The 57,104-nt window shown below is 60.5% G+C and carries 53 protein-coding genes (2 of these 53 running past the window's edge); 20 read left to right on the forward strand and 33 right to left on the reverse strand.

The features are described 5' to 3' along the window. Nucleotides 1–243, forward strand: partial view of a patatin-like phospholipase family protein gene (locus tag PO860_RS07030; protein ID WP_273881956.1) — the 3' end only. The gene continues 1,026 nt to the left of window position 1, outside the view; only the last 243 of its 1,269 coding nucleotides appear in the window; its start codon lies off the left edge, out of view; the stop codon is at nt 241–243. A 69-nt stretch (nt 244–312) separates the two neighbouring features. Here PO860_RS07030 and PO860_RS07035 read toward each other — a convergent pair whose 3' ends face one another. The 8 genes from PO860_RS07035 to PO860_RS07070 all read right to left on the reverse strand — a co-directional run bounded on the left by PO860_RS07035 (nt 313) and on the right by PO860_RS07070 (nt 11,054). Beyond that, a complete protein-coding gene (locus PO860_RS07035) occupies nt 313–849 on the reverse strand; it encodes a SixA phosphatase family protein (protein WP_273881955.1) in 537 nt (178 codons plus the stop codon). 601 nt (nt 850–1,450) lie between these two features. Continuing rightward, nucleotides 1,451–2,584: a nucleotidyltransferase-like protein gene (locus PO860_RS07040; RefSeq protein ID WP_273881954.1), complete on the reverse strand. Its 1,134-nt coding sequence runs from the start codon at nt 2,582–2,584 to the stop codon at nt 1,451–1,453. Nucleotides 2,585–2,594: 10 nt separating this feature from the next. Further along, nucleotides 2,595–3,221, reverse strand: coding sequence for a Cap15 family cyclic dinucleotide receptor domain-containing protein (locus PO860_RS07045; protein ID WP_273885245.1), 627 nt, complete (start codon nt 3,219–3,221; stop codon nt 2,595–2,597). Between the two features lie 222 nt (nt 3,222–3,443). After that, nucleotides 3,444–7,259, reverse strand: a complete 3,816-nt coding sequence (locus tag PO860_RS07050; protein ID WP_273885246.1) for a vitamin B12-dependent ribonucleotide reductase — start codon at nt 7,257–7,259, stop codon at nt 3,444–3,446. A 589-nt stretch (nt 7,260–7,848) separates the two neighbouring features. Beyond that, complete coding sequence (locus tag PO860_RS07055) at nt 7,849–8,439, reverse strand: hypothetical protein (protein ID WP_275035350.1); 591 nt, start codon at nt 8,437–8,439, stop codon at nt 7,849–7,851. A 192-nt stretch (nt 8,440–8,631) separates the two neighbouring features. Next, nucleotides 8,632–9,126: a xanthine phosphoribosyltransferase gene (gene gpt / locus PO860_RS07060; RefSeq protein WP_183607630.1), complete on the reverse strand. Its 495-nt coding sequence runs from the start codon at nt 9,124–9,126 to the stop codon at nt 8,632–8,634. 201 nt (nt 9,127–9,327) lie between these two features. Further along, on the reverse strand, nt 9,328–10,170 hold the full coding sequence (locus tag PO860_RS07065; RefSeq protein WP_273881891.1) for a universal stress protein: 843 nt from the start codon (nt 10,168–10,170) through the stop codon (nt 9,328–9,330). Between the two features lie 107 nt (nt 10,171–10,277). Then, a complete protein-coding gene (locus tag PO860_RS07070; RefSeq protein ID WP_183607628.1) occupies nt 10,278–11,054 on the reverse strand; it encodes a competence/damage-inducible protein A in 777 nt (258 codons plus the stop codon). Nucleotides 11,055–11,316: 262 nt separating this feature from the next. Between PO860_RS07070 and wrbA the strand changes: the two genes are divergently transcribed. From wrbA to PO860_RS07090, 4 genes are all read left to right on the forward strand, one after another. Beyond that, nucleotides 11,317–11,913 (forward strand): NAD(P)H:quinone oxidoreductase type IV, encoded by a 597-nt coding sequence (gene wrbA, locus PO860_RS07075; protein WP_097594658.1) that lies wholly within the window; start codon nt 11,317–11,319, stop codon nt 11,911–11,913. A gap of 401 nt (nt 11,914–12,314) precedes the next feature. Further along, entirely contained in the window at nt 12,315–14,309 is a 1,995-nt protein-coding gene (locus PO860_RS07080) for a hypothetical protein (protein WP_273885250.1), read from the forward strand. 899 nt (nt 14,310–15,208) lie between these two features. Beyond that, nucleotides 15,209–17,140: a hypothetical protein gene (locus tag PO860_RS07085; protein ID WP_273885251.1), complete on the forward strand. Its 1,932-nt coding sequence runs from the start codon at nt 15,209–15,211 to the stop codon at nt 17,138–17,140. A gap of 27 nt (nt 17,141–17,167) precedes the next feature. Then, nucleotides 17,168–17,386 carry a hypothetical protein gene (locus tag PO860_RS07090; protein WP_183607625.1) on the forward strand — a complete coding sequence of 73 codons (219 nt, stop codon included), beginning with the start codon at nt 17,168–17,170 and terminating at the stop codon, nt 17,384–17,386. A 504-nt stretch (nt 17,387–17,890) separates the two neighbouring features. Here the strand turns inward: PO860_RS07090 and PO860_RS07095 are convergent. Continuing rightward, entirely contained in the window at nt 17,891–18,265 is a 375-nt protein-coding gene (locus PO860_RS07095) for a VanZ family protein (protein WP_183607624.1), read from the reverse strand. Between the two features lie 191 nt (nt 18,266–18,456). Here PO860_RS07095 and ilvA point away from each other — a divergent pair, with 191 nt between their 5' ends. From ilvA to PO860_RS07115, 4 genes are all read left to right on the forward strand, one after another. Further along, complete coding sequence (gene ilvA / locus PO860_RS07100) at nt 18,457–19,707, forward strand: threonine ammonia-lyase (RefSeq protein ID WP_272784423.1); 1,251 nt, start codon at nt 18,457–18,459, stop codon at nt 19,705–19,707. 37 nt (nt 19,708–19,744) lie between these two features. Further along, nucleotides 19,745–20,071 carry an HlyU family transcriptional regulator gene (locus PO860_RS07105; protein ID WP_272784424.1) on the forward strand — a complete coding sequence of 109 codons (327 nt, stop codon included), beginning with the start codon at nt 19,745–19,747 and terminating at the stop codon, nt 20,069–20,071. A gap of 253 nt (nt 20,072–20,324) precedes the next feature. After that, entirely contained in the window at nt 20,325–21,596 is a 1,272-nt protein-coding gene (locus tag PO860_RS07110) for a GGDEF domain-containing protein (protein ID WP_183607622.1), read from the forward strand. 912 nt (nt 21,597–22,508) lie between these two features. Beyond that, nucleotides 22,509–23,720, forward strand: a complete 1,212-nt coding sequence (locus tag PO860_RS07115; protein WP_275035352.1) for an MFS transporter — start codon at nt 22,509–22,511, stop codon at nt 23,718–23,720. Nucleotides 23,721–23,798: 78 nt separating this feature from the next. Here the strand turns inward: PO860_RS07115 and PO860_RS07120 are convergent, their stop codons facing one another. Beyond that, nucleotides 23,799–24,575 carry an SDR family oxidoreductase gene (locus tag PO860_RS07120; RefSeq protein WP_275035353.1) on the reverse strand — a complete coding sequence of 259 codons (777 nt, stop codon included), beginning with the start codon at nt 24,573–24,575 and terminating at the stop codon, nt 23,799–23,801. A gap of 106 nt (nt 24,576–24,681) precedes the next feature. Between PO860_RS07120 and PO860_RS07125 the strand changes: the two genes are divergently transcribed. Beyond that, nucleotides 24,682–25,257, forward strand: a complete 576-nt coding sequence (locus PO860_RS07125; RefSeq protein WP_275035354.1) for a TetR/AcrR family transcriptional regulator — start codon at nt 24,682–24,684, stop codon at nt 25,255–25,257. 48 nt (nt 25,258–25,305) lie between these two features. On the opposite strand, the gene PO860_RS07130 is transcribed toward PO860_RS07125, so the two are convergent. After that, a complete protein-coding gene (locus PO860_RS07130) occupies nt 25,306–25,920 on the reverse strand; it encodes an FMN-dependent NADH-azoreductase (RefSeq protein WP_183607618.1) in 615 nt (204 codons plus the stop codon). Between the two features lie 138 nt (nt 25,921–26,058). Here PO860_RS07130 and PO860_RS07135 point away from each other — a divergent pair, with 138 nt between their 5' ends. Next, nucleotides 26,059–27,027: a LysR family transcriptional regulator gene (locus PO860_RS07135; protein WP_272784426.1), complete on the forward strand. Its 969-nt coding sequence runs from the start codon at nt 26,059–26,061 to the stop codon at nt 27,025–27,027. A 42-nt stretch (nt 27,028–27,069) separates the two neighbouring features. Here PO860_RS07135 and PO860_RS07140 read toward each other — a convergent pair whose 3' ends face one another. The 5 genes from PO860_RS07140 to PO860_RS07160 all read right to left on the reverse strand — a co-directional run bounded on the left by PO860_RS07140 (nt 27,070) and on the right by PO860_RS07160 (nt 31,661). Continuing rightward, on the reverse strand, nt 27,070–29,058 hold the full coding sequence (locus PO860_RS07140; protein ID WP_275035355.1) for a bifunctional 2',3'-cyclic-nucleotide 2'-phosphodiesterase/3'-nucleotidase: 1,989 nt from the start codon (nt 29,056–29,058) through the stop codon (nt 27,070–27,072). A 306-nt stretch (nt 29,059–29,364) separates the two neighbouring features. Next, nucleotides 29,365–29,769 carry a PilZ domain-containing protein gene (locus PO860_RS07145; protein WP_183607615.1) on the reverse strand — a complete coding sequence of 135 codons (405 nt, stop codon included), beginning with the start codon at nt 29,767–29,769 and terminating at the stop codon, nt 29,365–29,367. A 176-nt stretch (nt 29,770–29,945) separates the two neighbouring features. Then, nucleotides 29,946–30,143 (reverse strand): SDR family oxidoreductase, encoded by a 198-nt coding sequence (locus PO860_RS07150; RefSeq protein WP_275035356.1) that lies wholly within the window; start codon nt 30,141–30,143, stop codon nt 29,946–29,948. 89 nt (nt 30,144–30,232) lie between these two features. Continuing rightward, nucleotides 30,233–31,129 (reverse strand): DMT family transporter, encoded by an 897-nt coding sequence (locus tag PO860_RS07155; RefSeq protein WP_183607614.1) that lies wholly within the window; start codon nt 31,127–31,129, stop codon nt 30,233–30,235. A 70-nt stretch (nt 31,130–31,199) separates the two neighbouring features. Continuing rightward, nucleotides 31,200–31,661, reverse strand: coding sequence for an Lrp/AsnC family transcriptional regulator (locus tag PO860_RS07160; protein WP_273881879.1), 462 nt, complete (start codon nt 31,659–31,661; stop codon nt 31,200–31,202). A 156-nt stretch (nt 31,662–31,817) separates the two neighbouring features. Between PO860_RS07160 and ald the strand changes: the two genes are divergently transcribed. After that, nucleotides 31,818–32,936, forward strand: a complete 1,119-nt coding sequence (ald, locus tag PO860_RS07165; protein WP_275035357.1) for an alanine dehydrogenase — start codon at nt 31,818–31,820, stop codon at nt 32,934–32,936. Nucleotides 32,937–32,952: 16 nt separating this feature from the next. Here the strand turns inward: ald and PO860_RS07170 are convergent, their stop codons facing one another. Then, nucleotides 32,953–33,462 carry a DUF1203 domain-containing protein gene (locus PO860_RS07170; protein WP_273881877.1) on the reverse strand — a complete coding sequence of 170 codons (510 nt, stop codon included), beginning with the start codon at nt 33,460–33,462 and terminating at the stop codon, nt 32,953–32,955. 78 nt (nt 33,463–33,540) lie between these two features. Here PO860_RS07170 and PO860_RS07175 point away from each other — a divergent pair, with 78 nt between their 5' ends. Beyond that, nucleotides 33,541–33,777 (forward strand): hypothetical protein, encoded by a 237-nt coding sequence (locus tag PO860_RS07175; RefSeq protein ID WP_183607610.1) that lies wholly within the window; start codon nt 33,541–33,543, stop codon nt 33,775–33,777. Between the two features lie 30 nt (nt 33,778–33,807). Here the strand turns inward: PO860_RS07175 and PO860_RS07180 are convergent, their stop codons facing one another. The 4 genes from PO860_RS07180 to PO860_RS07195 are packed head-to-tail and all read right to left on the reverse strand — an operon-like array spanning nt 33,808 to nt 37,043. After that, on the reverse strand, nt 33,808–34,368 hold the full coding sequence (locus PO860_RS07180) for a GNAT family N-acetyltransferase (RefSeq protein WP_275035358.1): 561 nt from the start codon (nt 34,366–34,368) through the stop codon (nt 33,808–33,810). A 5-nt stretch (nt 34,369–34,373) separates the two neighbouring features. Further along, entirely contained in the window at nt 34,374–35,243 is an 870-nt protein-coding gene (gene sseA / locus PO860_RS07185; protein ID WP_273881875.1) for a 3-mercaptopyruvate sulfurtransferase, read from the reverse strand. A gap of 18 nt (nt 35,244–35,261) precedes the next feature. After that, nucleotides 35,262–35,999, reverse strand: a complete 738-nt coding sequence (locus tag PO860_RS07190) for an alanyl-tRNA editing protein (protein ID WP_183607607.1) — start codon at nt 35,997–35,999, stop codon at nt 35,262–35,264. 6 nt (nt 36,000–36,005) lie between these two features. Beyond that, nucleotides 36,006–37,043, reverse strand: a complete 1,038-nt coding sequence (locus PO860_RS07195) for a cysteine synthase A (RefSeq protein ID WP_183607606.1) — start codon at nt 37,041–37,043, stop codon at nt 36,006–36,008. Nucleotides 37,044–37,269: 226 nt separating this feature from the next. On the opposite strand from PO860_RS07195, the gene PO860_RS07200 reads away from it, so the two are divergent. Both PO860_RS07200 and PO860_RS07205 read left to right on the forward strand, forming a co-directional pair. Then, nucleotides 37,270–37,929 carry a ChrR family anti-sigma-E factor gene (locus tag PO860_RS07200; protein ID WP_273881873.1) on the forward strand — a complete coding sequence of 220 codons (660 nt, stop codon included), beginning with the start codon at nt 37,270–37,272 and terminating at the stop codon, nt 37,927–37,929. 98 nt (nt 37,930–38,027) lie between these two features. Next, on the forward strand, nt 38,028–38,861 hold the full coding sequence (locus PO860_RS07205; protein ID WP_183607604.1) for an SDR family NAD(P)-dependent oxidoreductase: 834 nt from the start codon (nt 38,028–38,030) through the stop codon (nt 38,859–38,861). Here the strand turns inward: PO860_RS07205 and PO860_RS07210 are convergent, their stop codons facing one another. The 3 genes from PO860_RS07210 to PO860_RS07220 all read right to left on the reverse strand — a co-directional run bounded on the left by PO860_RS07210 (nt 38,862) and on the right by PO860_RS07220 (nt 42,247). Continuing rightward, nucleotides 38,862–40,121 (reverse strand): SAM-dependent methyltransferase, encoded by a 1,260-nt coding sequence (locus PO860_RS07210; RefSeq protein WP_183607603.1) that lies wholly within the window; start codon nt 40,119–40,121, stop codon nt 38,862–38,864. A gap of 175 nt (nt 40,122–40,296) precedes the next feature. Continuing rightward, on the reverse strand, nt 40,297–41,745 hold the full coding sequence (locus tag PO860_RS07215) for a cryptochrome/photolyase family protein (RefSeq protein WP_275038231.1): 1,449 nt from the start codon (nt 41,743–41,745) through the stop codon (nt 40,297–40,299). A gap of 175 nt (nt 41,746–41,920) precedes the next feature. Further along, entirely contained in the window at nt 41,921–42,247 is a 327-nt protein-coding gene (locus PO860_RS07220; RefSeq protein ID WP_273885258.1) for a hypothetical protein, read from the reverse strand. Between the two features lie 201 nt (nt 42,248–42,448). On the opposite strand from PO860_RS07220, the gene PO860_RS07225 reads away from it, so the two are divergent. Further along, entirely contained in the window at nt 42,449–42,763 is a 315-nt protein-coding gene (locus tag PO860_RS07225; RefSeq protein WP_275035360.1) for a hypothetical protein, read from the forward strand. Nucleotides 42,764–42,807: 44 nt separating this feature from the next. Here PO860_RS07225 and PO860_RS07230 read toward each other — a convergent pair whose 3' ends face one another. Continuing rightward, nucleotides 42,808–43,293 carry an Lrp/AsnC family transcriptional regulator gene (locus PO860_RS07230; protein ID WP_126909760.1) on the reverse strand — a complete coding sequence of 162 codons (486 nt, stop codon included), beginning with the start codon at nt 43,291–43,293 and terminating at the stop codon, nt 42,808–42,810. Between the two features lie 138 nt (nt 43,294–43,431). Here PO860_RS07230 and PO860_RS07235 point away from each other — a divergent pair, with 138 nt between their 5' ends. Both PO860_RS07235 and PO860_RS07240 read left to right on the forward strand, forming a co-directional pair. Further along, the gene (locus tag PO860_RS07235) at nt 43,432–43,851 is read left to right on the forward strand and encodes a DUF2000 domain-containing protein (RefSeq protein WP_275038232.1); all 420 of its coding nucleotides are present in this window, start codon (nt 43,432–43,434) and stop codon (nt 43,849–43,851) included. 131 nt (nt 43,852–43,982) lie between these two features. After that, the gene (locus PO860_RS07240; protein WP_275035362.1) at nt 43,983–44,660 is read left to right on the forward strand and encodes an HAD family hydrolase; all 678 of its coding nucleotides are present in this window, start codon (nt 43,983–43,985) and stop codon (nt 44,658–44,660) included. Between the two features lie 36 nt (nt 44,661–44,696). Here PO860_RS07240 and PO860_RS07245 read toward each other — a convergent pair whose 3' ends face one another. The 8 genes from PO860_RS07245 to PO860_RS07280 form a co-directional block, all read right to left on the reverse strand. Further along, nucleotides 44,697–47,354 carry a nitrate reductase gene (locus PO860_RS07245; RefSeq protein WP_275035363.1) on the reverse strand — a complete coding sequence of 886 codons (2,658 nt, stop codon included), beginning with the start codon at nt 47,352–47,354 and terminating at the stop codon, nt 44,697–44,699. Next, nucleotides 47,355–47,705, reverse strand: a complete 351-nt coding sequence (gene nirD, locus PO860_RS07250) for a nitrite reductase small subunit NirD (RefSeq protein WP_097618964.1) — start codon at nt 47,703–47,705, stop codon at nt 47,355–47,357. 4 nt (nt 47,706–47,709) lie between these two features. After that, complete coding sequence (gene nirB, locus PO860_RS07255; RefSeq protein ID WP_275035364.1) at nt 47,710–50,160, reverse strand: nitrite reductase large subunit NirB; 2,451 nt, start codon at nt 50,158–50,160, stop codon at nt 47,710–47,712. Between the two features lie 17 nt (nt 50,161–50,177). Continuing rightward, complete coding sequence (locus PO860_RS07260) at nt 50,178–51,446, reverse strand: MFS transporter (RefSeq protein WP_275035365.1); 1,269 nt, start codon at nt 51,444–51,446, stop codon at nt 50,178–50,180. 480 nt (nt 51,447–51,926) lie between these two features. After that, entirely contained in the window at nt 51,927–53,207 is a 1,281-nt protein-coding gene (locus tag PO860_RS07265; RefSeq protein WP_275035366.1) for a CmpA/NrtA family ABC transporter substrate-binding protein, read from the reverse strand. A 34-nt stretch (nt 53,208–53,241) separates the two neighbouring features. Then, complete coding sequence (locus PO860_RS07270) at nt 53,242–53,829, reverse strand: ANTAR domain-containing response regulator (RefSeq protein ID WP_018241751.1); 588 nt, start codon at nt 53,827–53,829, stop codon at nt 53,242–53,244. 171 nt (nt 53,830–54,000) lie between these two features. Then, complete coding sequence (locus tag PO860_RS07275) at nt 54,001–54,630, reverse strand: glutathione S-transferase family protein (protein WP_273881863.1); 630 nt, start codon at nt 54,628–54,630, stop codon at nt 54,001–54,003. A gap of 7 nt (nt 54,631–54,637) precedes the next feature. Next, nucleotides 54,638–55,003 (reverse strand): ArsR/SmtB family transcription factor, encoded by a 366-nt coding sequence (locus PO860_RS07280; protein WP_018241752.1) that lies wholly within the window; start codon nt 55,001–55,003, stop codon nt 54,638–54,640. A 219-nt stretch (nt 55,004–55,222) separates the two neighbouring features. Between PO860_RS07280 and PO860_RS07285 the strand changes: the two genes are divergently transcribed. Both PO860_RS07285 and PO860_RS07290 read left to right on the forward strand, forming a co-directional pair. Then, nucleotides 55,223–56,086, forward strand: coding sequence for an ABC transporter substrate-binding protein (locus tag PO860_RS07285; protein WP_273885267.1), 864 nt, complete (start codon nt 55,223–55,225; stop codon nt 56,084–56,086). 14 nt (nt 56,087–56,100) lie between these two features. Further along, nucleotides 56,101–57,104, forward strand: the 5' portion of a protein-coding gene (locus PO860_RS07290; RefSeq protein WP_273885268.1) for an LLM class flavin-dependent oxidoreductase. 127 nt of this gene lie beyond the right edge of the window; only the first 1,004 of its 1,131 coding nucleotides appear in the window; it begins with the start codon at nt 56,101–56,103; its stop codon lies off the right edge, out of view.

Genomic DNA, 57,104 nt, shown 5'->3' on the forward strand with positions numbered 1-57,104 from the left:
TCTTACACGCTGCCGCCGTCATCGGTCGTTCCCTCCGAGATCGGCACCTACCTCCATTTCGTCGGCGCGAAAGAGACGGAGCACCTGACGAATTGGGGGCACTATGTCTGCGATGCTATGCTCAACCGGTTCTATCAACCGCTGCTGGCGCCGTCCTCCGGCCCGCCGTTGGCATCCGGGACGGTGAAACCCTCCTGGGCGGCGAGGGCGAGCAAGCGCCTGTTCGACATTCTGCCGTTTTGACGAGAGCCGGAGGTGCCGGGCTACACGACCGTGCGCCACGTCTGCCAATTCAACCGGAAAGTGGCCTTATTATTCCAAGGATCGGGGGGTTACGAACCGCTCGAGATAACCGGTACCTGCCGCGATCTCGTCCCATCCGTCGAGATCGAGGTCAATGACGGCAAGCCCCGCTGTCGGGAACTTCTTCCGCATGCGTCCCACGGCATCGGCATTGCCGTCCGCTACGATAAGCGAGGCCGCATTCTCCATGCCGGGATTGTGGCCGACGATGAGCAGCGTGCGAATGCCAGGTTCGACGGCTCGGATCACATCGAGGATGCGCTCCCCCGACACCTCGTAGATATCCGCCGCTTCGCGTTCGGGGATCTTTTTCGAAAGGGCCCCGCGGACAAGCTTCCAGGTTTCCTGCGCCCGGCGGGCCGGCGAGACGAGGGCTAAATCGGGGATCAGCTTTTCGCGCCTCATATAGGTGCCGATAACGGGTGCTGCCTTGCGCCCGCGATCCGCCAATGGCCGTTCATAGTCGGACACACCGTCGGGCCAGGCGGATTTGGCGTGGCGCAGAAGGATGAGGCGGTGTTTCGGCAGCATGGAGTTCAGCGTCATTTATCGCGAGGCCGATGTCGTCGGTTCGTTTCGTGTTGACTCCTGGAGCATGAGGCGCCTCCGATATTGCTCGCAAACTAGGCGGATGTCACGGCAGCCGCGGATTTCGGCGGTGGCGGTGTTCAATCGAACCTGAAACGCGTCTTGTCCGAAGCGGAAATCAAGCTCAACCTTTAAGACGAAACTCTGGACCTCGTCCTGAGTTTCGTCCTGCTAGGAGAACCGCAGGAGGTCTTCGCGGAGGCATCACCTGTTTCTATACGCCAGATCGCAGGCTGATCTCCTGAGGCTCAGACTGTTATCTGGATTTCACTGCCGAATAGGCTTGATCTGCCGCAATCGGACTGACCGCTCTGGCACGAAGCTGCCGCCCCCGTCATGACGGCAGTCTTCGAATCGGCATAAAAATCCTGGTCAAGGTACGATAGGAACAGCGCTCACACTAAACCCGAATCTTTTTTACCACCTTTCGCAGATACGTGCGCCTCGCGGCAGGCGGCTCGACGTGCTCTATCAGCTCCTGCAACTGACTCTCCTACCGCCGCATTCAGGAAACCCAGTGGCAGGTTGGCGTCCTGAGCCCTCGGCTGCTTGTCCCAGATTAGCCCGGTACGTAGGTTTCACGAAGTGCTTTGCGGGTATCAAGAATGGTTGCCTGCGGCGAGATCCGCAGCAAGGGACTTTGCTCTTTGGCAACCTCCTTTGCGAGTTCATCCATCTCATAGGAGAGGGTTCTCAGGCCTTGGTACTTGTCGTCGTTATCGAAGATACGTCTCGACCCGTCCGGAGCCATCAATGACTTTGCTTTGGCTTCGTCGTGATATAGCTCATCAAGAAAACGCTGAGTTTCGGCAAGTACTGCGAGCTCATTCACAATGCCCGCCTGAAAACCTGCCGAGTCAGCATGATACATCGCGGCAGCTATATCGAAGCTCGGGAAGTTGATCTTCCTTCCTTCCTCGATCGCGTCGTTCTTGACGTTCTTGCAGAGACGTATCGCTTTTTTTAGCCCACCAAAGACGGACTTATCCCGTTCGTTGATCCGATAAATGTGAAGGAACGGAAGGTTGCCGATTGTCTTCGGGACTTTTCTGTCAAGGATTGTCACGCCGCGGTCGCGTTCAAGTCTTGATACCTGATATTCAGCCGTGTCGTGCCAGTGCGATGGCACAACGTCGACCGGACGCGCGAGCGAGCCTCCAGACATAGCAATGGCTTTGCCGCCGGAGGTGTCGACAGTTGCTGCAGGAAATTTGTCCTTCAGGATCCGTTCCGACTGCGTCCGCAGATTTCCCAGCACTGAAAGGGACGTTCGCTCCGTCGGCGAGCGATACTGCCCACCCAGGCTCATCACTCCTCTGGTGTCATAAGTGTAAAAATCAGTTTCAAGTGCTAGGAGATCAACATCGCTCACGCCTCGAATGTGGACGTCAAGGGGTACTGACCCCTGGATCCCCAGCTCGATCGGAATGCCAAGGGCTTGGAGGTTGCTAAGCAACTGCCTCCCGACCCGTTCGGCGGTCTCAATGCTGATGCGAGTGTAATCCGGATCGACTGCCTGCATCGCTCCCAGGCAGTAGCGAGTGTACGGCTGATCTTTTGCGCGCTTCTGCCAAGCCTCATCAATTCGGCTCTTTGCCAAAACTTCCGCAGCGGCGTCCATTGTGAGCCGATGTGCGCGGTCGATGCCACTTCGCCTGGTACGGAGCTGATCCAGTCGCTTATTGATATTCATTGCCATCGCTTCAGAGCCTTTCCAGCGACATCTTGCCGAATGTGTATCTTCCGTGACCGTTGAAGTACTCGCCGTTCCCCCTCCTGAGATCGGGATCGAAGAGTATTTCTGAGAAGCCCCTGTGGGCACTGAGATCAGACTGATCGATGTTCGGCTCGTTGCGGTAGTTATAGAATAGCCGCCAACCGTCGGCCTCGTCCTTGATCAACGCAGCGCTCCTGCTATTCGACGCGGACGTGGCCGTCTTGAGCCGAACACGGATTTTGTCCCAGGTTTGGATGATGACGATTTCGCCGCTCCAGTCGAACGACGGATTTGAGCTCGTCGCCATTGTAGTTCCAGTGCAGCTCCAAGAGCCTGCAAGATCCGGGATCTGCAGAAGGCTGTTGATGAACTTCCACCTCCAAGCGTAGCGATTGAGTATCCAACTGAGTACTGTGAAGACTGTCCCGGCTCCCACGAAGGAGAGAAAACTGGGCGGTATGCTCGCAGCGATGCCGAGCCGTTGCGCCAGATCCACCGACGACAAAAGGAGGAACACAATGAAGCCGGATACGGCGGCAGATATCAGGGCTAGGTACTGGCCAATCTTGAGACGGCTGACCCCTCCTAAAAGCGTATACTCGTGCTCAAGCATGTAAGCTGTCCATCGGATTGAGCCGGTGGCAGGTTGGCTGAGGATCCAACTATGCCGCTTGGGTCTTGATTTGTTCCTTTTGGCATTTTCCGGGCACTGGAAAGTGCCCGGACTTGTCACTAAATGCGTTGGCCAATCCTCTGACCGAGAATGGCCAGTTTTAAGAGGTTTTGGCCAAAACTAGGGTCGGTTTCGCAGGTCTGCCCTGACTTATTCCCAAAATCAGCTGCACCCGCTCGTCGCACCGCATGTGTCGCACTTTTCGCAGGTGCCGTTCCGCACCATCGTGAAGTTCTGGCACTCCGAGCACATGTTGCCGGTATAGCCCTGCATGATCGAGCGCTGGCGGCGTTCGGCTTCGACCTTCTTGGCTTCGGTCTTCGCCGTTGCCGCGTCGGCTGCCGCCTTGTCGGAGAAGAGGGCGGTGGCGTCGCTGGCGATTTCCTCGAGTACCTCTTCGGCGATTTCCTCGGCCAATTCCTTGGCGCGCTCCTCGTAATCGCGCTTGAAGGCGACGATTTCGGAGGTGGAGACGGCAACCGTCGGTTCCAGCTTGCGGGCAGCGGCACCTGCAAATGCTGTTACCGTGCCGGTGGAGGCGGCTCGGGCAGGGGCTGCGGTGGCAGCACCCTTGGGTTCGCCGGCCTGGCGTTCACCGCCAGTGCCGGAGACGAGCGTCGGCTTGTAGCCGCGGGTCCAGCCGGTGGAGAGCAGGTTGGTCTTGCCTTCCTGGATGCCCTTGCCGAGGGCGGTGTTCGAGAAGTCCGACGTATCGACATGCGCGAGATCGTGACGGCCGAGATAGGAAACAGCAAGCTCGCGGAAGACATAGTCGAGGATCGAGGTGGCGTTCTTGATCGCATCATTGCCGATGACCATGCCGGCCGGCTCGAACTTGGTGAAGGTGAAGGCCTCGACATATTCCTCGAGCGGCACGCCGTACTGCAGGCCGAGCGAGATGGCGATGGCGAAATTGTTCATCATCGCCCGGAAGGCAGCGCCTTCCTTGTGCATGTCGATGAAGATCTCGCCGAGGCGGCCGTCGCCGAATTCGCCGGTGCGGAGATAGACCTTGTGTCCGCCGACGGCGGCCTTCTGGGTATAGCCCTGGCGGCGGTTCGGCAGCTTCTCGCGTTCGCGCGAAACCCGTTCGATCACCCGCTCGATGATCTTCTCGGTGATGGTGACGGCCTGGGCGGCGACCGGCGCCTGCAGCAGTTCCTCCAGCGCATCCTCCTCGTTCTCGTCTTCGATCAGCGAGGCGTTGAGCGGCTGCGACAGCTTCGAGCCGTCGCGATAGAGCGCATTGGCCTTGAGGCCAAGCTTCCAGGAGAGCAGGTAGGCGTTCTTGCAATCCTCGACGGTCGCCTCGTTCGGCATGTTGATCGTCTTGGAAATCGCACCCGAGATGAAGGGCTGGGCCGCCGCCATCATGCGGATATGGCTTTCCACGGAGAGGTAGCGCTTGCCGATCTTGCCGCAGGGATTGGCGCAATCGAAGACCGGCAGGTGCTCGGCCTTGAGGAAGGGCGCGCCTTCCAGCGTCATCGCACCGCAGACATGGATGTTGGCGGCTTCGATGTCCTTCTTCGAGAAGCCGATATGGTCGAGCAGGCTGAAGCTCATGTCGGCCAACTGTTCGTCGGAAACCTTCAGCGTGTCCTTGAGGAAGTCGGCGCCGAGCGTCCACTGGTTGAAGACGAACTTGATGTCGAAGGCGCTCTTCAGCGCGGCGTTGACGGCTTCGACCTTCTCGTCGGTGAAGCCCTTGGCCCTCAGCGTCGATGGGTTGACCGACGGTGCCTGGTTCAGGTTGCCGTGGCCGACGGCATAGGCCTCGATCTCGGCGATCTGGCTTTCCGAATAGCCGAGCGTGCGCAGCGCGTCGGGTACGGCGCGGTTGATGATCTTGAAGTAGCCGCCGCCGGCGAGCTTCTTGAACTTGACGAGGGCGAAGTCGGGCTCGATGCCGGTGGTGTCGCAATCCATGACGAGCCCGATCGTGCCGGTGGGCGCGATCACCGAGACCTGGGCATTGCGATAGCCGTGCTGTTCGCCGAGCTCGAGCGCCTTGTCCCAGGCCGATTTGGCGTGGGCGACGAGATCCTGGTCGGGGTTTTCCGAATGGATCAGCGCGACCGGGTTGATCGACAGGGCCTCATAGCCTGAGGTTTCGCCATGGGCGGCCCGGCGATGGTTGCGAATGACCTTGAGCATGCTCTCGCGGTTCGGCGCGAAATTCGGGAACGGCCCGAGCTCGGCAGCCATTTCGGCCGAGGTCGCATAGCAGATGCCGGTCATGATCGCGGTCAGCGACCCGGCGATGGCGCGAGCCTCGGTAGAGTCGTAGGGAATGCCCGACGACATCAGCAGGCCGCCGATATTGGCATATCCGAGGCCGAGCGTGCGGTATTCGTAGGAGAGTTCGGCAATGCGCTTCGACGGGAACTGCGCCATCATCACCGAGACTTCGAGCACGACGGTCCACAGGCGGACGGCATGTTCGTAATCGGCGATATTGATGCGCTTGGTGGCCTTGTCCTTGAACTGCAGGAGGTTCAGCGAGGCAAGGTTGCAGGCCGTGTCGTCGAGGAACATGTATTCCGAGCACGGGTTCGAGCCGCGGATCGGGCCGCCGGCCGGCGAGGTGTGCCAGTCGTTCATCGTCGTGTTGAAGTGGATGCCCGGATCGGCCGAGGCCCAGGCGGCATAGGAAATCGTTTCCCAGAGATCGCGTGCCTTCAGCGTCTTCATCACCCGGCCGTCCTTGCGGGCGGTCAGGTTCCAATCGCCGTCATTTTCGACGGCGCGCAGGAAGTCGTCCTTGATCGAGACGGAGTTGTTGGAGTTCTGGCCCGAGACCGTCAGGTAGGCTTCCGAATCCCAATCCGTGTCGTAGGTCTTGAATTGCAGATCCTTGTAGCCCTGGCGGGCGAACTGGATGACGCGCTGGACGTAGTTCTCGGGAACCTGATCCTTCTTGGCGGCGCGGATTTCGCGCTTCAGGGCAGGGTTCTTGGCCGGGTCGAAGCAATCGCCGTTATCGCCGCCTTCGCAGTTGAAGCAGGCCTTCATGATCGCCTTCAGATGCTTGGCGACCACTTTCGAGCCGGTGACGAGGGCCGCCACCTTCTGTTCTTCCTTGACCTTCCAGTTGATGTATTCCTCGATATCGGGATGGTCGATATCGACGACCACCATCTTGGCGGCGCGGCGCGTCGTGCCGCCCGACTTGATGGCGCCGGCGGCGCGGTCGCCGATCTTCAGGAAGCTCATCAGGCCGGAGGAGCGGCCGCCGCCGGAAAGCTTTTCACCTTCGCCGCGCAGCATCGAGAAGTTGGAGCCGGTGCCGGAGCCGTACTTGAACAGGCGGGCTTCACGCACCCAAAGATCCATGATGCCGCCTTCGTTGACGAGATCGTCCTCGACCGACTGGATGAAGCAGGCATGCGGCTGCGGGTGTTCGTAGGCCGACTTGGACTTGGTCAGCTTGCCGGTGAAGGGATCGACGTAGAAATGGCCCTGGCCGGGACCGTCGATGCCGTAGGCCCAGTGCAGGCCGGTGTTGAACCACTGCGGCGAGTTCGGGGCGACGCGCTGGGTGGCGAGCATATAGGCAAGCTCGTCCTTGAAGGCGGCAGCATCTTCTTCGGAGGAGAAATAGCCACCCTTCCAGCCCCAATAAGTCCAGGTACCGGCAAGACGGTCGAAGACCTGGCGCGCATCGATTTCGGAGCCGGTCTGTTCGTCCTTCGGCAGGGCCTTCAGTGCAGCATCGTCGGGAACGGAGCGCCACAGGAAGGAGGGAACGTCGTTTTCCTCGACCTTCTTCAGCCGAGTGGGAACGCCGGCCTTGCGGAAATACTTCTGCGCCAGAACGTCGGTCGCGACCTGGGAGAACTGCGCGGGAACATCGATGTTCTCGAGGCGGAACACGATCGAACCATCGGGGTTCTTGATCTCGCTCGTCGCCTTGCGGAATTCGATATCCGCATAGGCGCCTTGGCCGGCCTTCGTGAAACGACGTTCGATGCGCATGGTCTTGACCTCGTGTTGGCGCCCGGTCCCCGCGACCGGGGCGCAAAATTCCTATCCGGCGGCACTTTGTCGTGGTGCAGCCAGCCTCGTTTCCGTATTGTCACAGGGGTGTCATCCGGAGATGACCTTCCTGTATCTTGTGGTGATGGTGGCTGCAAACACTAAATATAGTATTAACAGCTTATTATCGCCAGTCCCGACGTCACTTTTTTTGGAGGCTGAAAATCGCGCAGAAATCCTGTCAGGCCTGCGACCGATTCCGGTCCATCACCCTGATTCCGCGTCCAATTTTTCAAAAGGAAACCGGGCTCGTTACCTCCGGTCCTGTCGCCGCCGCAACATCAGGGACAGTAAGTTTGAAACAGGTGATTCCGTCAAGGGCTGGATCTTAATTGATTGCTAACCACAACATCTTGTGGATGCGCCTGTGAAGATTGGGGAAAGCCGGGGAGTGCTGAAAATACAATGGCTTGCGGGCGTTGCCGGCTAAGGAAAATGCCGGAACGGCAAAAAAGCGTCCCGCGGCAAATCTTGTGATGGCATTTCCGCCGCAAATCGGCATAGCGATTCGCCCTGCTGCTAGCGCCCGTCAGAGCGCGTCGATGGCGATGGTGACGATGGCGACGCCGATCGGCCTGTCCTCTTCGTCCAGGACGACGAAGCTCGCCTGCGTTTCGAGCATCTGGGTGGATTCGTTGCGTTCGGCCCGGTCGATGAAGATCTCGCGGGAGCCGTTTGCGAAGGTTCTGAGGTATTTCTCCTCATCACCCTGCCAATAGTCAGCGGTGATGCTGCTTTGCCCGACGTTCAGCCCGTGGCTGTCGGTCACGAAAAATTCGAGGATCGCGCCCTGTGAGGCGTCCTGCCTGGTTTTCAGATAGTGCGACACGGATTTGTCGAGCAGCAGCTTGACCATGTGCAGATGGTGCTGATCGATCTCCGACCGGTAGGTCTTGTCGAGCACCCGCATGTCCATCTCGCTGACATCGCCGAATACCGCGTTTTGCTCGGCAATGGCTTTCAGCACCAGCGGTGTCTCCACCATCGGCCGGATCCGCGTCTCCAGGTAGTCGCGCACCAGAGGAATATAGGCAGGCTCGGCGCGGCCAGGCGTGAGGGGAAACAGACATGCCGCCAGCCCGACGGTCACAACCGCTCCTCTATGCCCCCACCGCGCCATTTTGGTTCCCTATCATCGTATCGCTCGTTGCACGCCTTAGGCGCAGCCTGCCGCGATTCGCAGCCGTCGAGTTTATGAGAGGAAGATAAAATAGATGTGCGGATTCCGAGCGGATTCGAGAATCCCCGCCGACAAAATCTGGAACAATTTCAAGTCGTAAACGCGAAGCTCGCGCGTTGTGGTCGGTGGCGATCAGCCTGCGCTCTTGGCGATCGGCTCCTGGTAGGTGAAGCCCATGTCCCAAGGGAAATAGATCCAGGTGTCCTGGCTCACCTCGGTGATGAAGGTATCGACGGTCGGAACGCCCTTCGGCTTGGCATAGACACAGGCGAAATGCGCCCGCGGCAGCATGGTGCGCACCTGGACGGCGGTCTTGCCGGTATCGGTCAGATCGTCGACGACGAGCACGCCTTCGCCGCCATTTTCCTGAAGTTCGGGGGCGATCCCCTTGAGCAGCACCATGTCGCCCTGGTTCACATAATCATGATAGGAGGCGACGCAGACGGTCTCGATCAGCCGGATGTTCAGTTCGCGCGAGATGATCGCGGCCGGGACGAGGCCGCCGCGGGTGATGCAGACGATCGCCTTGAAGGTCTGGTCGAGGCCGGCAAGCCGCCAGGCAAGGGCGCGCGCATCGCGGTGGAACTGATCCCAGGAAACGGGAAAGGCTTTATCGGGAAGGGACATCGGGCTGCTCCGCGGCATGAAAAAACAACACGCCGTTGGCCGGCGACCGGATGGACTTGGAGCGGCGATCGGCAAAACGAGAAATCGCGCAGCCGGAACTGCGCGAGATCGCGAGCTGTGCCGAGGCTCGAAGCTGTCATCGGTCGCCGCAATTAACGGAATTTGCCGGCAAAAGGCAAGAGCGCCGATGATCGCGGCAAGTCAACGCGACAACAGCGTCAGCGCCGTCATCGATTGCAGCAAGGTCTTCGTCGTGCCGCCGAAAATCATCTGCCAGAGCCAGGAATGCGTAGAGGCGCCCATGACGAGAAGATCGATACTGTCGTCGGAAAGCCGGTTCTCGATGGCATGCGAGGTGCTCTTGTCTACACTCTGGGCTGTGGCAAGCGTCGTCTTCACGCCGTGGCGGGCCAGTGTGGCGGCGATCTCGGCGCCTGCCGTCAGCGGCGATTGCAGCGCCGTGTCGGCCGGATCGACCGAGAAGATCTCCACCTCCTCGGCCGCCTTGAGGATCGGCAGCGCATCGAAGGTGGCGCGGGCCACCTCTTTCGAGCCGTTCCAGGCGATCAGCACGCGCTTGATCGGCTTCGGCTGGCGGATGATATAGGGGATTATCAGCACCGGCCGGCCGGTTTCGAAGAGGAAGGTGTCGACGTCGACATGGCTGTCGGAAGCTCTGGCCGGGTCGGCCTGCGAGGCGATCAGCAGATCGGCGCTGCGGGCGCTTTCGATCAGCGGCGCCGAGCCGTAACCGGTTGACGTGGTAAAGCTGCGCCATTCGGAAGAGGTGCCCGATGCATCCGCTTTCGCCCGGAAGATCCGCTCCACCGCAACCGTTTCGCTGTGCGCCATGTCCTGCAGCGCCTGCACGGCGACCGGATCGGGAATTTCCATCGGCGCCACCAGCGGTACGGCGGAGATGGTTTCGGCATGCAGGCCGATCACATGGGCGCCGTTTTCAGCGGCGAGGGCAAAGGCGAAATCGGCAACCGCAGCACTATTGTCTGATGTATCGAGAATGGCGAGAATGGTTTTGTAAGACATATCAATTCTCCTTGCGCTGAAATGGCTGCCGCGAGGGAAGGAATGCAGCGGACCGTTCTCAAGTTCCTTGATGGGGATCAAGGATGGCCTCCGTTCCGGCGTTTCCCTCAAGCCTCGGCGGAATGGTTTTCGGCGACCTCTTTCCGCCGGCGGATGGCGTCGATCATCGCCTGCACCTCGGCCCCGGCCGCCTCGATGACCGCCTGCGAGCGGCCGCGCACGACGATCTCGGTCGAGAATTTCTGGCCGATATAGCGCGGGTAGGAACCGATGCTGGTTTCGGGATGCGCTTTCTGGATCGCGGTCAGCGGCGTGCCGATTTCGCCTTCGCCGTAAGGGCAGGCGATGGCAAGCGAAAGCACCGGCGTGCCGGTTCGAAGCGTCGGCAGCACATTGTCGACCATCGCCTGGAAAACCTGCGGCACGCCGGCCATGACATGGACATTGCCGATGATGAAGCCTGGCGCCGTGGAAACCGGATTGGCGATATGGGTAGCACCGCGCGGCATGCGCGCCATGCGCTGGCGCGCCTCGGTGAACTCCATCTCGCGGCGCCGGTACATATCAGCCAGCAGCGCCATTGCCGTTTCGTCATATTCGCAGGGCACGCCGAATGCCTTGGAGATGGCATCGGCGGTAATGTCGTCATGCGTCGGCCCGATACCGCCCGAGGTGAAGACATAGTCGTATTTGCCGCGAAGCGCGTTCAGCGCCTCGACGATCGCCTCTTCCTCGTCGGCGACAATGCGCACCTCCTTGAGGTCGATGCCGGAAAGGGTGAGCAGATCGGCGAGGTGGCCGATATTCTTGTCCTTGGTGCGGCCGGAAAGAAGTTCGTCGCCGATGGCGAGCATGGCGGCGGTGACGACGATGGTATGGCTCATGGGATGTTCCGTGATGTGAAGCTGGTGAATAGGTAGTCCCGTTCGATCGCTTTGCAAACAGCCGGAGCATGATGCCGCACAGTGCCAGCGGTTATCGGACGGCATCATCTGCGTCCATTTTGCTGAAATGAAAAGGCAAGTGAATTTTCATCTACATCAGTTGAACACTGCGTCCTTGAGGGGAGGGCTTTGTTCAACCAGGCGCGCTGATAGAAATCCTTCGGTCACGAAATTCAACCCCCTGTTTCAAGGAAGATAGAAGATGGCGAAGGTTCTCGTCCTTTATTATTCGGCTTACGGCCATATCGAAACCATGGCCTATGCCGTCGCCGAAGGCGCGAAGTCGGCCGGTGCCGAGGTCACCGTGAAGCGCGTTCCGGAACTGGTTCCGGAAGACGTCGCCAAGGCTTCCTACTACAAGGTCGATCAGGCCGCTCCGATCGCCACCGTCGACGAACTCGCGGATTATGACGCGATCATCGTCGGCGCCGGCACCCGCTTCGGAACGGTCGCATCGCAGATGCGCAATTTCTGGGATCAGACGGGTGGCCTCTGGTTCGCCGGCAAACTGGTCGGCAAGATCGGTTCGGTGTTCACCTCTTCGGCCACCCAGCACGGCGGCCAGGAATCGACCATTCTCGGCTTCATCCCCACCTTCCTGCACCAGGGCATGGTCGTTGCCGGCCTTCCCTATGCCTTCCAGGGCCAGATGGGCACCGAGGAAGTCAAGGGCGGCTCGCCCTACGGCGCCTCCACCATCACCAACGGCGACGGCTCGCGCCAGCCTTCCGAGATCGAGCTGGAAGGCGCGAAATACCAGGGCGCCCATGTTGCAAAGCTTGCCGCCAAGCTCGCTTGATCCTTGACGCCGGAATAATGAGGTGCGGCGGGCATGAGGCCTGCCGCGCCTTTTCCGTTTTCAAACGCAATTTCTAAGCGTCGCGACTCTTCCATCGCTGATTGCGCAAGATATTTAAAACGCCGCAAGAGGGTGTGGCAAATCTGATGGACACAAGCAACCCGGAGTCCGGAGGGGAGCACCACATCTCTCGGATTGCAACGGTACGGTTTCCAAGCTATGGCGGGTCCGAAGGCGACAAGGCGGTTAGATGGAAGTGCAAGCCCCCAACTTTTTCAGTATTTCCGTACTGCAGTGGATCGCTGCCTTCCGGATTTTCATTTCCAATCCGATGGTTCGTGCATCCGAATCCATGCTGTCCGTGCAGCGAGGAATCGCGACAGGGAGAGGAAGATGAGGTCATGATTGTGGTTGCGGCGTGGCTTGTCATAGCAGCGATTTTATTGTTCGGCTTGGTCCTCAATCGCGCTCTCGTGCTTTGGCTAAACCGTGGCATTCATCCGCCTGTTCGTGACGGGGCGGATCTGCTCCTAAGCGGCGTCTTACCGGGACTTGCACTCGTCGGCGGTTTGGCAACCGCTCTCGGAGTGGTTCATCTGTTGCGCACGGAAGTCGTGCTGCCCCTTGCCGCCATTTTAATGATCTGGCGTCGGAACGATGTGCTGGCGATTCTTGTCGATTTGCGCAATTTGGCGGTGATGGGTGCACGGGCTACTTCCAACGGCAACCCATTCCCCTTTTTGGCTGCCGCAGCATTTATTGCCTTGGCGGGGGTAATATCGGTTTCAGCACTTTTCCCGGCAGGATCAGCGGACGTTTGGGCCTTTCAGATTCCGCTCGCCCAAAGCATCGTTTCCCACGCCGGATTTGTAACGCCACAGATAGGCAGCAACTTCTACGGAAACATACCGCTGTTCTTCAATGTGCTTTTTGCTTGTTCATTGCTGTTCGTCGATCATTGGCTCGTGGCAGGTCTGCTGAACGCGGCGATTTTCCTCGGATTTCTGCTGTTGCTCACAAGCTGCGCACACCGCTGGCGGGCGGCGGGATTGTTGCTGGTTTTCTTTCTGGTCGCGTTCCAGCCGTTTTTTACACCAGGCGCCGCGGTTCCTCTAACAGACCTTCCCAGATCCTGTTTTTCGGTTGCTGCCGTCCTCTATCTCTGGCGTTACCTTGAAACTTCACGGCCCTCGGAGATCGTCTCCTGCGCGCTCGTCTTGGGCGGGGCAGTCGGTGGCAAATATACCGAGCTTCAAATGGTAGGCTTGATCGGCCTGGCGCTCTTGCCGTCGATCTATCGCGGCAAAATGTCATTTTCGCTTTTTCTTACGTGCCTTGCCGCGTTTTTATCTCTTGCGGGCTACTGGTACGTCAAAAATCTCATTGTTCTCGGCAACCCGATCTATCCTTTCATCTTCGGGCATCCCGGACTTTCAGACCAGTGGATGGCAAATTATAGGCTTGACGTCGGCCGTGCGTTTGATCCGGCAAACCGGGTTTTCGTCACCGATCTGACAACCCGCCAAGGCTGGCACGACTTTTTCTTCATCCTGCATGATTGGTTTCTGGATCGCCGGCGATATGCGATCGTCGCTCTAATCCTTATCGTCGGCGCCTTGATTGCGTCGTTTAGAAGGATTTTCCTGCTTGTCGCGATGACTGCTGCGATGTTCATCATCTGGTACGCCGTCCTGTTCAACCACATACGATGGGCGACGCCGGCCTATTTATTATACTTTTCGACCGCTTATATCGGCGCGAGCTTGATTGTGGAGAAAATTGCTGTGAGCAAAACCGCTCAGCCGGGCGGGTTTGTGTTCGATATGTCTGCACGTCTGCCGGTAGGGCGAAGCACTATCCGTGGTTATCTGTTTGCGTTTGCAGCGGCGGCCATCGTTCTTGCGGTTTTCTGTCTTCCTGCCGCAAAATTCGTTTACCGCCCCAGCGGCCAACCCTATTCCTGGATGGAACAGGGCGTCATGGATGTCCTGATTGGCCGGCAAAAACTCGATGATTTTCTTGGAGCCCAGCGTGAAGGCTACATTATTTATCGCTATGTCGCGGCAAATGACTTGAGGACCGTATTTCAACCATTCGACACGGGCAGCACTCTTTATGCCGCCGCCTATACGGGCGGCAGAGAGAAGGGATGGTTGCTGCCGCCTTATATCTTTCCTGAATCCGACAACGATGTCGACACCTTCATCGAACGCAATAACATCCGGTACTTTGTCCGGGTGACGGAGAAGCAGCAGTTGCTGGCCGATCGCATCGGCGCCGCCAAGTTTGCGTTGGCGGAAAAAACCATATCGCGAATGTTGCCGGAATCGACTTTGCTGCTGAAAGACGGATTTGGGTGGGAACTGTATCGGTTCCACGGTTTTCCCCCACAATGAAATCGGTGGCATCTTCTGCAATTGCTTCGCTCTCGCCATTTGGGCGCAGCGTTGGTTGATGACCGCGATCCTATGAAAATCCGATAATGGTGCAGCAAACCGGAATATTGTCGAACCAGTCCGCCTTTGTTCCCGACGGAACTACGGCTCGCCGAGCCGAAGCTCACAGAGCGTAGGCTGGTGCGGACGGCGGGGGTCGAACCCGCAAAGCCGAGGCCGAGGGATTTTCTTACCAGCTACGGCTTTCGCCGCCGCCTTCCGGCGTTTGTGGTCTGGACTATACCTTCACCCTAGCTTTGCCTTAGGTGCTGCCCGTCTAGTCTCTACACCTTCCCCTTGCAGGGCTTGGCTCGGGATTGCCATCTGACAGGTTTCCCCGACTTTGAGCAGTTCTACATCCGGCGTTTCCGCCAGTGCACTCAATTTGCTTTAAGTCCCTTGTGTCTACCGATTCCACCACGTCCGCGTGGTTCTTCCTGCTAACAAAGAGAGACGCTATTCTCAACCGATATTCAGGGATTGGGATGCGATTCCGTTTCAAAGTTTGGAAGCCCTCATCGCTCCCGACAATCCGATATTGGGTTGCTTCGAATGTCCAGTTGAATGCGGGCGCAAAATGACGATCCCACATGCTGAGCACGGCCACGACAAGCAACGGCGCGTCACGCAGTTGCAAATTGACATTGTTGCTACGCAAGGTCAGGATAGATTGATTGCGAAAAATATTTCATGCAAGTTGATGTAGAAATCTCAGCATGACTCCTGGGCACTCAAGCTTGTTGAATTTGGTAGACGTTGGGACAGAGTGTCGGCAGGGTAGTGCTTGCGACTTCTACTGTTGCAATACGTGCATTTCACTTTTCATTGTGAACGCCTGGACATGTGGTGACTAGGGCAAAATGGCTTTTGTTCTGAAGACCTTCGGGAGGTTACACCTCATTGACGAGAATGGCAGCGCTGTCGCCTTTCCCGAGAAGGGCCTGCTGCTCTTCGCCTATTTGTTCACAACCGATCAAGGGGCGGCGGATCGAACGACCTTGGCTCGCTTTCTATGGGGCGAAGCCGACAGGGACGTTGCGCTTTCGACTTTGCGCAAGGTGATTTCGAGAATTAAGGCCCGTCAAATCGATCTCGGGGTCAACATCCTTTCATCTCAGGGCAATATGCTCACCCTCGACCGGGGTTCTCTGTCTTCCGACATTCTGCTGTCGGACAAGGAGGAAGAGGTCGAGCCGTTCTCGCGGCTGAGGCAGCTGGTGAAGCTGATGAACCAGCCTTTTCTGGGACCGGTTCACAGCCATAGCCGTCAGTTTCAGCGCTGGCTCGCCGAACGTGAAAATTACCATGTCGAGCTTCTCGCAAATACACTGAGAACGGCGTCGCGATTGGCCCAGTCGCGAGAGGAATCCGAACTGCTGAGGAAGGCTGCGGTGATCCTGTTTCGGACCGAGCCGAAGGATCCGGAAACGCTGCAATTGCTGATCCGGATATTCAACGCGGAAGAGGAAGTTGAATCTGTTCGGAACTATTTTGAACAGCGGCGCAATTCGAGTTTGCGGGGCATCGCCGTGCGCACCGGATCCGATGACGGTGACGTAAAATCGCTGCGTCCGCCGTCAGCGCCGTCAAAGGCGAAACTCGAGGCGGCTCTTCCTCTCGAGCCCGAAGATGTCCGCATTGCAATTCCCCGCCTGGTGCTGCTTCCCCCTAGGAATCAATCGGTTCGGCCGCAAGCCGGTTTCCTCGCCGCATCTCTGGTGGAGGATATCACGATCGGATTTTGCGTCTTCAACAGCCTGGAGGTCATAGCCCCATATTCGGCGGTTCAAATCGGTCACCACGTGGAGACGCAGAAGGCCTTCTTTGAACGGCATCGCGTCAACTATATCCTCGACACCCGGATTAGCAGTACAGGCGATGAAGTGACGCTGTTCGCCCAGCTGATCTTTTTCGATCAGAATCAAATTGTTTGGGCGGAAAGATTCAGTCTCGATCGTATGGATCTCGCCAGAGACAGGAGAGTTGTTGCCCGGCAGATCGCTCTCTCCGTGTCCGGCGAAATCGAGCGCCATGAGGCGTTGCGCGAAGATCTGAACCCGGTCGCTTACCATCGATATCTTGTCGGCAGGCGGCACCTGGCGCGGCTGACACTTCCGAACCTGCGGCGCGCCCGCAAGGAAATGAAAGCCGCGCTAAGCGTAAGCCCCGATTTCGCACCGGCGCTGAGTTCGATGGCGCGGACCTACTCCAAGGAATGGTTGTTGACGGCCCGAGGCGATATCGATCTTTTGCAATTGGCCGAGACTTTCGCCAAGCAGGCCACCGAGATGCGTTCGGACTTTGCCGACGGCTATCGCGAGCTCGGAGTCGCCAAGCTGTTGCAGGGCGCGTTTGATCAAAGCGCCGAAGCAATGGAAGTGGCCGAAAGCCTTGCGCCACACTATGCCGACGTGATTGCCGACTATGCGGACACGTTGGTTCATTGTTCGCTCCCCGCCATGGCCTTGCGAAAGATCGAGCGGGCAATCGAGCTGAACCCACTCGGTCCCGATACGTATTTCTGGACCGCTGCGGGAGCAAACTATGCCCTCGGCGAATTCGAAGCGTCGCTGGACTATATCGGGCAGATGGCCGATCCCAATCTAGCGGACAGACTGTCTGCCGCAAGTTGGGCCATGTTGGGCCATCAGGACAAGGCGCGGATCTTCGTAAGAAGGTTTCGTGAAGGCAATCCGGACTTCGATGTGGACAAGTGGTTGTCTGCCGTTCCAAGTAAAGAGCAATGGCATAAAGATCTTTATCGTGAAGGCCTGAAGAAAGCTGGATTTTAAAACATCAATCGTTAGAAAGGGCAAAACATGGCTACAGTTGTTGTTATAAGTGTTGATGGTCAAGACGGGCTCTGGGTCGCTGATCTGGACGCCGGCACCGTAGTGCCGCTTCCGGCCCCCAAGGCGGGCGGCTTGAAAGTGGTGACCGATCTTCGCGCCACCGGCGCGACGGTGACAAAGGGCGTGAACGTGGCTGTCACCGTCAAGTCGGCAGAGGCGGCATTCTCGGGTCATTATGACGGCTAAACGCCGATAATTTTGGGTGCTACAGCGCCCACGTCGTTCAGACGTGCAAGACGCTGTAGCACTTGATTCCGATCTAAGAAATTGTGCAGTGGTGCGCGCCGTCGAACATCAATCACGCGCTGCATTGACGTGATCAAAGTGCTTTCTCGGTGCCGATCAAGTGTAGCGGGTGTCAGCGATAATCTATCGGCCCGGGCTTATACGGGTTCGATCTCCGTCGCCCGTATCACCTTCATAATACCGTTTGAATATGCTTGTATATTGTGGATGAAAGCGTGTTTTTGCTTGACAACCGCATTTTAGGTGCAAAGGTTGCGCCGCGGCGGTTGAGTAAGTGTTGTCTTTGTGGGGAGTAAGACGATGGTTTACGATTGGAGTGGGGCGAGGGTTCGGCGCATCCGGATCTTCAAGACCAGTGTCGCACTTGTTCTCGGAACTGTGATGGCTGCGATACCACTGTTCTTCTGGGCCGCGCAGCTGCGCGGTTTCTGACCTGAGGTATAATCAGCGTTCTGCGAAGGGAACGGTGTTTGGCGCCTTGCTCTCGCGCCACCTGTTGATGACCCAGCCGGCCAGCAGCCCGAGGGCGGCGCCCATGGCCTTGACGCCGGCATCATGCAGGCGCGGATGACGCGTCGGCGCAAAATACTGCAAATATTCGATGGCGATCGAGCCGGCGATCAGCAGCACGGCCACCAATTTCCACTGTTTCGGATAGGCGAGTGCAAAGGCGAGGCCGACAAGAACATAGGCGCCCGCGCGATCGGTATTGACCGTCGTGACCGTTTCCGGCCGCAGCCCGATCGGCGAGACCGTGACGAAGAGGATGAAGGCGAGCAGCAGCCAGGCGAGCGGTCTTGCGAATTTGAGGATCATCATGGCTTCATATAGTGGCGGGCCCTTTCATGGACAGTTAAAATCAGTTCATGTGCCGCCAATTTTGCGATTGACTTGAGAAAGCCTTTCGCCAACAGGCCCGGCGGCGAACCGGAAATGGCCGCACCGGGCTTTCTTTTGCCGGTCGGCCTGTGCCATAGCGGCCCTGTATAACATGAGAATGGACCACGCCCGTGACGAGACTTGATGTCGAAAGCGCCGAAGAGGCGATGCGCAGCCTCTTTCCGGCAACGCCGCTGCAGCTCAACGATCATCTCTCGGCCCGCTACGGGGCCGATATCTGGCTGAAGCGCGAGGATCTGTCGCCGGTGCGCTCCTATAAGATCCGCGGCGCTTTCAATTTCTTCCGCAAGGCGATCGGGCAGGGGGCCGCCGGCAAGACCTTCGTCTGCGCCTCGGCCGGCAATCATGCCCAGGGCTTTGCCTTTGTCTGCCGCCATTTCGGCGTGCCGGGCGTCGTCTTCATGCCGGTGACGACGCCGCAGCAGAAGATCGACAAGACCCGCATGTTCGGCGCCGAATTCATCACCATCCGGCTGTTCGGCGATTTCTTCGACCAGTGCTACCAGGCCGCCCGCGACCATGTCGAAGCGGTCGGCGGCGTCATGGTGCCGCCCTTCGATCACGCCGACATCATCGAGGGCCAGGCGACGGTCGCCGCCGAAATCATGCAGCAGCTGCCGGAAGGAACGGTCCCCGACATGATCGTCCTGCCGGTCGGCGGCGGCGGACTTGCCGCCGGCATCACCGGTTATCTCGACGGCACCGTGCCGAAATCGGCCTTCGTCTTCACCGAGCCGGCCGGGGCGCCGAGCCTCAGGCGCAGCATCGAGGCGGGCAAGGTAACGACGCTTGGCAAGGTCGACAATTTCGTCGACGGCGCTGCCGTCGCCCGCATCGGTGACCTGAATTTCGCCGCCCTTCGCGATTTTCCGGCAAGCCAGGTGCAGCTGATGCCGGAGAACGCCATCTGCGTCACCATCCAGGAGATGCTGAATGTCGAGGGCGTCGTGCTGGAGCCGGCCGGCGCCCTGTCGCTGACGGCAATTGCCGCGATGGACCGCCAAGCGATCCGCGGCAAGACCATCGTCGCCGTCGTTTCCGGCGGCAACTTCGATTTCGAGCGCCTGCCTGACGTTAAGGAAAGAGCCATGCGTTACGCAGGGCTGAAGAAATACTTCATCCTGCGGCTTGCCCAGCGCCCCGGCGCGCTCAGGGATTTCCTCAATCTACTCGGCCCAGACGACGATATCGCCCGCTTCGAATATCTGAAGAAATCGGCGCGCAACTTCGGCTCGATCCTGATCGGCATCGAAACCAAGGCGCCGGAGAATTTCGCCCGTTTGATCGGAAATTTCGAAGCTACCGGCATGGGTTACGAGGACATCACCGAAAACGAGATCCTCGCCAACCTGATCATTTGACTTGGCGATAACAGCACCATCGTGCTAAAGGCGGAACATGGCTTCGTTCATCTCAAATATCTTTTCGATGTTCTCCGGCGGCGGCAAACCCGCCGCGGAAGCGGCAGGTCCTTCCGGCGAGCCGCAGCTTTACGGCGATTGCACGATCTATGCCGAGCCGCGTAAGGAAGGCGGCCAATATCGCCTTGCCGGCCGCATCGAAAAGAAGGTCGGCAACGAGGTCTTGGTGCGCAATTTCATCCGCGCCGATCTGTTTTCCTCGTCCGACGATGCGCTTGAATGCACGGTGCGCAAAGCGCAGCAGATCATCGATCAGCACGGTTCGTCACTCTTCGGCGACGGCGAGAAGCTTCGGCAGGTCTGAAATCGGCATCCGCCCGATCAGCATGTGATACCGGCCACAATTATTCTTGTTTTTCAATCCTGTGACTCCGGTACATCGCCGGTGACCGGGATCTCACTCACGCAATCTTAAAGGATTGGGGTGAAAGGTATCGCCTGCAGGATTTGCGGGACGCCCTCGTGTTTGATTTTTTCGGACGATCGACCAAAGGATTTGCTGTCGCCATCGCCGCGCCGGCAAAATACCGAGGACGGACATCCGTCGCTGAGCTATCGTGATGGAGACACTCAACCTCGTTCTCTTCGCCATCGAAGCCGTCGCTTATTTCGCGCTGATGGTGACGCTTCTGCATTTCCGCCACCGGCTTGGTCTCGGGGTTTTCCTGACGGCGCTCGGCGTCATGCATTTCATGGAGACCTATCTGGCGGCGGTCTTCTATGTCTCGCTGCCGTTCGGGGATGTGTCGCCGGGCTCATCCGTCTTCTTCTCCGGCAAGCTGATGATGATCCTGATGCTTTACCTGCAGGAGGATGCCGCGACGGTGCGCCAGCCGATCTATGGCCTGTTCCTCGGCAACCTGCTCACCGTCGGCATTGCCTGGGTGCTGCAACTGCACCTGCCGCTGCAGATGTCGCCCGACCACACGCCCGACGTCGATTTTCTCAAGGAGATGGGCTGGTTGATGGTCTGGGGCACGGCGCTGCTCTATGTCGATTCGCTCGGCATCATCCTGCTTTACGAAAAGCTCGGCGATTTCTTCCGCCGGCGCGTCGTTCTGCGTTTCCTGATTTCGGGATTCGTGCTGCTGTCTTTCGACCAGATCGGCTTCTTCGCCGCACTGCATTATTTCCTGAATGTGCCGATCGCCGCATTCTGGGCCGGATGGAAGGCGAAAATGCTGGCCGTCTGCCTCTATGCGGCGATGTTCGCAATCTATGAATATCGTATCCGCCGGGGTAGGGCGGCGATGTCCGCACGCTCGATCAGCGACGTCTTCGGCGACCTGACATTCCGTGAGCGCTACAACGATCTTCTGGAGCGCACCGGCCGCGATATGCTCACCGGCGTCTACGATCGCACGCGCATGGAACTGGAAGCGCCGCTGATGCTGAGCGAGGCGCTGAGGCAGGGACTATTCACCACCATTCTCATTCTCGACGCCGATCACTTCAAGGATGTCAATGACGGCTATGGCCATCTTCAGGGCGACGAGGTGCTGAAGGCGATCGCCGCTCGTGTGGGCACGACATTGCGCTCGAGCGACCGCGTCTTCCGCTTCGGCGGCGAGGAGTTCGTTGCCGTCTGTCCCGGCACCGGCCACGAAGAAGGTCTGCTGCTTGCGGAGCGCTTGCGCTGGACGATCGAGACCAGCGTCAGGACGCCGGATGACAGGCCGGTCACGGTCAGCATCGGCGTCGCCACCGCCGACGAGGACGGCGCCGATTTCACCGCCGTGCTGACGGCCGCCGACGGCAGGCTCTACGCCGCAAAGAAGAGCGGCCGCAACTGCGTCGTCGGTCGTTCCGGCCCGGTGAAACTCAGTTAGCGCGGCTGCTGCTTGTCTGGACAGACGCGCGGCGCTACGCGCCAATGCATGTCGCCCGGAAGAGTGCAGCGGTGCCGGAATAACGACATGCATGAAAACAAGGAGCCAAAGCGCGTCGCTTGATCAAGTTTCATGCAACGCGCTTTAGTAATCTTCTTCGTCATCTCGGCGACGGGTTTGAACAGGCGGAGCCCTGAACATGAAATCCTGGTGCCGCGTGTCGTTCCGGTGATCGCTGACGCGTATTTGCACGATCATGCCGAGTGCGGCTATGGCAGCAAGAATACCGGTAACGAGGGGTTGATGGTCGAGGACCCAGGTCTTCCAGTCAATTCGTCCCAGAAGCGGAATTGCGACGCAAGCGGCGCCGACCACTCCCCATTTCCAAATCCAGGGTACACCAACCAACTTCTTGTCCCCCTGATACCCGATTCAACTCGGCAATATTCATCCATAGATTGCATAAACCAGAGCAATACACAAGCGGCCACGTTGAGAGCAGCCGATTGTTCACAGGATGCTCCACGTTCGATACAAACTTCCGGCACATCGCCGCCATCGGAGGCCAAAGGTCTGCCGGCCATTGCTGGAAACCAGCCTTTATAAAGCTCTCTCACCGAGTAGCTTCAAAGTTTTCCCTTTTCGCGCGTGTTGTTAGCATCAGCAATTCTATTGCGATGGCCTGAGACGATCAAAAGAGAGGCCGGACCGTATACCGGCGGTCGACGAGGCGACTTCGGTCGAGGCAGACCGTGGCGGGTGTTGAGGATGTTCTATAAACAATAACATAGATCTATAGAAATTATATTTTTCAATGGGTTATGGGAGTCATAAAAACGGCTTGTTCGTAAAATGCCAACGTGATCTCCATTGCTGCAACGGAAGAGCTTTCCTGCGAGGGGGCGTGGAGACATGAGTGATACAGCAGTGCGAACCAAGGTCGATGGCGGCGAATTTGCCGTTTTGTGCATCGGAGGATTTCTTCTCTCGATCGCCTACGGCGTGACCTTTCTCATCCCGGTGCTGGTCGGACAGCGGGGCGGGAACGAGGCGCTCGCCGGCCTGATCATCTCGGCGGCGACGGTCAGCACCGTCATTCTCGTGATCCTGTCCGGCCACATCGCCGATGCCATCGGCTCAGCGCGGGCGGTGGCGGTTTCCGGGCTGTTTCTGGCGGCATCCGGGCTGGGATTCGCCACGGTCCCCGCCGCCGGACTGAGCCTAATGACTGTCGGTTTCGTCCTCGGAATCGGTTGGGGCACTTTTTACGCGCTCGGGCCGATCCTGGTCGCGGCGATCACCGAACCCGCGCACCGCATCCGGTTCTTTGCCCTGCTTTCGGGATCGATGATGTCGGGCATCGGCGCCGGACCGATCATTGGCCGCATTGCCACCGGCTGGTCGATGCCGATCGAGACGGCCTTCGCCTTTGCCTTCCTGTCCAGTCTTGCCGGCGGCGCACTTTACCTTTGGCTGCATCTCCGGCTGAACAGAGCCGGCAAGATTTTGCCTCATGTCAACAAGATCTCATTTGCCGCAGCGCGTCAGGTGATTGCTTCGCCGGCGATCTATTCCATCGCCATGGTTGGCATCGGCGGCGCGATTTTCGGCGGGCTTTCCAGCTTTCAGACCAGCTACGCCAAGGCGCACGGATTCGATTATTCGCTCTTCTTCATCGGTTTCATGTCCGCCGCCATCCTGAGCCGGCTGTTCGTGGCGGGATATGTGGTCAAGAAGGATCCATTCTATTCGCTTCTGGTGCTGACGAGCCTGACGCTGGCCTCCATCCTGCTGTTCCTGGTGATGACATCAGGTCAGATGGTCTATCTCGGAGCTGCGGCGATGCTGGGCCTGGGCTACGGGCTGACCTATTCCGTCATCAATGGCCTTGCCGCGAATGAGGCGCCCACCGGCCTTATGCCGCAATCGCTTCTCTTATTCTCGCTGTCCTATTTCATCGGCGTCTTCGGCTTTCCGATGATCGCCGGCAATCTAATCGTTTCCTCCGGCATTCAGACCATGCTGTCCGTGTTGCTCCTGCTTGCCGCCCTGAATCTGGCAATCGTCCTGTTTCGAGTTGCCCGCCGTGTGATGATCGGCAAAGCGTCCTTAGTAGAGGAATAGGAAGCCCTCGACGACCGACCGAAGTCGCTGACAAGATGGGGACCCGGACAAGTCTGACTTTGCCCGGGTCCGGCTTGCTCAAGCGGCGCGGAAGATCTTGGCGCCGGACGGCGCACTTGTCATGCCGCCGTCCACGGTGATCTCGATGCCGGTGACATTGGCGGAATCATCCGATGCCAGGTAGAGCGCCGCCTTGGCGATCTCGTCGGCTTCGCTCATGCGGCCGAGCGGGCTCAGGCCGCCCATACGAGCCTCGAGCGCCGACATCGCGTCTTCTGTTGGTGCCATCGGCGACCAGATCGGCGTCTTCGTGCCGCCGGGCGTCACCTGATTGACGCGGATGCCGCGCGGCGCGAGTTCGGAGGCCATATTGCGTGTCATCGCCCGGACCGCCGCCTTGGTCGCTGCATAGGCAGACCAGCCGGGAGCGCCCAGCACGGCATGCACCGAGCCGTTGAGGATCACCGAAGCGCCGTCGTTGAGATGCGGCAGGGCTGATTGCACGGTGAAGAAGACTGCGGTGAGGTTGGTGCTGATGATCTGGTTGAACTGCTCCGGCGACGTGTCACCGAGCGGTGTCGCGCCGCCGATGCCGGCATTGGCGAAGACGATGTCGAACTTGCCGACCTTTCCGGCTGCTTCCGCAAAGGCCTTCTCGGTGGTGGCGGCATCGGTGACATCGACCTTCAGCGCCAGCACGCCGGCCCCGAGCGCCTTTTCGGCGGCAGCGAGCGTTTCCGGGTTGCGGCCGGTGATCACCACCTTGGCGCCCTCATCGATGAAGACCCTGGCGGTCGCAAGACCGATGCCGCTGTTTCCGCCGGTGATCAGGGCGACTTTGTTTCTTAGACGCATGATTGATGCTCCTCTTGGAAATGACGACGATCTAGATTATGATCGTTATCTATAAGGATTACGATTGTGATCCATTTGAGTCAAGTGGCAATTCGGGGAGCTTCCGATGGGGCGTTCGCAGCTGGAAAAACAGAAGACGCATGAGAAGATTGTCGAGACCGCGTCGAAGCGGCTGCGCGAGGAGGGGCTCGAAGGTATTGGCGTCGCCGACCTGATGAAGGAAGCAGGACTGACCGTCGGGGGCTTCTACAAGCATTTCGCCTCCCGCGACGATCTGGTCGCCGAGGCGATCCAGTCCGCTTTCGATTCATGGGGACGCAGGCTGGAGGCCGAGGGAGTGAACCCGGCGGAGATGTCGGCAGCCGATGTCGCCGATCGTTATGTCAGCGCCCATCATCGCGACAATCCCGGCGAAGGCTGCCCTTTTGCCGCGCTGACCTCTGATCTATCCCGCAGCGGCGAGAAGGCGCGAGCGATCTCGACGCAGGGGTTGCGGCGCAATTTCGAAGCCTTGGCAAGCAAGGCTGCGGGAACGGAGGAAGGAGAAAGGCGGCGCAAGGCGATCATGGCCTTTGCGATGATGGCAGGCGGCGTCGGCCTTGCCAGGATCTCCTCCGATGAGGAACTTTCAGCAGAAATCCTGGCGACGGTCCGGGATTTTGTCGCCGACATCGACAAATGACAAACGGCCGGCGAAGGCCGGCCGTTCCAAGCTGTATTGGCGAGCCGATCAGGCGGCCAGCGCGATTTCCTGGACGCGCGACTTGGCGGCGTCGATGGCCTTTTCGGCAGCTTCGGGACCGAAGGCGAGACCTTCGACATAGATGGTCTCGATATCCGTGATGCCGAGGAAGCCGAGAACCGACTTCAGATACGGTACGGCATGGTTCAGCGGGGCAGCCGGTCCCTGCGAGTAGACGCCGCCGGAGGTGAGCACGACATAAACCTTCTTGCCGGTGACGAGGCCGACCGGGCCGGTTTCCGTGTACTTGAAGGTCACGCCGGCGCGGGCGACGTTGTCGATCCAGGTCTTCAGCGACGAATAGATGTTGAAGTTGATCAGACCGGTGCTGATGACGATCGTATCGGCGGCAAACAGTTCGGCGACGAGTTCGTCGGAGGTTTTGATGGCTGCGATTTCTTCGGCGGTACGGTCTTCGGCCGGCTTGCGGATCGCGCCGGTGAACAAGTCATCGATATGCGGCAGCGGGTTGGCGGCGAGGTCGCGGCGGACGACGACGCTGCCCGGATTCTGGCCCTTCAGCTTTTCGGCGAGATCGGCGGCGATCGGCGTCGAGAGCGATTCGGCACGCGGGCTGGACGTCAGAAGCAGGATGGACGACATGTACATTTCCTTTCGAATTGAATTTGACGGCCCGTTGCTGGGAGGTGAGCCGCAGTCTCGATGAGCAAAATAGGTCTGGCCTGCTATCGAAAAAACGGTGATAATGTCGATCGAAACTATCGATGGAATGGATGGAACATGCTCCCGAACCCGACCCTGGATCAATTGCAGGTGTTTCTGACCGTTGCCGAAACCGGCAGCTTTTCGGCCGCTTCGCGGGCATTGAACCGGGCGCAGTCGGTCGTCAGCTATACGATCGCCAACCTGGAAGCGCAGCTCGAAGTGCCGCTTTTCGAGCGCTCCGGCGCACGCCAGCCGAAGCTGACGGAAGCGGGCAAGGCGATGCTCGAGGATGCGCGGCGCATTCTGGGCGATCTGCAAGTCATGCGGGCGCGCGTCAAGAGCTTGAGGGAAGGGCTCGAAGCGGAGGTTTCTGTCGCCATCAGCGTCATGGTGCCCTCGCGCGCCATGGTGGACGTCCTGCATGAATTCCGCGAGATATTCCCGTCCGTTTCGTTGAGCCTCAACGTCGGCGAACTCGGAATGGTCATGGATCTCGTCCTCAGCGGCAAGGCGACGATCGGCATCGGCGGCGCCGTCATCAAACAGGACGATTCGATTATCACGGAGCGGATCGGCCATTCCTTCATGTTGCCGGTTGCCGCCCCCAACCACCCGCTGGCCCGCATCGACCGGCCGCTCACGCTGGGCGACGTGCGCGAGGAAGTGCAGCTCGTCGTCACCGACGCCTCAGGCCGAACGAAGGGGCGGGATTTCAACGTGCTGTCCTACAAGACATGGCGCGTCAGCGATATTGCGACGAAGCACCAGCTCATCAAGGCCGGCCTGGGCTGGGGCGGTCTTCCGGCCTCTATAATGCATGACGATCTCCGCAGCGGCGCGCTCGTCCATCTCGATCTGGATGCCTACGAGCAGGGGGAATATCCGATATATTCGGTGCGCCAGCTCGCCAACCCGCCCGGACCTGCCGCCAGCTGGATGATCGATGCGTTCCGCACGCGGCTTTCCCATTGCCCGAACCAGGCCGATTTCCATGCGGAGATGGCGGAGCTCCAGCAACCCGCGGCACGGCTCGCGGCTGAATGACGAAGGCGCGGGTGCCGCGCCTTCGTCTGCATTTCCTTCGGTTTAAAGAACCAGCCTGAACTTCGAGAAGCCGTCGGCGCCGTCGCCGGCATCCTCGATCTTGACGCTCTTGACCGCCGCGAGGAACTGCTTTGCCTTCGGGCCGCTTTCGAAGGTCACGGTCGTGCCCGGCAGCGGTTTGAAGGTCCAGTTCGCATCGGCCGACGGATTGATCGTGCCCTGGTCGTGGACATAGCGGACGATGACGTCGCGGTTGGTGTCCGGCGCCTGGAAGATCACCTTATCAGCGGCGATCTCCGGGAAACTGCCGCCGCCGCCGGCGCGGTAATTGTTGGTGACGACGACGAACTTCTGGGCGGGATCGATCGGCCTGCCGCCGAAGGCGAGGTTCTGGATGCGGTTGGCATCCGGATTGATCGCCTTGCCGGAGGAATCATATTTCGGCGGCTGCGACAGGTCGATCTGGTAGGTCACGCCATCGATGACGTCGAAATTGTAGGACGGGAAGTCGTTGTTGAGCAGCGGCGCATCCTTCGAGCCGGCCGCAATGTGATTGAACATGCCGGCCGACATTTCCAGCCAGTTCTTCACCTGGGCGCCGGTGATGGCGACAGCCTGCACCGTGTTCGGATAGAGATAGAGGTCAGCGACGTTCTTGATGGCGATATCGCCGGCCGGAACGTCGGTATAATAGTCGGCGCCGCCGCGACCGCCGGCCTTGAAGGGGGCTGCCGCCGACAGCACCGGCAGGTCCTTGAATGCGGTATCGGCGAGCATCTGCTTGATGTACCAGGTCTGGGCCTGGCTGACGACCTGCACGGAAGGGTCGTCGGCGACGAGCGCGAAGTAGGAATAAAGCGGTGCGGAGGTTTTGCCGACCGGGGTGCGGACATAGGCAAGGGTTGCCTCGTGCTCGGCCTTGGCGGCCTCGACCACGTCCTTCTTGTCGGCGTAGTCGGCAACCACCTTCTTCTTGTCGTCACGGTGATAGATCGGCCGTGCTTCCGAGGTGAAATCGACGATCTTCCAGCTGTTGCCGTCCTTTTCGAGCAGCAGGTCGATCAGGCCGAGATGCGAGCCCCAGAAGCCGGCCATCACCGCGGGCTTGCCATGCAGCGTGCCCTTGACGGGATCGGCATTGGCAATGCCGTCCCAGCTCTTCGGGCCGGGGAAGACGAGATGCTGATGGCCGGTGAAGATCGCGTCGATCCCTTCGACGGCGGCGAGGTGCAGCGAGGCGTTTTCCATCTTTTCGGACGGTGCGCTGCCGTCGATACCGGAATGGGAGAGCGCGATGACGATATCGGCGCCGGCTTCCTTCATGGCTGGAACCCAGGCCTTGGCGGCCTCGACGATATCGCGCGTCTGCGCCTTGCCTTCGAGGTTCTTGATATCCCAGAGCATGATCTGCGGCGGTACGAAGCCGATGAAGCCGATCTTGACCGGGCTCTCATCGCCGGCGCCGTCCTTGATCTGTTTTTCCACGATGATGTAGGGCTTGAAGAAGAGATCGTCCTGCTTCGGGTCCGAGGCGAGCCGGCCCTTGGTCAGGTTGGCGCAGACGAAGGGGAAGTTCGCGCCCGACAGGACCTTGAACATGAAGTCGAGGCCGTAGTTGAACTCGTGATTGCCAAGCGTTCCCACTGTATAGCCGAGCGTGTTCATCGCCTTGATCACGGGATGGACGTCGCCGTCCTTCATGCCGTGCTGGTAGGCCATGTAATCGCCCATCGGATTGCCCTGCAGCACGTCGCCATTGTCGATCAGCAGTGAGTTGACGGCCTCTGCGCGGATATTGTCGATGATCGTCCCGGTGCGGGAAAGACCCATCGTGTCGTTCGGCTTGTCGGCATAATAGTCATAGGGGAAGACGTTGACGTGAATATCCGTCGTTTCCATCAGCCGGAGATGCGCCTGGTTGGCGCTGGCGCGGGCGCTGAAAGGGTGCAGCAGCACCAGAGCGGAAGTGGCGGCAAGCCCGCCAAGCAGAGAACGGCGGCTCATGACGCCAACGTCGAAAATAGAAGACATGGGAACTCTCCTTCAAAAAGCATGCATCGTCCGGCCCGTCAGAATTAGGACGATTTGGCGAGGAGTACACTGCGAAAATGACAGGACGGCAAAACAATCGGCGGCGATGGCGCAATGGTTTTGAAATACAACTTATAGTAAAGTCTCCCGACGGAAATCCATCGGAGGAACGGGTCATGGCCGGAGCCATTATCGTCATTGCAGGAGGTGCCGAGACGTCCGCTCGGCTGCGGGCTCGGCGCCAACGGCAACCACAGCCACTGAGCGGCCACACAGCCGCTCCTTTGGCACAAAGGCGGTGCAGCCTTACGATTTCGGCGTCGATGTGGCCAATTGAGGCGTCCGTTTGCCGTTGGCGTTGGCCGTAACCAGTTGGCGTACCGCCAGAACCGGTCGTATTTCCTTATGGAAAAAGCGGAAATAGGAGGAGACCTGCGCTCGCGCATTGGAATTCACGTCGAATTGGATGCCGACGCGGCCATTGTGTTTCCAGCGAATGACGCCTTCGAGCATCCCGAGGTTCTCGGCCTCGATGCGCACCTTGCTGCCGGAAGCCGCATGAAACGGTCCCTTCATCTCCAGGGCCGCACCGGTCACCGACAGATTCAGGATACGTGCATCCACCTGGCTGTTCAAATATTTGACGCTGCCGAAGACGCGGCAGTTTTGCCGTTCGGCCTTTCTGGCCGTAATTTTCAAATTGCGAGTCATACATTCTCCCTCGAATATGGGGAGCAGCATAGCGCCCGAAAATTGAAATGGTTTTAGTGGCTTGGGTAAAATTGCAGTGAAATGTCACCTTATCGAACATCAGCCATTCGAGATCTGCTTCACGCGCCAGCGTGACAAGCAGCACACCGCCGCACTCACCACCATCCTGCACGCGTTTAGGGCAGGCTCAGTTTCGCCATGCGTCCACCATCGATGGTCCAGACCTGGCCGGTGACAAAGCCGGCTTCCGGCGAGGCAAGCCAGGCGACCAGTGCGGCCATTTCTTCCGGCTTTCCTGTCCGTCCGACGGGATGGATGCGGCCGATCTCCCGGCGGAAGGCTTGCGGATCCGGCATGCTCTCGAGGAAATCCACGTTGAGGTCAGTATCGATCCATCCTGGCGCGACTGCATTGCAGCGGATGCCACATCGGATGGTCGTCCTGCGCCGAACCTTTCAGAGTCCTATTCGACTTGCGGTGCTCCGGCGGCGGCCGTCCTGCGCCCCACCACATGCTCGCGCCAGACCGTGAAGATACCGGCGGCGACCACGATGACCGAGCCGACGATCACGTTGAAGCTCAGCGTTTCTCCATAGATCACCATGCCGATGATGGAGGCGTAGACAAGTGACAGATAGGTCAGCGGCTGGACGGCGGCGGCATCGAGAATATCGTAGGCGCGGATCAGGAAATAATGGCTGGAAATGCTGGTCATGCAAACGAGCGCCATCCAGCCCCAGTCGCCCGGCGACATCGAGCTCCAGTAGAACGGTCCGATAAGCGTCATCGTCACACCGCCGACGACGCCGGTATAAAAGAAGCTGGTCATCGACGAATCGTCGCGGCTGACGAGGCGAGTGGCGATAACGTAGAAGGCGAAGTTGAAGCAGGAGGCGACGGCGAGAAGCAGCTTCACGTCGAAAAATTCGCCTTCCGGCTTCAGGATCAGCAGCACCCCGAAAAGTCCGGCGGCGATCGCCGCCCACCGCCGCCAGCCGACCCGTTCGCCGAGGATCGGCATCGCCAGCAGCGCGATCAGGATCGGTGTCGCGGAAAAGATCGCCTGCGAACGGGCAAGGCCGATTATCGCAAAACAGGTGATGGCCAGAACCACCTGGACCGCAAGCAGAACGCCGCGTGTCACCTGCAGGAGCGGGCGTTTGGTGCGGGCCGTCGCCTTGAGGCCACCACGCATCCTCGAGGCGAGAATGATCGTGAAAAGCGCGAAAGCCCAGTAGCGGATCATCGTTACGAAGATCGGCGGATAGCTCGTCGCCAGATGTTTCGAGATGGCGTCCTGCAGCGAAAAGATGGTGAGCGCCAGCAGGGCGAAAATATAACCGTGGGTCTTCGATGTCATGATTTGCCATTGAGCGGGAAACGCCTGCGCGTCGAAAGTCTGGGCAGGCTTTCGAAAACTTTGCAAGGGCTCAAAGCCCGACATTCGGCTTGTCGATGATTTCTCTGAGCGCGAAACTCGAATTGATCTTGACGACGTGGGGCAGGGCGGACAGCCAGTCGCGGTGGATGCGCTCATAGTCCTCGAGATCGCGGGCCGCGACCCTGAGGATATAATCATATTCGCCTGACATCAGGTAACAGACGAGCACGTTCGGACAGAGCTTCACCGCCGCCTCGAATTCCGCCAGCGTCTTGGCGAACTGGCCGGAGAGCGAGATATGCACGATGGCGATCATCTTGTAGTCGAGCGCCTTGTGCGACAGCCGCGCATGGTAGCCGGCGATGACGCCGTTTCTTTCCAGGATGTCGAGCCGGCGCGAACAGGCCGAAGGCGACAATCCGATCCTCTCGGCAAGCTCGGCATTGGTGATGCGGGCATTGGCCTGCAATGCCCGGAGAATCGCAAGATCGATGGTATCGAGATCGGCCATTCGAAGAACCTTCGAAGAATGAGGTGAAGAGCACAATAATCGCCGAAAAATCGCCTCTTCGCAAATCGTCTTTGCAAGGACATTTCGCGGCCTTGGTGGTTGGATTCATCATCTGAGGAGATCCGCGGCTGCGGAGATGACAGGAGAGGAACGCCAATGCGTGTCGGTTGCCCGAAGGAAATCAAGAATCATGAATATCGCGTCGGTCTGACGCCGGCTTCGGTGCGCGAATATGTCGCCCACGGTCACGAGGTCTGGGTGGAGACCAAGGCGGGCGCCGGCATCGGCGCCGATGACGCCGCCTATGCCGCGGCTGGCGCGAAGATCGCTGCCTCCGCCAGGGATATCTTCGAAAAGTGCGACATGATCGTCAAGGTGAAGGAGCCGCAGCCTTCCGAATGGGCGCAGCTCCGCGACGGTCAGCTGCTTTATACTTATCTGCATCTGGCGCCCGATCCGGAACAGACCAAGGGTCTGATAGCCTCCGGCGTCACGGCGATCGCCTATGAAACGGTGACCGACGAGCGCGGCGGCCTGCCGCTGCTGGCGCCGATGTCGGAGGTTGCCGGGCGCCTGTCGATCCAGGCGGGTGCGACCGCGCTGCAGAAGGCCAATGGCGGCCTCGGCGTCCTGCTCGGCGGCGTGCCCGGCGTCTTGCCGGCCAAGGTCGCGGTCATCGGCGGCGGCGTCGTCGGCCTGCATGCGGCCCGGATGGCCGCCGGCCTCGGCGCCGATGTCAGCATCCTCGACAAGTCGCTGCCGCGCCTGCGCCAGCTCGACGATATCTTCTCAGGCCGCATCCACACCCGCTATTCCAGCATTCAGGCGCTGGAGGAGGAAGTCTTCTCGGCCGATCTGATTATCGGCGCCGTTCTGATCCCGGGTGCGGCTGCGCCGAAGCTCGTCACCCGCGAGATGCTCTCCGGCATGAAAAAGGGCGCCGTCATCGTCGACGTCGCCATCGATCAGGGCGGCTGCTTCGAGACCTCGCATGCGACGACCCATTCCGATCCCACCTACGAGGTCGACGGCGTCGTGCATTATTGCGTTGCCAATATGCCGGGCGCTGTCCCGGTCACCTCGGCGCACGCACTGAACAATGCCACACTGGTTCACGGCCTGGCGCTTGCCGATCGCGGCCTGCGCGCCATCGCCGAAGACAAGCATCTGAGGAACGGCCTCAACGTCCACAAGGGCCGCATCACCAGCAAGCCGGTCGCCGAAGCACTGGGCTACGAAGCCTTTGCGCCGGAGAGCGTGCTGAACGTAGCGTAAGCTGCCTGTCTCCACGTCAGCTAAAGGCGCCGGTCTCCGCAAGGGTCGGCGCCTCTACCTTGTCGATCCGGCATTGAAAGCAATTGTTGCGCGCCGAGCGCACATGCACATAGGTGATATCAGATCGTCCCAGCAGCTCTTCGCCATAGGCGGGAATATCGCCGATAGCAGTCACCGCGCCGGTGCCGTAGACGATGCGGTCGTTCTCGCTGTAGCCGCGGACGATGAAATCCCGGCTCGTCGTCAGTACCGGCGGCATGATCTCTTCGGCGGTATAGCGTGCGCAAGGTTGCTTGTGCAGGAAGACCGGGCCGGTTTCGGCATAGGGCTGCAGCTTCGGGAAGGGCCGGTAGGCGAAGACCAGCAACGCCTCGCCGGCATCGATATTCTGAAGGCAATGGCGGCAGGGATGACCGGGACCATCGGAAACGATCGTCTCGGGCAGCCTGTCATAGGCGTCGCGGCCGCCGTTCCAGAGCTGTTCGGCGTCGGTCGTCGGCATGGCGACAAAACGAATGGCGGTCATGGCAGATCTCCTTTGTGATTGCCATGAAATGCACCCCGACGAGCGGGCAAGCCACCCGATTCTTGCCTGCGTCTGCATATGAGATCGCCGGGGAGCGAAAAGCGGAGTATCTTCTGGGCGAACGCTGTAAGCCGAAAGGAGAAGGCCTTGGCCGACGTCGATCTCGCACTTCTGGCGCAACAGAATGCTGAAATACTGGAAGAACTCAGGGCTCTGCGCCGGGAAGTAGCGGAACTGAAAGAACAGTCGGGCCGCACGCTCGATTTCGAGCGCCGCAACGACCCGCGCCGCCCGAACAGTCTGACGCAGCGTTAGCCATCTCCCCTTACCTCGGGAAAGAAGCTGTCAGCTTTTCCGCGCCATCTCCAGAAGCTCCTTGTCGCTCAGCGGACGCACAATCCCGGCGCCTGTGGACACTGGCGAGAAGCCGTACATCTGGTAGAGCTGCAGCGCGCGCGGGTGGTCGAGATTGTTGGTGGTGGTGGTGACCCGCTTCGGGTTGAGTGACCAGATGGCGTAGAGCGCCTGCAGCAGGAACCATTTGCCGATGCCGAGACCGAGCGCATGTTCGATCAGGCCGAAATGGCTGAGCTCGATCGTATCCTCGTCCTCGCAGAAATATTCGTAGAAACCGGCGGGCGCGCCATTCACATAAAGGACGCTGATATTGTTGCGCTTGTCGTTCAGTGTCCCGGCCAACTGCTCATCGCTCATGCGCAGCCGGTCCACCCATTGCCAGCGCGCGCCCACCTGCCGGTAGAGATAGCGATAGAAGGGCAGCGGGATCTGAGGCGCGCGCATGATCGCCGTCTGAATATTGACGGGCACCGGCATGCTCGCCTTCGGCGGCGCCGTCATTTCCAGCCGGGTGATGTGGGCTTTCAGCGAAGCGGGCGTCTTTCCCATGGCGATCAGGCTTTGACTGGCGTCGGCGGGCCGGTGACGACGGGCGTATCGTCACGGCTGCCCCATTCGCTCCACGAGCCGTCATAAAGCTTGTTGTCGTGATGGCCGAGCGATTCCAGCGCCAGCGTGATGATCGCGGCTGTTATCCCCGAGCCGCAGGAGGTGACGACGGGCTTGGAAAGGTCGATGCCGGCCTCCTCGATCGTCTGGCGGAGTTCCGGCAGCGATTTGAATCGGCCCTGGTTGGCGAAGGTACCGGAGGGCAGGCTGCGGGCGCCGGGCATATGGCCGGAGCGCATGCCGGCACGCGGCTCGGGCTCGGCGGCGGCGAAGCGGCCGGCGCTGCGGGCATCGGCGATCTGCATCGCGCCGCTCGCAACGATATCGCGCATCCTATCGAGCGTCACCACGCGGCTTTCGTCGAAGTCAGGCGTGAAGGTCGCCGGCGCATGGCTGGGCGTCGTCGTTTCGAGCCGACGGCCCTCGGCCTTCCAGCCATCGAGACCGCCGTCGAGCACGAAGACGTTTTTCGCGCCCATCACCCGGAACAGCCACCAGACGCGCGGCGAGGCGAACAGGCCGATGCCGTCATAGACGACGATGCGATCGTTCTCGCTGATGCCGAGCCGGCCGGCCTCAGTGGCGAAATAGTCGGGCGAGGGGATCGTGTGCGGCAGCGACGTCGAATGGTCGGCGATCTTGTCCTGGTCGAAGCGGATGGCGCCGGGAATATGGCCGGCCGCATATTCGGCATCGGCATCGCGCTTCTGCGCCGGCAGATAGAAGGAGGCGTCCAGCACGCGCAGATCCGGCTTCCCGAGCTCAGCCTGCAGCCAGTCGGCCGACACCACGAAACGGCTCTTGCTCTCACTCATTATGCTCTCCCTTGATGATCAGGCTTCGTCGCCGGGCGTGCCGAAGCGGATTCGGAAGCGCCGGTTCTCCTTGCCCTTTTTCTCGATCTTGGCGATATGGATCTGGCCGACTTCCTGCGTTTCGGAGACATGTGTGCCGCCGCAGGGCTGGCTGTCAATCGAGGAGTTCTCACCGATGCAGACGAGGCTGACGCGCCCGAGCCCAATCGGCGGGCGCACGTTCTTCGATTTGACGATGTCTGGATTGGCCGCCAGTTCCTCATCGGTGATCCACTGCAGATAGACCGGATGGTTTTCGGCGACCAGTTCCATCAGCTTTGATGTCACCTGGTCCTTGTCGATCGTTTCGGTCATGTCGAAGTCGACGCGGCTTTCCTCCTCGCCGACGGCAGCCCCGGTGATCGGATAAGAGCAGACGACGGATAGCAGGTGGCAGGCCGTGTGCATACGCATCAGCCTGTAGCGGCGCTGCCAGTCGACATGCAGCACCAGCGTCTCGCCGACTTCCGGGCGCGGCTCGTTTTCGAGCGGCACATGGATGACGATATCCTTGCTGGGTCCGTGCTTCGTCTGGCCGAGCGCGATCTTGGTGCCGTCGGCGCGTTCCAGCGCGCCGGTATCACCCGGCTGACCGCCTGATGTCGCATAGAAACAGGTCTGGTCGAGTTCGATGCCCCCGTCCTCGTGAACGGCGGTAACAACAGCCTCGCATGTCGAGAGATAGAAGTCGTCACGATAGAGGGCATTGACGGGCATGGGGTCTCACGCGGGTTCGTAGGGAACGTCTATCTCGGACGACTTGGCCATCCAGCCCGGAACGGGCAGTCCTTTCGAGGTCAGGAAATCCGGGTTGAAGAGCTTCGACTGATAGCGGTTGCCGTAGTCGCACAGGATCGTCACCACCGTGTGGCCGGGCCCGAGATCCCTCGCGAGTTTGACCGCGCCGGCAACGTTGATCGCCGTCGAGCCGCCGAGGCAAAGGCCCTCGTTTTCGACGAGGTCGAAAAGATAGGGAAGCGCTTCGGCATCGGAAACCCGATAGGAGAAATCGGGCGTGAAGCCTTCGAGATTGGCGGTGATGCGGCCCTGGCCGATGCCCTCGGTGATCGACGATCCCTCGGATATCAGCGTGCCGTTCTGGTAGAATTCGTAAAGTGCGGCGCCGTCGGGATCGGCGATGCCGATCTTGACGTCTGCATTGAAAGCCTTGAGGCCGGCGGCGACGCCTGCCAGCGTGCCGCCGGAACCGACAGAGCAGATGAAGCCGTCGACCTTGCCGTCGGTATCTTTCCAAATTTCCCTGGCGGTGGTTTCGATATGCGCCTGACGGTTGGCGACGTTGTCGAATTGGTTTGCCCAGATCGCCCCGTTCGGCTCGGTCTTCGCCAGCTGCTCGGCAAGCCGCCCGGACACTTTCACGTAATTGTTCGGGTTCTTATAGGCGACGGCCGGCACTTCGACGAGTTCGGCGCCGAGCAGCTTCAGCGCGTCCTTCTTTTCCTGGCTCTGCGTTTCCGGGATGACGATGACGGTGCGGTAGCCGAGCGCTTTGGCGACCAGCGTCAGGCCGATGCCGGTATTGCCGGCCGTGCCTTCGACGATGACGCCGCCCGGGCGAAGCAATCCCTTCCGCTCTGCGTCGCGGATGATGTAGAGCGCGGCACGATCCTTCACCGATTGGCCGGGGTTCAGGAACTCCGCCTTGCCGAGAATGGTGCAGCCGGTTGCCGCTGAGGCGCCCTTGAGCTGGATCAGGGGCGTGTTGCCGATGGCTTCGAGGACGGAGGGGTGAAAGGTCATGGAATCTGCCTCTATTCGAACTCTTACTTTAGGAACGGTCTTTTCCCTTCACAAGGCTGTGTTGGCAAGAAATGCTATTCCACGCCTCTGTCGGACACGATAAAATTTGGCCTCCGTCCCCCGAAATGACGCATGGCCGGCAATCCCGCCTTGGGCGGGGTGATCCGAAGATTGACTTTCCCCGTACGGATGACGACAAAGCGACAACGGAGCCCGGCAACAGGGCGTGACCGAAACAGACATGGTTCACGAGCAGATCGACACGATCGATGCATTGATGGCGCATTATGTTGCCGGCTCCTTGCCCGAGCCGGCGCGTGTGCTGGTGCAGGCTCATCTTGAAATGAAACCGGACAATCGCGGCCTGGTGAACAGCCTCGAGCTGCTGGCGGGCGAAGCCCTGGAAAGCGTGCAGCAAGCTTCCATTGCCGACCGCAACCGGCGGCTTGCGGCGATTTTTGCCTCCGATTCTCCCATCATGGAGCCTGCTGCGATCGAGCGGCCGGAGTATGCCCTGTTTCCTCAGGCATTGCGCGATTTCGTCGGTTTCGAGGCCGAGGACGTGCCCTGGCGCACGCGGCTGCCGGGCTTCAAGGAGTATCCGCTCGACATGGACGGCTGCGAGGTCAATCTGATGTGGATCCGTCCGGGCCGCGCCTTGCCGGCACACACGCATAAAGGCATGGAACTGATCCTCATCCTCGACGGCGCCTTCAACGATGAGCGCGGCCGTTTCGGTCCCGGCGACATCTCAATTGCCGACGAGACGGTCGACCACCGGCCGGTCGCCGAAAAGGACAGACCTTGCATCGCCTTTGCCGTTTCGGACGGGCCGGTCAGGCTGACGGGATCCTTTCGACAGATGATCGGCGACCTGATCGGCTGAAAGCAGCCACAATGGTGTGATAGAGCCGTAAATCCGGGAGGAGCAGTGAACTTCCGGACCTGTTTCGTGTTGATCAGGCAGAGCCGGAGGAACATGTCATGCGTGATTTCATCGCCCGTCCCGAACATGGAATCGTCTGGATCACCGGGGCGAGCTCGGGTATCGGCCGGGCGCTTGCGCTGAAGCTCGCGGCCGAAGGATACAAGGTCGCGGTCACAGCCAGAAGTCACGAAAAGCTGGTCGAACTGCAGGCCGAGGCCCGCGGCCTTTCCGGCAGCATCGTCGTTCTCGACGGCGACGTCACCGATGCCGAGGACATGGAACATGTCATGGCCTCCATTGAATATGAACACGGCACGCTCGCCATGGCGATTCTCAATGCCGGCGTCTGCCTGCCTGTTCATGCCGAGGATCTGAACCGCGCCGATTTCGACAAAAGCTTTGCCGTCAATCTTTCCGGCGTCGTCAACTGCCTGTTGCCGGCGATCGGTCATATGAAGGCGAAAGGGCAGGGGCAGATCGCCATCGTCTCCTGCGTCACCGGCTATGGCGGCCTGCCGACGGGTGCGGCCTATGGCGCCACCAAGGCGGCGTTGATCAATATGGCCGAAAGCCTGAAATTCGATCTCGATAAGATCGGCATCCGCATCCAACTCGTCAGCCCGGGTTTTGTCGATACGCCGGCGACGAGGAGGAACGCCTTTGCGATGTCAGCCTTGGTATCGGTCGAGGAGGCCGCCCGGCAGATTGCCGCCGGCCTGAAATCGCAGGCCTTCGAGATCACCTTCCCCAGGCGCTTCATCACCATACTGAAACTCGCGCGCCTGCTTCCCTATGGCGCTTATTTCCCCCTGGTGAACCGCGTCACCGGCTGGCGGGAGCGGCGGTCATCGACTGGCCATCATCCGGCGACACCACACCCGGCGGAATGATCAACGGCGCGAGAACACAACCTGGCGCACATCGATATTGCGGGCGCGGAAGCCGGCCTCGCAATAGAACAGATAGAATTCCCAGAGCCGCTTGAAACGCTCGTCGAAGCCCATCGGGCGGATGCGCTCCCAGACCGACCAGAAGCGCTCGCGCCATTCGGCAAGCGTGCGGGCATAGTCGAGCCCGAAGCCGAAATCCTTGACCAGCGACAGCTCGACCTTGCCGGCGAGTTCAGCGAGATGATTGCGCGTTGGCAGCATGCCGCCGGGAAACACGTATTTCTGGATGAAGTCAGGATTGCCGCGATACTGGTCGAAGGACTCGGGCTTGATCGTGATGATCTGCAGGCCGGCCTTGCCGCCCGGCTTTAGGCATTGCCTGAGCTTGGAGAAATAGGATGGCCAGTATTTCTCGCCGACCGCTTCGAACATCTCGATCGAGACGATCCGGTCATAGAGTCCGGTCTCGTCGCGGTAATCCTGGAAGCGGAATTCGACGCGGTCGCCGAGGCCGGCCTTGCGGATGCGCTCCTCGGCAAAGACGAGCTGCTCGCGGCTGATCGTCAGCCCGGTCACCTTGCAGTTCAGCTCGCCGGCGGCAAATTCGGCAAAACCGCCCCAGCCGCAGCCGATCTCCAGCACGTGATCGCCGGGACCGATGCCGGTCGCTTCGGCGAGCGCGCGGTATTTGGCGTTCTGGGCCGATTGCAGGTCGTTGGCGCCGGTGGAATAGAGTGCCGAGGAATAGGTCATGCTCGGATCGAGCCATTCCCTGTAGAAATCATTGCCGAGATCGTAATGGGCTGAGATGTTGCGCTTCGAGCCCGTCCTGGTGTTGGCATTCATCCAATGGCGCATCCGCTCGAAGAGGCGGCCAAGGCCGCCCTTGCCATGCGCGTAGCTGAAGGCGGCTTCGCCGTTAACGAGAAAGAGTTCGAGGAAGGCGGCGATGTCGGGGCTGTCCCAGTCGCCGTCCATATAGGTTTCGGCAACCCCGATCGTGCCGCTCGCCAGCGCCCGATAGGCAAGGTTCCAGTTGTGGAGGCTGAGTGCCGCCTTCGGCCCGGCCTTCTTGCCCTCGACCAGCAGCCTGCGGCCGTCGGGGAGGGTCACGGCAAGCGAACCGTGCTGCATGTGCAGAAGTCCACGCAGCGCCAGCCTTGCCTTGAAGGGCAGGCCCTTCACCATGCGGGACATGTTTTCGGCCGTCAGCGTCACCGCGTCACGAGCCAGCAGATTCCAGTCCTGCGCCTTGCTCATCTCTCCTCCTCCCGCATTTTCCTGCCGGTTAGGGACGACGAAGCACCCGTTATGATATGCGCGGCCGCCCCCCCCGGCCATTGTATCGAAGGCTACTGCATAATTGCTCAAATCGGAACCGATTTAAGAGAAGATCATAAGAGCAGTTCAATGGAAGCGGGATCGGCGTGCGCGTTCAGGCTGCACCCCTCGTGGCGTTGTAGGCGGCGAGCGCGCGGTTGCGCGCACTGGCATGGTCCACGATCGGTTTCGGATAGGTTTGGCCAAGCGTGACGCCGGCCTCGTCGAGCATGCTCTTCGGCGCCTCGAACGGCCTGTGGATGTATTTTGCCCCGAGTTGTCGAAGCTCCGGCACGTAAGCTTTGACATAGCTGCCGTCCGGATCGAAGGTTTCGCCCTGCAGCACCGGATTGAAGATCCGGAAGAACGGCGAGGCATCGGCGCCGGAACCCGCCACCCACTGCCAGCTTGCCGCGTTGTTGGCGGGATCGGCATCGACAAGCGTGTCGCGAAACCAGGCCTCGCCCCGGCGCCAGTCGACCATCAGATCCTTGATGAGGAAGGAGGCGACGATCATCCGCACGCGATTGTGCATCCAGCCATGCCGCCAGAGCTGGCGCATGCCGGCGTCGACGATCGGGTAGCCGGTCAGCCCTCGGCGCCACGCCTCGAAATCGTCATCGTCATTGCGCCATTCGAAGCCGTCGAAACGATCGTTCCAGTTGTCCGAGGCAAGACGCGGGAAATGGAAAAGCAGGTGATAGGAGAATTCGCGCCAGGCGATCTCCTTGCGGAAATGCACGATGTCGGCCGCCGGCACCCGTTTCGACAGACCACGGGTCGCGTCCCATATGCGGGCAGGGGAGATCTCGCCGAGCGCCAGATGTGGCGACAGCATCGATGTCGCCTGCTTCGCCGGATAGTCGCGGTTTTCCTTATAGCCGTCGAGCATGTCCTCGACGAAGGAACGGAGCTTTTCCCGCGCGCCTTGCTCGCCGGGCGTCCAGAGATCGCCAAAATCCCTCGCCCAGTCCGGCTTCGTCGGCAGCAGTTTCCAGCTCTCCAGCCTTTCCGATTTCGGAAGCGGCGATGCCAGCCGCAGTTTCGCCGGCGCCTCCAGCGGCGGCTCCGGTTCGCCGGCGCCCTCCAGCGCGTGCCAGAAAGGCGTATAGACACGGTAGGGGGTGCCGCTGTCGGTCATCAGCCGGGAAGGTTCGTGCAGCAGCTGGCCCCCGAAGCTTCTCGCCTCGATCGCCTGCTTGTCCAATTCGTGCTCGATGCGGATGTCGACGGCGGTGCCGGATGGATCGTAGCGCCGGTTCCAGAAGACGGCTTCGGCGCCGCTCTCTCTGATGATAGCACGAAGAACCTCGAGCGCCTCGCCGCAGGCAAGCACCAGCCGTCCCTGGCGCCTGCGCAGCGCTCTGTCGAGCGCTGCCAGCGAATGATGCAGCCACCAGGCCTGCGCGGCCCCGAGCGGACCGGTATGGACCGCGGGCTCGCTGATATAGAGGAGGATGACCGGCCGCCCGGAGAGATGGGCTGCATTGAGAGCCTGGTTGTCGTCAAGGCGCAAATCCTTGCGAAACCACAGAATGACCGGTTTTGCCGTGTCCTTTGCCAATGAGTCCGTCCCTGCTCGTGTTCTTTCAACCTGCTACGGAGGTACGGAACGGCCGGATTAAAAGTTTCATCCGGAAGAAGCAGCGTTCGTCGCTGCCGGGACATGAAAAGGCCGGCGTGAACCGGCCTTTTCCAAGCGTGGCGCACCGCGCGACATGCTTGAAGCGTAGAAATGCTTAGTTGTCGTATTCGCGGCAGGCTTCGCTGATCGAGGCGCCGCTCTGGCCGCCACGCGTGTCGACGCCGGACATCTGCTGTGGCATGCCGGGGCATTCCATCGTTTGCGGCTGTCCGATGCTCTGTGTCGTCATCGGATCGACCGGCGCCGTGCGCACCGGATACATGCCATTGTCGTCATTGGTGTAATCGGACGAGTAGTTGCCCGAACTCGGATCGGTCGAGCCGCCATTGGTCGGCCCGATCGGATCGGGGTTCGACTGGGCAAAGGCCGACGATGCCAGGCCGAGCACAAGCAGCGAAGCGGCGATAAGGGATTTGGTCATGAGGATATCCTCCGTTGATTTTCATCTTGGATGACCATGGCGTAACTGCCGGGTGGAATCATTGTTCCGAAATTCGCGAAAAACTTGCACGCCGACCTTGCATGGTTACGCATAAACCTTAACGGCCGAAGCCGCTGGATCGCCGCCGCTGCCTGCCTTAGTGACCTGATGAAACGCTAAATTCAGCAGCATGAGGCCGCTATGTTCGTTTCCCCTCGCGAGGCCGCAGATCTCGGTCTGCAGATTGCGCTTGCGCTCGCCTTGACGGCAAGCGGCATGGCAATCGCGTCCTCTGCCTTGGGCGGGGAGAAGGCCGCTGTTTCCCCGATCGACCTCAGCCGCCCCTCCTTGTGGACCGCCGTCCCGATGCGCGTCGACCCGACGACACAGGCCTCCCTGCGCGCCGACGCTCCCGCCGAGGTGGAACTCGCCGGCGCCCGCAATGAACAGTGCCACGACCGGATCGGCCTGCGCCTCTCCTGTGACCTGATCGCCACCGCCAGCACAGCTTTCTAGGCCGACGGCCTCTTCGGAGCCGCCTGGGAAGCAGGGGCTGTGCCTCAGCGCGAGCGGCCGGTGGCCGATAGCTGCACGGGCAGGATGGTCGATGCCTTGATGTCCTTCAGCACGAACATCGTATGCATCTCTTTGATGCCAGGCAGGCGGCGGATCACCGTCATGGCGAATTCGGCATAGTTGTCGAGATCGGTGGCAACCACTTGCAGCAGGAAATCAGCCTCGCCGGCGACGGAATAGCAGGCGATGACCGCTTCCAGCTCGCCGACCTCGCGCTCGAAACGCTCGGCCTCGTCATGGGAATGGGTATCGATCTGCACACGTACGAAGGCGAGGACACCGAGGCCGACGGCGCGGCGATCGACGAGGGCCTGATAGCCGCGGATGACACCGGACTCTTCGAGCCGCTTTACTCTGCGCCAGCAGGGCGAGGTCGACATCCCCACGCGTTCCGCCAGCTCCTGGTTGGTCAGCCGTCCTTCGCTCTGCAGCGCCTTCAATATGCGGATATCTCCCGGCTCGAATTCCATGATCGGTAGGCCCTTTCCAGTTTTATTGATATTCGGGAAGATCCTACCAAAATCGCCGGCGAGACGACAGGAATAGGCAGGATATTTCCCTGGCTTTCGATAGGTTGGGGAGGTCGAACGAGGAAGGGAGAATGAGGGATGACGGGTGAGGACTGGCGTGTCGCGGTGATTGTCGAGCCGGGGCTGCCGGCCGGCGAACTCGCCAATACGGTCGCCGTGCTGTCGATCGGCCTCGGCGCCGCAGCCCCCGCGCTTGCCGGTGCGCGGCTGACCGACCAGGCCGGCCGGATATTTCATGTCAGCGCCAACAAGCCGGTGCCGGTGCTGCAGGCGGCGGCCGTGGATCTGCGATCGCTGCTGCTGAAGGCCTTGCCGGCGCCTGATGGCGCCCTGGTCGTGCCATTCCCGCGTTTTGCCGGCGCCCTGCACGTCTATGCCGAATACGAGGCTTCGATACCGCAACGCGACCTGTCTTCGGAAACCATAGACGGCGTCGGTCTCGCCGGTCCGACGAAGTGGATCCGTTCGCTGACGGGTTCACTGAAGCTGCTGCGTTGACGCATGCGGCCAAGGCTTGCCGCGGCGTATAGACCGGCCCGTCCCTGCCAAAGCTTGCAAAAGGCGACGATTTGCCGTTTCATCGGGCGATAGCGACAACCATCCGATGCTCTTCCTTAAAGGATCCGCCTTTGTCCCTGCCGATGCCCCGCGGCTTCGAGAAGCCTTATGCCGCCTTCCTGTTCGATATGGACGGCACCATCCTCAATTCGATCCGGGCCGCCGAGCGTGTATGGAGCGACTGGGCGAGACGCCATGGGCTCGATGTCGCGGCCTTTCTGCCGAAGATGCATGGATCGCGCGGCATCGACACGATCGCCCGGCTGAATCTGCCCGGCGTCGATCCCGAACATGAATCCAGGCTGGTGACCGAGGCGGAAATCGCCGATGTCGGCGATGTCGTTGCTATCCCGGGTGCTGCGGCATTTCTGAGCGCACTGCCGCCCGATCGCTGGGCGATCGTCACCTCCTCGCCCTTGCGCCTTGCCCATCGGCGGCTGGAGGCGGCAGGCCTGCCGCTGCCGAAATTCATGGTGACGGCGGAGGACGTCAAGGTCGGGAAGCCCGATCCGCAATGTTACATCTTAGGCGCCGAACGCCTCGGCGTCGGCACGCAGGACTGCCTGGTGTTCGAGGATGTCAAAGCCGGCATCACCGCCGGCGAGGCAGCGGGCGCCGATGTCATGGTCGTCACCGCAACCCATCACCAGAAGATGGAAACGTCGCATCCGACCTTCTCATCCTATGATGAGATTTCGCTCCGCATCTCCGCCGACCGCAGAATGCTGATCGTTCCCAACGCGGCCTGACATCAGTCCGGCCGCGTTATCGCGTCCTTTGCGCTTTCACTCGGCGGCGGCAGCCAGACAGCGATCGATGATCCGGCCGATTTCGCTGCGGCAGGAGCCGCAATTGGTTCCGGCGCTGGTTTCCTTGCCGACCGCCTCGACGCTGTGGCATCCGCCGCGCACCGCGGCGGCGATCTGGTTGACCCCGACACTGAAGCAGGAGCAGACGGTGGCGCCTGGATCCGGCCTGCCGGCGCCGGGGCGGCCTGCAACGAGCGCAAAGCGTTTCCGGAGATCGCCATGCGAGGCTGAAAGCTGCGAGATCGCCCAGTTGCGTGCGACGGCGACGGGCTCGCGTGCCAGAAACAGCGCGGCAAGCAGGACCTCGGCATCGAAGAAGGCGAGCCTAAGGTCGCCGGATTGCCGGTCGGCATAACCCAGCGGCTCGATTTCATCGGGAATGGCGAAAACCGCCCGGCACCAGGCCGTCCAGTCTTCGACGGCCTCGGTGAAGGCAAGCTCCAGCCGCCAGCCGCCATCGGCTTTCGCCAGCGCCCAATAGGCCGCATCCGGTGTTTCCGGTTTTGTCGCCGAGACGGCGAAGCCGTAATGCGTGGCGCGGAAGGGCCGGACGGCGACGGCGACGTTCTTCGACGCCGGCTGGCCGGAAACGGGATCGGTGATCGGCGCGACCACGGCGTCGATCCGTGCTTTGGCCGCGAACTGGTCGTTCCAGTGCATCGGCGCAAAGATGCCGCCGCGGGCCTGGCGATCGGTCACCAGCGCCCGGACGATTGCCTTGCCATACGGACTGTCGATCTCGACGAGACCGGCGCTCGATATGCCGGTCTCGATCGCGTCGCGTGGATGGATCTCCGCGAAAGGTTCGGCGATATGGGCGGAAAGCCGTGCGCTCTTTCCGGTGCGGGTCATCGTGTGCCACTGGTCGCGAATGCGCCCGGTATTCAGCGTGAAGGGGAAGTCGGCATTGGTGCGGTTCGTTTCGGGTGGCTTGACCGCGACAAAACGCGCCTTGCCATCGGCATGGTAGAAACCGCCCTCGGCGAAGAAGCGGGTGACGCCGGCTTCGGTCCCTGCCGCCTGTGGCCACTGGAAAGGCGACAGCGCGTCATAGACGTCCCCGCTCATGCCGGCGCGCGCGCCGATATCGAAATCGCGGCTGCCGTTATTTTCGAAGGCGGAAAGGGCGGCATGTTCGGAGAAGATCTCCACCGGCGCGTCGAAATCGAAAGCGGCGGCAAAGCCCATCCGGCGTCCGACCTCGGCAAGCTGCCACCAGTCGGCTTTCGCATCGCCGGGGAGCCCGAGAAACGGCCGCTGCCGTGAAATGCGCCGTTCGGAATTGGTGACGGTGCCGTCCTTCTCGCCCCAGCCGAGCGAGGGTAGAAGCACATCTGCATGCCGGGCCGTATCCGTCTCTCTCCGGATGTCCGAGACGACGACGAAGGGACAGGCGGCGATCGCCCTTTCGACGCTGTCGGCATCCGGCATCGAGACGACCGGATTGGTGGCCATGATCCAGAGCGCCTTGATGCGCCCGTCGGCCACCGCACGGAACATGTCGACCGCCTTCAGGCCGGGTTTTGCGGCGATGACCGGCGAATTCCAGAAGCGCTGCACCCGGTCGCGATCGTCAGCATTTTCGATTGCCATATGAGCTGCCAGCATGTTGGCAAGGCCGCCGACCTCGCGCCCGCCCATGGCGTTCGGTTGGCCGGTCAGCGAGAACGGCCCCATGCCCGGGCGGCCGATGCGGCCGGTCGCCAGATGGCAGTTAAGGATGGCATTGACCTTGTCGGTGCCGGAGGAGGACTGGTTGACGCCCTGGCTGTAGCAGGTCACGACTTTCGGCGTCGTCTCGAACAGGCGGAAGAACTCCCGGATCTGCATGGCCGGCAGCCCGGTGCGTTCCAGGAGATCGTTGATATCAAGTGCTGCGGCCGCCGCAAAAGCGTCGCCGAAACCTTCGGTATGAGCGGCGATATAATTCTGGTCGATGGCCGGGCTTGTCGCGAGATGGGCAAGCAGTCCCATGAACAGCGCGACGTCGCCATCGGGTCGGATCGCCAGGTGCAGGTCGGCGATATCGCATGTCATCGTCCGGCGCGGATCGATGACGACGATCCGCAAGTTGGGCCGCGCTGTCTTCGCGGCGGCAAGCCGCTGGTAGATGACGGGATGACACCAGGCAAGATTGGATCCGGTCAGGATCACCAGATCCGCAAGTTCGATATCCTCATAGGTCCCGGGCACGGTATCGGCGCCGAAGGCGCGGCGATGCCCCGCCACCGAGGAGGACATGCAGAGCCTTGAATTGGTGTCGATATTGGCCGAGCCGATGAAGCCCTTCATCAGCTTGTTGGCGAGGTAATAATCCTCGGTCAGCAGCTGGCCAGAGACATAGAAGGCAACGGAATCTGGCCCGTGTTCAGCGATCGTTTCGGAGAAACGCCGGGCGACTAAGTCAAGCGCTTCGTCCCAGCCGCTGCGCTCGCCTGCAATTTCGGGATGGAGAAGCCGGCCGTCGAGATCGATGGTTTCGGCAAGCGCCGACCCCTTCGAGCAGAGCCGGCCGAAATTCGACGGATGCTCGGGATCGCCCTTGACGCTGACGGTTCCGGCCTCGTCGACCGTGGCGATAACGCCGCAGCCGACACCGCAATAGGGACAGGTGGTCTTGACCTCAGCCGCCATCTATTCCGCCGCCATCATCAGGCTTTCAAGCGCGATGAAGAGGGCGCCGTCCTCGTTGCGGACCGGTATGGTCCGCACCTCGCCCTGGTCGGCGCCGAGCGCCTTGCCGGTTTCGAGAGAAATCACCCAATTGTGCAGCGGGCAGGTGACGGCCTTGGCATGCACAATGCCCTGGGAGAGCGGACCGCCCTTATGCGGGCAGTGATCCTCGATGGCGAAGACCTCGTTTTCGGCCGTGCGGAAGACGGCGATCTTGCCCTGCGGCGTCTTCACGCAACGCGCGCCGCGCAGCGGAATATCGGAGATGTCACCGATCGGATGCCAGTTTTCATTGGGCCAGTTCATGTCCATCTCCTTACTCGGCTGCCTGCGGATAGCCGATCGTCGCCATCGGCTTGAACTCGTGCTTGTCCTTGCCGGAAACACGCTCCGACCAGGGATCGACCTGGGCAAATTTCTGGCTGAAGACGAAGCGGTCGTAATAGGCCTTGCGCTTTTCGGCATCACCCATGATCTGGCGGCGGATTTCCTCCAGGCCGACGCGCTTGGCCCACTTGTAGATGCGCTCGAGATAGCGGGCCTGCTCGCGGTACATCTGCGTCAGTGCCACGATATGCTCCAGCGCCTCGTCCTCGGTCCGGACAAGCCCAAGGACCTCCGTGCCCTTGATGTCGAGACCGGCTGCGCCGGCGAAATGGATCTCGAAACCGGAATCCACGCAGATCACGCCGATGTCCTTGCAGGTTGCTTCCGCGCAGTTGCGCGGGCAGCCGGACACGGCCATCTTCAGCTTGGCTGGTGTCCAGGAGCCCCACATGAACCTCTCGATCCGGATGCCGAGACCGGTGGAATCCTGCGTGCCGAAGCGACACCAGTCCGAGCCGACGCAGGTCTTCACCGTGCGCAGACCCTTGGCATAGGCCTGGCCGGAGACGAAACCGGCCTTGCCGAGATCGGCCCAGACGGCGGGCAGGTCTTCCTTCTCGATGCCGAGCAGGTCGATGCGCTGGCCGCCCGTGACCTTCACCATCGGAATCTCGAACTTGTCGACGACATCGGCGATGGCGCGCAGCTCGTTTGCATTGGTGACGCCGCCCCACATGCGCGGAACGACGGAGTAGGTGCCGTCCTTCTGGATGTTGGCGTGGACGCGCTCATTGATGAACCGCGACTGGTAGTCGTCGGCATATTCATCCGGCCAGTCGCAGACGAGGTAATAGTTGAGCGCCGGCCGACATTTGGCGCAGCCGCAGGAGGTCTTCCATTCGAGCTCCTGCATGACGGCAGGGATGCTCTTCAGACCCTTCGCCTTGATCAGCCGGCGGACATCGTCATGGCCGAGTTCGGTGCAGGTGCACATCGGCTGGACCGCAGCCGGATTGTAGCTGTCGCCGAGCGTCAGCGCCATGAGCTGCTCGACGAGGCCGGTGCAGGAGCCGCACGAAGCGGATGCCTTGGTATGGGCGCGCACGTCGTCGAGCGACGTCAGCCCCTTGCCCGAAATCGTCGAGGTGATTTTGCCCTTACATACGCCGTTGCAGCCACAGATCTCCGCGTCATCCGGCAAGGCTGCAACGGCCGCCATAGGGTCCAGCGGCGACCCTCCCTGATAGGCCTGTCCGAAGATCAGCGTCTCGCGCATCTCCGAAATATCGGTTGCCTTCTTCTTCAGGTCATTGAACCAGGCACCATCAGCGGTCTCACCGTAAAGTACGGTGCCGATGATCTTATTGTCCTTGAGCACCAGACGCTTGTAGACGCCGGCTGAAGCATCGCGCAGCACGATCTCCTCGCGGTCGTCGCCGTCGGCGAAATCGCCGAGCGAATAAAGCTCGATGCCGGTGACCTTGAGCTTGGTCGGCGTATCCGCGTGAACGAAGGCGGGCGAGCGATCGCCGGAGAGATGCGCGGCGGCGATACGGGCCATTTCATAGAGCGGCGCAACGAGGCCATAGACCATGCCGCCGACCTCGGCACATTCGCCGAGCGCGAGAATATCGCCATCCGAGGTCTGCATGCCGGCATCGACGACGATGCCGCGATTGACCGCGATGCCGGCGTCCTTCGCCAGGCCGACACTCGGACGAATGCCGACGGCCATGACGACCAGTGTTGCCGGGATGATGCGGCCGTCGTCAAGCTCGATGCCCTCGACCTTGCCGTTGCCGATAATCGCCTTGGTATTGGCCTTGCAGATGACCTTGATGCCGCGTTCCTCGACAGCCTTCTGCAGCAGATAGCCGGCGGCAGGGTCGAGCTGACGCTCCATCAGCGTCGGCATGACGTGCAGGACGGTAACGTCCATGCCGCGCTGGGCAAGGCCGGCCGCTGCTTCCAGGCCAAGCAGGCCGCCGCCGATGACGACAGCCTTTTCGCGCGACTGAGCGGCAAGCAGCATCGCCTGCACGTCGTCGAGATCGCGATAGGTGATGACGCCGGGAAGATCCTTGCCTGGAACCGGGATGATGAAGGGCACGGAACCGGTTGCGATCACCAGCTTGTCGTAGCTTTCGGTGACGCCGTGGTCGGAGGTGACGGTCTTGGCTTCACGATCGATGTTGACGATCTTGTGGCCCTTGTAGAGCATGATGCCATGCTTGATATACCAGCCGTCGCCGTGAATGATGATCTGCTCGTAGTCCTTTTCTCCGGAGAGAACCGGCGACAGCATGATGCGGTCGTAATTGACGCGCGGCTCGGCGTTGAAGATCGTAACTTCATAGCGTCCGGGCGCCTGCTCGAAGAGGTGCTCCAGCATGCGCCCGGGCGCCATGCCATTGCCGATGATGACAAGTTTTTCGGTCATATTTCCAGGTCCTTAGATCAGGTTGCAGCCACGGGCGCCGCGTGTCCTTGGCGCGACAGTTGCTTGACGGACAGGTGCATCCAGATGAGAGAGATCACGACGATCGCAAAGAGCAGCAGGAAGCAGCTGGACCAAAGGCCAGTCATGTCTTTAAGCAGGCCAAAGGCGATCGGAAGGATGAAGCCGCCAAGGCCGCCCATCATCCCGACGATGCCGCCGACGGCGCCGACGTTTTCGGGGTAATAGGCCGGAATGTGCTTGTAGACGGCAGCCTTGCCGAGGCTCATGAAGAAGCCGAGCACGAAGATGACGACGATGAAGATGACGGGGGTGATACCGAAGGCCGGACCCGTCCCGGCCCCAGAAGCAGCCGGCAGCGAAAGAATGAGGGTGGCCACGGCCGATACGGCAAGCATCGTATACATCACGCTGCGCGCGCCCTTCTTGTCCGACAGCACGCCGCCGAAGGCGCGGAAGATGCTGCCCGGGATGGAGTAGGCGGCCGCGATCATGCCGGCAGTTTCCAGGTTGAAGCCGTAGACGCCGACCAGGTAGCGCGGCAGCCACAGCGACAGGGCGACGAAGCCGCCGAAGGCGAAGAAATAGTAGAGCGAGAAGCGCCAGACCCGGACATTCTGCAGCGGCGCGAATTCCTCGGCAAAACTCCTGGAGGCGACGCGGCGTTCGCGGCGAAGGCGGTAGGCCGGATCATCGGTCGTGGTGAACCAGAAGACGATTGCCATCAGTGCCAGACAGACGGCCCAGATCTCCGCAACCGCCTGCCAGCCCCATGCGAGCAGCACAAAAGGGGCGGCGAATTTGGTCACGGCCGCGCCGACATTGCCGGCACCGAAGATGCCGAGTGCGGTTCCCTGCTTCTCCGCCGGGAAGAAAGGCGAGACATAGGCGACACCGACAGCAAAGGAACCGCCGGCCAGGCCGACGCCGAGGCCGGCAATCAACATCTGCGTATAAGTCTGGGCGTAGGAGAGCAGGAAAGTCGCCAATGCGGCGGCCAGCATGGTGAGCGTGTAGACGAGACGGCCGCCGTAGCGCCCCGTCCAGATGCCAAGAACGATGCGCACGAGCGAGCCGGTAAGGACGGGGGTGCCGACCAGCAATCCGAACTCGGCCTCGTTCAGCCCGAGATCCTGCTTGATGCGAATGCCGATGATCGCGAAGATCGTCCACACGGCAAAACAGAGGGTGAAGGCTACAGTGGAGATCCACAATGCTTTGGCTGGTTCGCCGGCCGACATGGGCAGTGCTTTCTCGATGACAGACATAACTTCTCCGAGGCTCGACAAGGTCGTGCCGATCCATCGCTGAGGGTTAAAACAAAAAGCCGCTGGTCAGGACGCGCATACACGAGGTGCGCGAAATATCCTGATCAGCGGCTTTGCTGGTGGCGCCCGCCGTTGGACGCCGAATATGTGGCCTTCTGGCCCATTTGCCTGGATGCAATCCTTAGGCCAGATTGCTCAGGCTAAAACCTATCTCTTCAATCTGAAGAGTAATCTTTGTGTCTTCTATAAACGCCTATCACACGCTCATTCTGCGCTGATCGCCATTGATCGGCGCAATATACCTCCTGCAAACTGCGTGCCAGTTTGTTGTCGTTTGTGTAAGTCGTTGACTGTAAATCATATTTTCCGAAAATATAACGGATGCTTGTTTTTCGGGCCGTCATCAGTCGTGCAAATCTTTTGTGCGCTTGTTGTGAGGCAGGCAGATCCTTGCTGGCGTTTTGTGCAGGCCGGCGTCAATCAGACCTCGTCGTCGGATATAAAGGGCAGGGCGCTTTTGACGGCAAAGCCTGCGACATAGTCCGGCAGCTTCGCCGGGTCGAAGACGTGGCCGTCCATGAAACGGTCGCCCTCGTCGGCACCCTCGATGCGGATATCGGCATCATCAGGTGTGTTCCTGTCGCCGAGAGCCGTCCGGTAGAGATCCGGACGGTAGGCGGAGGCGGCCGCCCTTGCCATGTTGAGGCTGACCTCGGCCTGTCCCCAGCGGATCATCTGGCTGTAGATCCACAGCGCCTGGCTCGGCCGGGGATAATTGGCGAAGCCGGAATGGAACATGAAATAATCGGCGATGATGCGGCGGTTACCCTTTGCATCGAGGCTGAATTCGCCGGCGAGTACACGGCGAATGATCTCGACGGGGGCAGCGATATAGCGGGGGTCGGCAAGAGCTGCCGCCAGCGCGTTGTGATTTTCCGCCTGGTCGCACCAACGGGCTGCCGCGTCGAGCGCCACGATCAGCCTGGAAACGGTTTCCGGATGGCTATCCGCCCAATCCGGCCGCATGCCGATCACCTTTTCCGGTGCCGACGGCCAGATATCCTGCTTGGCAGCGACGATGCGGCCGACGCCGCGCTCCGAAGCGACCATGTTCCACGGCGCACCGACGCAGAAACCGTCAATCGCACCGGCTGCCAGCGCATCCGAAGTCATGGGCGGCGGCACGACGACGAGCTTGACGTCCTTGTCGGGATCGATGCCGCCGGCCGCCAGCCAGTAGCGGAATTCGTAGTTGTGCGAGGAGAAGGGATAGGTGACGCCGAAGGTCGGCAGCGGCTCGCCGCGCGCTTTCATTGCCGCCAATGTTTTTGCCAGGGCGCGGGCATTGTCGAGCGCGCTTGCCGTTTCCGGCAATCCTGCTTCATCCCGCATCCTGTCGAAGAGCCGCGTCGACAGCGTGATCGCGTTGCCGCCGCGCCCCAGCGAAAATGGCGTGATCGTCGGTGAGGGATTGGAGCCGAGGCCGAGCATGGAGGCGACGGGCATCGGCGACAGCATGTGGGCAATGTCGAACTGGCGGAATGCCAGGCGGTCACGCACATTCGCCCAGGAGACGTCCTTGACGAGATCGAGCGTCAGGCCTTCCTTCCGCGCGAAGCCGAATTCTGCGGCCGCAATCAGCACCGATGCATCGACGAGCGGAATGAAACCGGCCCGCAGTACTTTCGGTCCTTCGTTGTTCACCCGCACGGGCGAGGGCATGTCGCCGCCGGAGTTGGAGGTCGTTGTCATCATATCCACTCCGGTTTCCTCCGGAAATTCATCAGCTCGGCCATTACATCAACAGCCCCGCGGCAGTGACGACGCTCTGGGCGATTTCCGACATCTTCTTCTTTTCGTTCATCGCTGTCTGGCGCAGCAGGGCGAAAGCCTCTTCCTCCGACAGGCCGCGCATCTTCATCAATATGCCCTTGGCGCGTTCGACCAGCTTGCGTTCCTCCAGCGCGGAGCGGGCATCGGCAAGCTCCCGCCGTAGCCGGTTGAAGGCATTGAAGCGGCTGACGGCCATGTCGAGGATCGGTTTGACCCGTTCCTTCTTCAATCCGTCGACGATATAAGCCGAGACGCCGGCATCGACGGCAGCCTCGATCGAGGCCGTGTCGGAGCGATCGACGAACATGGCAATCGGGCGGCTGACCGTGCGCGTCAGCTGGAACAGATGCTCCATCATGTCGCGGTTGGGATTCTCGATATCGATGATGATCACGTCGGGCATCAGCGTTTCGATGATTCGCGCGATGCCGTTGACCTCGTGGACCACGGTGACGCGCACATGCCCTGCCTCGCGCAGTCCTTCTTCGATGATGGAGGCGCGTATGGCATTTTCGTCGATCACCAGAATTGTCAGATCGAGATGCGTCATTGTCTATTCATGACGCACTGCAGCAATTTTGGCAAGGCGTTCGCCTGAAAAGTGTGCACAAATACGTGTGCGCAAAAAATAATCAAACTGCCGCACTTTCGGGCGGAATCAATACGCCGCGTAGCTTAGCCAGCAAAAATCGGCGAAGAATTGCTGACGGGCAAGGTCTCTTCAGGGCAGCGGTATGTCGGATGTGAAATGAGGAACGGCGTAACCGCGCTTGACCTGTGGTCGGGCGGCAAGCCTGAGATACCATTGCTTGACATGGGGAAAGGCGTTCAGGTCGATCTTGTGACGCTGGAAGCGGGAGACCCATGGCCAGACCGCCATGTCGGCGATGGAATAGGCGTCGACGAGGTAGTCGCGGCCTTCGAGCCGCGCGTTCAGCGTCTCGTACAGGCGGCGGGTGTCCCTGCGAAAGAGATCCTCCGCGAATGGCGCTTCGCCGCTATTGTAGGTCAGGAAATAATGGGCGTGACCGAGCGTCGGCCCGAAACCGCCCATCTGCCACATTAGCCATTCGATCGTGTGATGCCGGGCGGCACCCTGCCGGGGCAGGAAGCGGCCGGTCTTTTCGGCGAGGTAGAGCAGGATGGCGCCGGATTCGGCAAGCGTAATGCCGGTCTCGTGATCGATGATGGCCGGAATCTTGCCGCCTGGATTGATGGCGAGATAGTCTTGTTGGAATTGGTCCCCCTTGGTGATGTCGATCGCATGGGGGCGATAGGAAAGGCCGAACTCTTCGAGCGCGATGGATACTTTGAGCCCGTTCGGCGTGATCCAGGTATAGAGGTCGATCATCCCAGGTTCAATCGAACATCATTTCGTCGACCGGCAGCTTCGTCATTCCGAAGCGCCCGGTGACATCGTCGAGGCCGGAGAACATGTCCCTCAGAGTTTGCACGATCGTCTCGACGCGCGGGTCAATGACGCGATAGACGATCGCCTTGCCGTCGCGGCGTCCTTCGATCACACCGGCCTCGCGAAGCTCGCTCAACTGCTGGGAAAGCGTCGGCTGGCGGATACCGAGTTCGTCCTCCATCGCCGAGACCGGGGCTTCCGTCTCCATGAGATAGCAGACGATCGCCAGGCGGTTGGCGTTGGCGATCAGCTTCAGCAATTCGCTTGCTGCGCCGACATCGCGGCAGACTCTGGAGGAAACGGGCTTCGTCAACGGTGTCGTCCTTGAAGGTTCTATAAAAAAGTAAAGTGACGGCGCTGAATTTTCAACTCCGGCTCGCCCACTTCGCTCGATCTGGTAAAAGATTTCATCGCCTATCGATTTTATAGGATTTCAAAGGCGATTTTTTCCTGATGACGACAATCGCTTCCTCGCAATCAATTTATAAAAAAGTAAATTGACTGCCATGAGCCACGTTATCGGTCGCATAGAATGAAAATTGGTGTTCATCCCAATAATCTGCATCTTCGTCTCGCGCGGCTCTGGCCCGGCGCCTTCGCTGATCTGCAGCCGATATTCGTCTCCTATTCCGAAGGCCGCGATACCGCGGCGCTTCTGGAAAGTGGCGACATCGATCTCGGCGGCACCGGCTCGACGCCGCCGATCGAGGCGGATATGCGCGGGCTCGGCGTCGAATATATCGCCACCTCGGCGCCGCGCCCGGCCAACGGCGCCATCTTCGTCAGGAGCGACAGTCCGATCGGTTCCGTCGCTGAGCTGAAAGACCGCCGGATCTCGCTGATCGATGGTTCGTTTCACACCTATCTCCTGGCCCGCAGCCTGGAAGGCGAGGGGATGAGCCTGCCCGATGTCGAGCGGATCGAAAGCGGCGCGCGCGATTCGCTCGCCGACCTGCTCGAAGGGCGCGTCGATGCCTGGGTCGCCATGTCGCCACGTCTCGAAAAGGCGCTGGAGCGTGACGACGTCAGGTTGATCGTCCGTTGCGGCGCGGCCATTCCCAACCGTTCGCTTTTCTGGACATTGGAGCGGAACGGCCTTTCGGCGGCGGAGATCCGGGCAATCGTCTCCGAACTCAGCCGGATCGGCAACGAGATTGCTGCCGATCCCCGCACCGCCGCCAGACTTCTTGCATCTGGCGACCGCGGCGGATCTGGCGACCGCGGCGGAACGAATATCGATGCCTGGGAAAAGGTGGTGCGCTCGCGCGACTTCACGGTGTTTCCGATCGACGACGAGATCATTGCCGAACAACAGGAAGAGGCCGACACGCTGCTGCGCCACGGCCATTTCGACAAGCCCATCGTGCTGAAACGTCCGCTCGAAACCGTGAAATAACGAGGAATCAGGAGATGAACGTTTTCTGGTACATGTGCGCGCCCGACGGCGCCTATCCCTGGCAGCCGGAAGGCTCACGTCAGGTTGACTACGGCTACTACAAGCAGCTTGCCCAGGCCTACGATCATCTTGGCTACACCGGCGCCCTGTTTGCGACCGGCGCCCACGACGTCTGGGTGCTGGCGAGCGCGCTGCTGGCCCACACCGAGCGGCTGCGTTTTCTCGTCGCCATCCATCCCGGCCTCGTCGCGCCGACATTGCTTGCCAAGATGGCCGCGACCTTCCAGGAGTTCGCCCGCGGCCGGCTGCTGATCAACGTCGTCTCCGGCGACGCCAAGATGCTCGGCGCCTTTGGCATGATGCTGCCGCATGACGAGCGTTATGACATGGCGGACGAATATCTGCAGCTCTGGCACCGGCTCTTTGCCGGCGAGAGCGTCACCTATCAGGGCAAGTATTTCTCGACCGACGGCGCCAAGCTCGCCTTGCCGGTCGGCGAGAGCATCGCACCGCCGCCACTCTGGTTCGGCGGCTCGTCGGACAAGGCATTGGATGTCGCGGCAAGACATGTGGACACCTATCTCTCCTGGGGCGAGACGCCCGCCCAGATCGGCGAGAAGGTCGAAGCGGTGAAGGCGCGTGCCGCCCAATACGGGCGTGAGCTGGAATATGGCATCCGCCTCTATGTCATCGTTCGCGACACAGACGAAAAGGCCTGGGCGGCGGCGGCCGATCTCTATGGTCGCATGGATGATGCGGCGATCACCGCCAACCAGCGTTTCGTCGCAAGAAGCGATTCCGTCGGCCAGCAGCGCATGACCGCACTGCATGGCGGCCTCAAGCCAGAAAACCTGCGCGATCTCGAAGTCGCGCCGAACCTCTGGGCCGGCATTGGCTTGGTGAGGCCCGGCCCCGGCACGGCGATCGTCGGTTCGCCGGATACGGTTCTGCGCACGCTCGAAGCCTACCAGAAGGCGGGTGTCGATACTTTTATTCTTTCTGGCATGCCGCTGCTTGA

The sequence above is a fragment of the Rhizobium binxianense genome (assembly GCF_028994275.1).
GTDB classification, from domain to species: Bacteria; Pseudomonadota; Alphaproteobacteria; order Rhizobiales; family Rhizobiaceae; genus Rhizobium; species Rhizobium binxianense.

Bases quoted from the DNA above. Each gene is read 5' to 3' on its own strand.
- PO860_RS07035 (WP_273881955.1), bottom strand. From the start codon at position 849: ATGACGCTGAACTCCATGCTGCCGAAACACCGCCTCATCCTTCTGCGC.
- PO860_RS07040 (WP_273881954.1), bottom strand. From the start codon at position 2,584: ATGAATATCAATAAGCGACTGGATCAGCTCCGTACCAGGCGAAGTGGC.
- PO860_RS07045 (WP_273885245.1), bottom strand. From the start codon at position 3,221: ATGCTTGAGCACGAGTATACGCTTTTAGGAGGGGTCAGCCGTCTCAAG.
- PO860_RS07050 (WP_273885246.1), bottom strand. From the start codon at position 7,259: ATGCGCATCGAACGTCGTTTCACGAAGGCCGGCCAAGGCGCCTATGCG.
- PO860_RS07055 (WP_275035350.1), bottom strand. From the start codon at position 8,439: ATGGCGCGGTGGGGGCATAGAGGAGCGGTTGTGACCGTCGGGCTGGCG.
- gpt (WP_183607630.1), bottom strand. From the start codon at position 9,126: ATGTCCCTTCCCGATAAAGCCTTTCCCGTTTCCTGGGATCAGTTCCAC.
- PO860_RS07065 (WP_273881891.1), bottom strand. From the start codon at position 10,170: ATGTCTTACAAAACCATTCTCGCCATTCTCGATACATCAGACAATAGT.
- PO860_RS07070 (WP_183607628.1), bottom strand. From the start codon at position 11,054: ATGAGCCATACCATCGTCGTCACCGCCGCCATGCTCGCCATCGGCGAC.
- wrbA (WP_097594658.1), top strand. From the start codon at position 11,317: ATGGCGAAGGTTCTCGTCCTTTATTATTCGGCTTACGGCCATATCGAA.
- PO860_RS07080 (WP_273885250.1), top strand. From the start codon at position 12,315: ATGATTGTGGTTGCGGCGTGGCTTGTCATAGCAGCGATTTTATTGTTC.
- PO860_RS07085 (WP_273885251.1), top strand. From the start codon at position 15,209: ATGGCTTTTGTTCTGAAGACCTTCGGGAGGTTACACCTCATTGACGAG.
- PO860_RS07090 (WP_183607625.1), top strand. From the start codon at position 17,168: ATGGCTACAGTTGTTGTTATAAGTGTTGATGGTCAAGACGGGCTCTGG.
- PO860_RS07095 (WP_183607624.1), bottom strand. From the start codon at position 18,265: ATGATGATCCTCAAATTCGCAAGACCGCTCGCCTGGCTGCTGCTCGCC.
- PO860_RS07105 (WP_272784424.1), top strand. From the start codon at position 19,745: ATGGCTTCGTTCATCTCAAATATCTTTTCGATGTTCTCCGGCGGCGGC.
- PO860_RS07115 (WP_275035352.1), top strand. From the start codon at position 22,509: ATGAGTGATACAGCAGTGCGAACCAAGGTCGATGGCGGCGAATTTGCC.
- PO860_RS07120 (WP_275035353.1), bottom strand. From the start codon at position 24,575: ATGCGTCTAAGAAACAAAGTCGCCCTGATCACCGGCGGAAACAGCGGC.
- PO860_RS07125 (WP_275035354.1), top strand. From the start codon at position 24,682: ATGGGGCGTTCGCAGCTGGAAAAACAGAAGACGCATGAGAAGATTGTC.
- PO860_RS07130 (WP_183607618.1), bottom strand. From the start codon at position 25,920: ATGTCGTCCATCCTGCTTCTGACGTCCAGCCCGCGTGCCGAATCGCTC.
- PO860_RS07135 (WP_272784426.1), top strand. From the start codon at position 26,059: ATGCTCCCGAACCCGACCCTGGATCAATTGCAGGTGTTTCTGACCGTT.
- PO860_RS07140 (WP_275035355.1), bottom strand. From the start codon at position 29,058: ATGTCTTCTATTTTCGACGTTGGCGTCATGAGCCGCCGTTCTCTGCTT.
- PO860_RS07145 (WP_183607615.1), bottom strand. From the start codon at position 29,769: ATGACTCGCAATTTGAAAATTACGGCCAGAAAGGCCGAACGGCAAAAC.
- PO860_RS07155 (WP_183607614.1), bottom strand. From the start codon at position 31,129: ATGACATCGAAGACCCACGGTTATATTTTCGCCCTGCTGGCGCTCACC.
- PO860_RS07160 (WP_273881879.1), bottom strand. From the start codon at position 31,661: ATGGCCGATCTCGATACCATCGATCTTGCGATTCTCCGGGCATTGCAG.
- ald (WP_275035357.1), top strand. From the start codon at position 31,818: ATGCGTGTCGGTTGCCCGAAGGAAATCAAGAATCATGAATATCGCGTC.
- PO860_RS07170 (WP_273881877.1), bottom strand. From the start codon at position 33,462: ATGACCGCCATTCGTTTTGTCGCCATGCCGACGACCGACGCCGAACAG.
- PO860_RS07175 (WP_183607610.1), top strand. From the start codon at position 33,541: ATGAGATCGCCGGGGAGCGAAAAGCGGAGTATCTTCTGGGCGAACGCT.
- PO860_RS07180 (WP_275035358.1), bottom strand. From the start codon at position 34,368: ATGGGAAAGACGCCCGCTTCGCTGAAAGCCCACATCACCCGGCTGGAA.
- sseA (WP_273881875.1), bottom strand. From the start codon at position 35,243: ATGAGTGAGAGCAAGAGCCGTTTCGTGGTGTCGGCCGACTGGCTGCAG.
- PO860_RS07190 (WP_183607607.1), bottom strand. From the start codon at position 35,999: ATGCCCGTCAATGCCCTCTATCGTGACGACTTCTATCTCTCGACATGC.
- PO860_RS07195 (WP_183607606.1), bottom strand. From the start codon at position 37,043: ATGACCTTTCACCCCTCCGTCCTCGAAGCCATCGGCAACACGCCCCTG.
- PO860_RS07205 (WP_183607604.1), top strand. From the start codon at position 38,028: ATGCGTGATTTCATCGCCCGTCCCGAACATGGAATCGTCTGGATCACC.
- PO860_RS07210 (WP_183607603.1), bottom strand. From the start codon at position 40,121: ATGAGCAAGGCGCAGGACTGGAATCTGCTGGCTCGTGACGCGGTGACG.
- PO860_RS07220 (WP_273885258.1), bottom strand. From the start codon at position 42,247: ATGACCAAATCCCTTATCGCCGCTTCGCTGCTTGTGCTCGGCCTGGCA.
- PO860_RS07225 (WP_275035360.1), top strand. From the start codon at position 42,449: ATGTTCGTTTCCCCTCGCGAGGCCGCAGATCTCGGTCTGCAGATTGCG.
- PO860_RS07230 (WP_126909760.1), bottom strand. From the start codon at position 43,293: ATGGAATTCGAGCCGGGAGATATCCGCATATTGAAGGCGCTGCAGAGC.
- PO860_RS07235 (WP_275038232.1), top strand. From the start codon at position 43,432: ATGACGGGTGAGGACTGGCGTGTCGCGGTGATTGTCGAGCCGGGGCTG.
- PO860_RS07245 (WP_275035363.1), bottom strand. From the start codon at position 47,354: ATGGCGGCTGAGGTCAAGACCACCTGTCCCTATTGCGGTGTCGGCTGC.
- nirD (WP_097618964.1), bottom strand. From the start codon at position 47,705: ATGGACATGAACTGGCCCAATGAAAACTGGCATCCGATCGGTGACATC.
- nirB (WP_275035364.1), bottom strand. From the start codon at position 50,160: ATGACCGAAAAACTTGTCATCATCGGCAATGGCATGGCGCCCGGGCGC.
- PO860_RS07260 (WP_275035365.1), bottom strand. From the start codon at position 51,446: ATGTCTGTCATCGAGAAAGCACTGCCCATGTCGGCCGGCGAACCAGCC.
- PO860_RS07270 (WP_018241751.1), bottom strand. From the start codon at position 53,829: ATGACGCATCTCGATCTGACAATTCTGGTGATCGACGAAAATGCCATA.
- PO860_RS07275 (WP_273881863.1), bottom strand. From the start codon at position 54,630: ATGATCGACCTCTATACCTGGATCACGCCGAACGGGCTCAAAGTATCC.
- PO860_RS07285 (WP_273885267.1), top strand. From the start codon at position 55,223: ATGAAAATTGGTGTTCATCCCAATAATCTGCATCTTCGTCTCGCGCGG.